Raw genomic sequence first — 56,074 nt, 5'->3', positions numbered from 1 at the left:
ACGGACCCTCTCGCTGGGAGAGCTCACCGCCCAGCACGTCATGACCCCCCGCGTGAAGGTCAGCGCCCTCCAGCACACGGCCACCGCGGCCGACGTGCTGAACCTGACCCGCGCCACCGGTCTGTCCCGCTTCCCCGTCTACCGCGACCGCATCGACGAGATCACCGGCGTGGTCCACCTCAAGGATGCCCTCGCGGTGCCCGAGGACGCCCGCGGCCGCACCACCGTCGGCCGGATCTGCGTCGCCCCGCTCCTGGTGCCCGGCTCCCTGCCGGTACAGCCCCTGCTGGAACGGCTGCGCAGCGAACAGCCCATGGCCGTGGTCGTCGACGAGTACGGCGGCACCGCCGGAGTGGTCACCCTGGAGGACATCGTGGAGGAACTCGTCGGCGAGGTCCGCGACGAGCACGACCTCGCCGAGGACGCCGGCCCCGAACTCGCCGCCGTACCCGCCGAGGACGGCCGCCCCTCCTGGGAGGCCGACGGCAGCTGCCGCGTCCACACCCTGCGCCGGATAGGCCTGGAGGTGCCCGAGGGCCCCTACGAGACCGTCGCCGGTCTCGTCGCCGACCTGCTCGGACGCATCCCCGCCCCCGGGGACCGCGCCGAGCTCCCCGGCTGGAAGCTGTCCGTCCGCCAGGTCGGCCGCTACCGTGCCGAACGCGTACGGCTGGTGCGCACCACCCCGCTGGGAGCCGTCCCGGCCCCGGCCGAGCTCGCCCCGGCGGGTGGCCGGTGAACGCCCTCCAGCTCGTCTTCGCACTGCTCCTCGTCCTGGCCAACGGCTTCTTCGTCGGAGCCGAGTTCGCGCTCGTCTCCGTACGCCGCAGCCAGATCGAACCCCTCGCCGCGGACTCGGCGCGGGCCCGCCAGGTCCTGCACGGACTGGAGAACCTGCCGCGCATGATGGCGGCCGCCCAGTTCGGCATCACCCTGTGCTCGCTCACCCTCGGCGCGGTCGCCGAGCCCACCGTGGCACGTCTCCTGGAGCCCCTCTTCGAGGCCGCCCACCTGCCGGAGGGCCTGGTGCACCCCCTCGGGTACGCCGTCGCCCTGGCCGCCGTGGTCTTCCTGCACCTGGTGATCGGCGAGATGGTCCCGAAGAACCTCGCCATGGCCGCCCCCGAGCGGACCGCGCTGTGGTTCAGTCCCGGACTGGTCGCCTTCGCCCGCGTGTGCGGACCGGTGACCAGCGCGCTGGGCGCCTGCGCCGCGCTCGTCCTGCGGCTCTTCAAGGTCGAGCCCAAGGACGAGGTCGAGGCCGTCTACACCAGCGCCCAGCTCGGCCGCCTGGTCGATGACTCCCGGCAGGCCGGGCTCCTCGAACCGGTCGAGCAGGAACGCCTGGAGGACGCCCTCGGACTGGGCAGCCGCCCGGTCACCGACGTCCTGTTGGCCCGCGAAGGGCTCGTGACCGTCGGCCCGGCCGTCACCCCGCGCCAGATCGAACAGCTGACGGTGCGCACCGGCTACTCCCGGTTCCCCGTCCGCTCCGACACCGGCGCCTTCATGGGCTACCTCCACGTCAAGGACGTCCTCGACCTGGAGGAGCGGGAGCGGGCGGTCCCGCAGCGGGTCTGGCGCAGGATGACCACCCTGTGCTCCACCCTCCCGCTGGACGACGCCCTCACGGTCATGCGCCGCGACGCCACCCACCTGGCCCAGGTCGCCGACCCGGCCGGGAAGGTGCTCGGCCTGGTGGCGCTGGAGGACGTCCTGGAGATGCTCGTCGGCGAGGTCCGCGACCCCGCCCACCGCACCCACCGGGCGTACGTGCGCAGCGCCTAGCCCGCGCGGCGCGCCCCGGGCGGCCCGAACCCCCGCTACAGCGGCGGGGGTTCGGGCCGTCCCGGGTCGGCGGGGCCGCGCCCCGACAGGACCTCCCCGTACGCCTGCATCAGATCGGCCAGCCGCAGCGTCGCCAGGTCGTCCCGCGAGGGATCACCGGCGAACCCGGCCAGCCGCAGGTCGCGGTAGGCGCAGCTCTTCTCGTACAGGGTGCGCAGGAAGCGGCCGTTGCCGAGCTCGTCGATCCAGCCCTGCTCCACCACGTGCCCGCTGATGCTGCGCAGCTCCTCCAGGGCCTCCTCGTCCCACCGGTCGCCGTTCGCGTCGGCCAGCACCCCGCCGATCGCGGTCAGCTCCGGCGGCCGGTAGCTCGGGAAGTCCACCCGGGTGGTGAACCGCGAGGACAGCCCCGGGTTCGCGGCCAGCAGCCGGTCCATCCCCGCCGGATACCCCGCCAGGATCACCACCAGGTGGTCCCGGTTGTCCTCGGCCCGCTTGAGCAGCACCTGGAGGGCCTCGTCGCCGTACGCGTCGCCTTTGCTGTAACCGGAGTTGGACAGGCTGTACGCCTCGTCCACGAACAGCACCCCGCCGATCGCGGAGTCGATCAGCTCGTTCGCCTTGACGGCGGTCTGGCCCAGGAACTCGCCGACCAGATCCGCCCGTTGCGCCTCCACCAGGTGGTCGCCGCCGAGCAGCCCGAGCGCGTAGAACACCCGCCCCAGGATCCGCGCCACCGTCGTCTTGCCCGTGCCCGAGGGCCCCGAGAAGACGAAGTGCCGTTTCGGCGGCTGGACCGGCAGCCCCTGGGCCGCCCGCAGCCGCGCCATGTGCAGCTGCGCAGACAGGGCCTTCACCTGCCGCTTCACCGGCTCCAGGCCCACCATCCGCTCCAGCTCCGCGAGCGCCTCGGCGAGCGCCCGGGGATCGGCCGGACCGGCGGGCAGGCCCGTCGGCGCGCCCTGCGGCGGCACCGTCACCTTGTGCCGGCGCACGCCCTCCACCCGGCCCGGACCCCCCGGAGACGGCCCGAACCGCTGCTCCGGCGGCTCCCCGGGCGTCGGCGGATCCGGGTCCACCTGCCCGTCCGCCGCGATGTCCTGCGCCGGCCCGCCGCCCCCGCCGAGGGCCACCGCCGCGTAGTCCCCGCCGACGGGGGACAGCCCGTGCCCGGCGAAGCCCTCGGCGGTGTGCCCGCCGTACCCGGCGTACCCGGCCATGTCGTCGGGGTCGCTGCTGTCCGCGATGGCCGTCAGCCGGGCCGCGGTGTCCATGAACGCCGGGTCCACCCGGTGCACCGCCCGGTACAGCGGCAGCGCCGCCGCGCTGCGCCCCGTTCCCTCGTGCGCCCGGGCGAGCCAGTACCGCAGCTCCTTGCGCTGCGGCTGCTCGCTGCGGCACCGCATCAGCGCCGCGGACAGCATCGGTTCCGCCTGCCCGTACATCTCCAGCCGGACCCGGGCCATGCCGCCGAAGAGGCCCGCCTCGATCCCCAGCAGCGGATCGTCCACGAGCGGTTCGGTGTGCCGTACGAGCTGCTCCCAGTCCTTGACCAGGTAGGCCCGGCAGGCGTGCAGGAAGCGCACCTGCGGATCGGTGTCCACCGGTGGCAGGGCGGCGAGCGCCTGGTCCAGCTCGGGCACGTGCCGGCCGTCCAGCCAGTGCGAGGCGTGCGCGAGCAGCAGGTCCCGTCGGCTCTCCAGCACCGGCTGCACCCACCAGCCCAGCCAGTACCAGGAGTTCAGGGTCCGCCGGTGCCGGGCGCGCTGCTCGCCGAAGCGGTCGCGGTGGGCGTACATGCGCAATAACGCGTTGGTGGTGTCCACCCGCAGCGCGTGCAGGCCCAGCCAGGCGTCGGCCATGGCGGGATCGAGCCCGACGGCGGAGCGGAACTCCTCCTCCGCCTGCGGGTACGCGCCCATCGTGCAGGCGTCGACACCGCGCAGCCAGGCGAGTTCGGCCGGGGCGTGAGCGCTGCCCGGCATGCCGAAGTCCATCACATCCCCCACAAGCCGGCCCCGTGGTGCGCGGCAACCCCCGCGCCGAGCACACGAGTTGTCCACCCCGCCGATGAAATCACCGATGAAATCAGGGCTGCATCGTACCTGCGGTGACGCACCTTACCCAGGGTGCGGCCGGCACGGATCGGGGGCGGAACCCGGACGCCCGATGTCACTCAGGGTGAGGGTCGACGGCTCCGGGGGCGCGTGCCGCGCCCCGCCGGGACCGGCCCGGGGCAGAACGAAGCCCCCGATCACGGGGGAACAATCGGGGGCTCCGTGTCTGCAGCGGCCTTCGCAGACCGCGCATTCAGAACGTACGGCGGTTCCCCGGCCCCGGTCAAGCGGCTCGGAGCAGGCCCGTGGGGGCGGGTCCGCGAGGGGGCTCAGGCCGGGGGGAGCCCGTGACGTTCGGTGACGAAACGGTGTGCTCCGGGGGTCGCAGGAGCCCCGGAAGTCCACTCGTATCCCGTACCGCTCTGGCGCACCAGAGTGTCCGCGAAGGGGCGCGAAGGGTCGCCGGAGAAGTGCGCGAGCTCGGCGCGCTCCCATCCGTCCCAGAAGTCGGAAAGTTCGCGCCCGTCCCGGTTTCGCCCGCGCCCCCAGGACTCCTCGCGGGACGTCTCCAGCCACAGCAGCCGCGCCAGGTGCGGCCGCAGCGCCCGCCGCCCGGCACCGACGCCCTCGACGAGCAGCACCGGGGCCGGCTCCAGCGGCCGGGGGGCGCCGAACCGGCGGGCCACCCAGTCGTACGGGGTCCAGTGCGCGGTCCGGCCCGCGGCGAGCGGCTCCAGCACCTGGGTCCGCAGCCGCTCCTGCCAGCCGAACAGCTCCTCGTGGGTGGCCACGTCGTCCAGGTGCAGCACCGGCGCCCCGCCCAGCGCCGCCGCGAGGCGCCCGGCGAAGGTGCTCTTCCCGGAGCCGGCGTGCCCGTCGACACCGATCAGGCGGACCGGCCCGAGCGAGGGGGGCAGGGCGGCGAGCTCCCGCGCGAGCGGCCCGAGCGATCCGGCCGGGTCGGGCGCACCGGGCGCATCGAGTGAGGGGTGTGACGGGTGTGGCTCCACCCGGCCAGCGTACGGCCGCCGCCGGATCACCCCCGACACGGGCCCGGGGCTTCGCCGCACCGCCGCCGGGAACTGGAAGGGTGGACGAGCCGCTCCACGCACCGACCCCTGGGGGCCACGCAGATGACCGCACCCACCCCGCGCCGGGCCCTCCTGGCCGTCGCCCTCGCCGCCGCCACCGCGGCCACCCTGCCCACCGGCCGCCCGGCCGCGGCGGCCTCCTCCGCCCCCGGCCCCGGCTCGGGTGCCCCCGGAGTCCCCGGCGCGGCCGGGGCCCGGACGGTGGACAACCGGTTCTGGTACGCGTACGCCCACTGGCAGGCGGGCACGCACCGGGGCACCGCCGCCGTCGCGGGCCCGCGCCCCGGCCTCGGGTTCACCGTCCCGGCGGGCAGCACCGAGTACGCCGACCCCCACACCGGGCGCAGGGCCGCCTGGGAGCACGCCGTCTGGACCTCCCCGGTGCACCGCTCCACCGTCCCGGCCACCGAGGTCATCGCCTCCTGGAACGCCCACACCCCGGCCGGCACCTGGATCCAGACCGAACTGCGCGGGACCTACACCGACGGCACCGCCACCCCCTGGTACGTGATGGGCCGCTGGGCCTCCGGTGACGCCGACGTCCGGCGCACCTCCGTCGACGGCCAGAGCGACGGCCGCAGCACCGTGTGGACCGACACCCTGGCCGTGGACCACCCCGGGAGCGGCCTGCGGATCGCCGCGTGGCAGCTGCGCGCGACCCTGTACCGCAAGCCCGGCTCCGGCGGCGGCCCGACGCTCTGGCTGGCCGGGGCGATGGCCTCCGACGTGCCCGACCGGTTCACCGTCCCGGCCTGCGCCCCCGGGGCGGCCGCGGGTCACGAGCTGAAGGTGCCGCGCTACTCCCAGGAGGTGCACACCGGCCAGTACCCCGAGTACGACAACGGCGGCGAGGCCTGGTGCAGCCCGACCTCCTCGCAGATGGTCGTCGAGTACTGGGGCGGCAGGCCCGGCCCCGGCTCCCTGGCCTGGGTCGACCCCCACTACGCCGACCCGCAGGTCTGCCACGCCGCCCGCTCCACCTACGACGCCGCCTACAAGGGCTGCGGCAACTGGCCCTTCAACGCCGCGTACGCCGCCACCTACCCCGGTCTGGCCGGGGTCGTCACCCGGCTCGGTTCCCTCGCCGACCTGGAGACCCTGGTCCGGGCCGGGATTCCGGTCATCACCTCGCAGTCCTTCCTCGCGGGCGAGCTCGACGGGGCGGGCTACGGCACCAGCGGCCACCTCATGACCGTCGTCGGCTTCACCCGCGCCGGGGACGTGGTGGCCAACGACCCCAACTCCGCCACCAACGCGGCCGTGCGCCGCGTCTACCGGCGGCGCCAGTGGGAGAACATCTGGCTGCGGACCAAGCGCCTCGACGCCGCCGGCAAGACCGTGTCCGGCAGCGGCGGCGTCTGCTACCTCTACGGCCCGGCGGCGCCGGGCGCGGCCCGGGCCGCCGCGCTGAAGGCGGTCGGCGTGCTGTGAGCGGGACGGGACGGGGGAGCCGGGAACTCCGGGAAACGGGGAGAAAAAGGGCTCACCCACAGGGGTCCAACCGGGCTAATCTGGGCATAAAGGGCACGTAAGGCTTCGCACAGGAGGCAGCCCACCATGACCACCCACCCGAGCATCGAACACCACCCCGACCTCGCCGAGATGCGCACTCGGTTCGAACGGGTGACGAGCACCCCCGCCGCACAGGCCGTGGAGGCGATGGCCCTGATCACGGGCCTGTACCTGGCGGCCTCGCCGTGGATCGCCGGCTTCAGCGTCCTGGGCCCGCTGGCCGTCAACAATCTGATCGCCGGTCTGGCCTTCTGCCTGTGCATGGGCGGGCTGGGCTCGGCGTACGAACGCACCCACGCGATGGCCTGGACGGCCGTGGCGATCGGCGCCTGGACGATCGTGGCCCCCTGGGTCATGGCCGGGGAGATGGACACCACCCGCAGCGTCGTCAGCAACGTGATCACCGGTGTGGTCGCCCTGTGCCTCGGCCTGGCCATGGTCGCCATGGGCGGGGAGCGGCGCACCACCCGGACCTGACCGCACCCCCCGTACCGCACCGCCGGGCCCCGGGCCCTCCCGCACCGGGGAGGGGCCGGGGCCCGTCGGCGTGACGTGCACCACCAGTGACGATCGTCTCTACCGCGAAAGCCGCGAACGCTGGCACATTGGACGGCATGACCGCACACACCGCCGCCCTCACCGCCCGCGCCCGCAGCCTCGTCGGCACCGGCGGCCCCACGGAAGGCTCGGGCTGGCTGGAGCACGTCCTCGGCTGGACCCTGGTGGTCGTCGTGGCCATGCTCGTCACCCGGCTCGGCTGGTTCTGACCCCCCGCGCGGCCCGCGCCGGGATCACGAGGCCGCCAGCCGCAGCCCGTCGGTGACGATCACGTCGGAGGTGACGAGCGCCTGCTCGGCCCTGACCTGGGTCATGAAGACGAACGGCGGGATCACCGGCGGAGCGGGCAGCCCGTCGGGGCTGAAGGTCACGCACACCAGCCCCTCGATGCAGCCGCTGAACTTCGTCAGGTACAGGGTCACGTTCCCGCGCAGGTCCAGCGAGGTGGCGGCCAGTGCGTACTCCCGGCCACCGTCCCGGGTGCGCAGCCGGTAGTCGCGCAGCGAGGCCGCCGCCATCTTCAGCACCAGCACCCGGCGCGGCCCGTCCACCGTCGCCACCTCCGTCACGCCCGCGAGCGCGAAGCCCTGCGGCGCGAAGAGGGAGGTGGTCACGGTCGGGGGCGTCCGGGCGGCCGCCGGCGGCCCGGACCCGGGCGCCGCCGCCCGCGCGGGCGGGGCTCCGCCGGCGAGCGCCGCCAGCAGCACCACCGGCAGGACGGCGGCCAGCGTCCGGGGGCCGCCGCCGTCCTGCCGTGCGACGTACGGCTCGCGCTCCCCGGGGCCGGGGCCGGGCCGCGGGGTCCAGCCGAAGGCCAGCGCGCTGCCCGCGATGCCGAGCAGCATGCCGATGAGGAAGCCGCCCAGGTTGGTCGCCGCGAAGGACAGCACCGACAGCAGCAGCGCGTGGACCGACACGTACGCCCGGGCCTGCGGCAGGAACCACAGGAACAGCCCCGCCACGATCAGCGCGGCCCCGATCCCGATGGCCGCGATCCCGCCGAGCCCCAGACTGACCAGCACGGTCAGCGGGGAGAGCGGGACCAGCAGCAGCTCGGTCCCGCCCAGCACCAGCAGCAGCCCGCCCCAGAACGGCCGGGTCCGCCGCCAGGCGCGCAGCCGCCGCCGGGGGCCGGGCAGCGGGAGCCCGCGCGGGGCCGCCCGGCCTAGAAGCACCGCGCGCCGTCCAGGCTGACGTCGAGCTTCATGCCCTTGAGCCGGAAGTTCCCGCCGGTCGCGGACCAGGCGTGCGACCGTACGCCCGCCACCTCGATGTTCCCGGCCTGGAGCCCGAACTTGCCCGGCTCGCCCCGCACCCCGTCGACCTGGTCGAGGGTGGAGGCGTCCCGGCCGATCTGGGCCGTGCCGAAGACGGCGTCGCCCTCCAGGTCCTCGCCGTCGATGACGAGGCTGCTCGCGGTCACCTCCCCGGCCCGGCCGCCCGCGGTCAGCTTGAACACCACCTTCCCGACCGGGGTGTCCACCTCCGCGGACTGGCAGATGTCGCTGAGGGTGGCCTCCCCGATCCCCAGCAGCGCCACCGGGTGCCCCTTGCCGTCGGCGGAGCGGTCGGTCTGCACGTAGGAGGCGAGGCCCTTGCTGCTCAGTTTCGACGAGGAGACCTGGAAGCTGGTCCCCGAGACGGCGAAGGACGCGGCCAGCGCGCCCTGGGCCATGACCAGGGCCATCGCCCCGACCGCGAGGACCGCCGGCAGGGCGACGGCCGCCGACTTCCGCCAGCGGACCCGTCCTTCGGGAGCCGCCCCGCGGCCCCCCGCGGCGGGGCCCTCCCCGGGGCCGTCCGCGGGCCGGTCCGCGGGCCCGCCGGTGTGCCTGTCCGTGCGCTTGTCCGTGCCCATGGCGTGTGCCTCCCGTACGGAGTTGCGGGGGAATCGCAGGAGCGAGCTCGGCACGCAGGTCTGCCATACTGCGGGCATCCTGTGGCAGTTCGAGGCTAGGGCTGAATTTGAATAATAGTCAACAGCGTGGAACGACCGGGCGTTCGCAGGTCCGCAGGGCCGAACTCTTGTCGATCGGGCGCAAGTTGTTCGCCGACACCTCGTACGACGCCCTCTCCGTGGACGACATCGCCCAGCACGCCGGGGTCGCCAAGGGCCTCATCTACTACTACTTCAAGAGCAAGCGCGGCTACTACCTCGCCATCGTCGAGGAGTCGGTCGCCGAGCTGGTCTCCCGCGCCACGGGGGAGCCGGACCTGCCGGGCACCGAGCGGGTCCGCCGCACCGTCGACGGCTACCTCCACTACGCCGAGCACCACCACGCCGCGTACCGCACCATCGTCACCGGCGGGATCGGCTCCGACGCCGAGGTGCTGGCCATCCGCGACGCGGTCCGCGAGGAGCTGCTGGCCACCATCGCCGAGGGCGCCTACGGCCGCCGTACGGTCCCGCCGCTGGCCCGGCTCGCGCTCGTGGGCTGGCTCTCCGGGGTGGAGGGCACCACCCTCGACTGGATCGGCACCCCGCAGGCGCAGGGCCGGCCGCAGCGGCCGGAGCTCGGCGCGCTGCTGGTGCGGCAACTGCGCACGACACTGGACGTGATCGAGGAGTTCGTGCCCGGCTGTCCCGCGCCTCCGGCGCCCCCCGAGGAGTCCGCGATCATTTCGGATGATGGTCGTGATCACCTACCGGTGACGGAAAGCGCCTGATCGGGCATACTCAACCCGCCGCAGCCGCTGAACGCGCCCTTCCGTGATCCGGGAGGGCAGCATCGGCTGTGCGTACCGAGACCCGGCGCCGCGTCCCACACCTCACGCGTCGCCGCCGTGCTTGACGAGGGAGGAGAGCGCCGCCATGACCGACCGCGCCCCACAGCCGGTGGACCGTCAGCTGCCCACCGAGGAGTCCCGCGACCTCCTCGCACTCGTACGCGAGATCGCCCAGCGGGAGATCCGCCCGCGGGCCGCCGAGGAGGAGGAGACCGGCCGGTTCCCCCGCGAGGTCTTCACCCTGCTGTCCGAGGCCGGACTGCTGGGTCTGCCCTACGCGGGCGAGTTCGGCGGCGGTGAGCAGCCGTACGAGGTCTACCTCCAGGTCCTCGAAGAGCTGGCGGCCGCCCGCCTGACCGTCGGCCTCGGCGTCAGCGTGCACTCGCTGGCCTGCCACGGCCTCGCCGGGTACGGCACCAAGGAGCAGCGCGCCGCGCACCTGCCCGACATGCTCGGCGGCGGCCTGCTCGGCGCCTACTGCCTGTCCGAGCCCGCGGCGGGCTCCGACGCCGCCTCGCTCACCACCAAGGCCGTCCGCGACGGCGACGACTGGGTGATCACCGGCACCAAGGCCTGGATCACCCACGGCGGCGTCGCCGACTTCTACACCGTCCTCGCCCGCACCGGCGTCCCGGGCCCCAAGGGCATCACCGCCTTCCTGGTACCCGGAGACGCTCCCGGCCTGACGGCGGCGGTCCCGGAGAAGAAGATGGGCATGAAGGGCTCGCCCACCGCCCAGCTGCACTTCGACGGCGTGCGCGTCCCCGACGGCCGGCGGATCGGCGAGGAGGGCCAGGGCTTCACCATCGCCCTCGCCGCGCTCGACGCGGGCCGGCTCGGGATCGCCGCGTGTGCCATAGGGGTGGCCCAGGCGGCTCTGGACGAGGCCCTGGAGTACGCGCTGGGCCGCAAGCAGTTCGGGCACCCGATCGCGGACTTCCAGGGGCTGCGCTTCATGCTCGCCGACATGGCCACCAAGATCGAGGCGGGCCGCGCGCTCTACCTCGCGGCGGCGCGGCTGCGGGACGCGGGCAAGCCGTTCTCCCGGCAGGCGGCGATGGCGAAGCTGTTCTGCACGGACGCGGCCATGGCCGTCACCACCGATGCGGTACAGGTGCTGGGCGGCTACGGCTACACCGCCGACTTCCCGGTGGAGCGGCTGATGCGCGAGGCGAAGGTGCTCCAGATCGTGGAGGGCACCAACCAGATCCAGCGCATGGTCATCGCCCGCCACCTGGCCGGCCCCGAGACCCGCTGACGCCACCGCCGGCCGGGGGCCGGGTCAGGGGCCGTCGTAGAGGGGGCCGGTCGGCCAGATCGGGGAGGACGCGATCCGGGACCACTCCGGGTCGCGCCGCCCCGGCAGCGTCCGGCCGTCGGCGGCCCACCGCGCGAGCAGGGCCCCGTAGATCGGCGGGTCGGGATGCCGGGGGCGGGCCTGCTGCCGGGGCGGCTGGGCGGCGGGCTGGACCGGCCGCTGAACCGATTCTTCGTAGGGTGCGCCACTGGGGCGCCGGCGGCGCCCGACTCTCGGTACGGGCGTCTCCAGAGGGGTCATGCACGGCCAACGCGGCACCCTGAGCACGGGTCACCCCCCGCCGCCCGCGCCCATCCGTTCGACCCTTCCCACCGCCCGCGGGCCCGGAAGCCGTTTCCGGGGCGCAGGCCCCGCCCCGCGCCCCGCCACCCCGGCCCCCACTGCCCTCCTCACCGGCCGCCGGAACGCGTGGCCCGCGCCTGCGGGGTCTTGGCCGGCGCCCCCGCCACGGCCCTTCCGGCGCGCCCGCCACGGCCCTTCCGGCGCGCCCGCCACGGCGCCCCCGCCGCCCGGCCGCATCCCCGCCCGCGGGGCTGGGCCCGCCCGCTCCTGGCCCGCCGTGCCGTGCTGTCATCTTGTGTCAGAACCCTGGTCCCGGACATGCGATCTGACGTACCGTCATATCCGCTCAGACGCAGCCCACCCCTGCCCCCAGGAGGTTTGCCGTGCCCGCGGACCGTCCCGTTCCCCTCGATGAATACCCCATCCACCAGGCCCCCCTGTCGATGAAGCACCTCGTCAGCGGCGACCGCAACGCCTACGACCGCTGCATCTTCCACGTCTTCGACCACACCGGCCGCGCCGTCCTCATCCTCGGCCTCGGCGTCTACCCCAACGCCGGTGTGATCGACGCCTACGCCACCCTCCGCCTCGGCGGCGAGCTCCTCGCCGTCCGGGCCTCCGACGCCCTCACCGACGACCGCATGAACCTCCGCGTCGGCCCCCTGTCCATCACCGTCGACGTCCCCCTGCGCCGCCTCACCCTGCGCTGCGACCCCGACCCCGGGGACCCGGACGGGCTCTCGTACGACATCTCCTGGAGCGCCGCCTTCCCCGCCGTGTGGGAACCCCACCACGTACAGCGCCGCGGCGACCGCCTCATGCTGGAGGGCCGCCGCTTCGTCCAGGCCGGCCAGGTCACGGGCACCCTGCGCGCCCGGGGCGAGGAGTTCACCCTCACCCCGGGGGAGTGGACGGGCACCCGCGACCGCAGCTGGGGCGTGCGCCCCATACCCGGGGAGGAGGGCGGCCGGGCCGCCGAGGAACACCGCCCGGAGGGCTTCCACTGGCTCTGGATCCCCGTCCGCTTCGAGGACCGCTTCCTCATGGTCATCACCCAGGAGGACGCGGACGGCCACCGCACCCTCAGCGAAGCCGTCCAGGTCTTCCCCGAGGACAGCGGCCGCCCCGACGTCCAGCTCGGCTGGCCGCACACCGACATCCGCTACCGGCCCGGCACCCGCGACCCGCGCAGCGCCGTCGTCCACCTCACCGACCCGGCCGGGCGCAAACCCCTCGAACTCGGCGTGGAGGTCCTCGCCTCCTCCCCGCTCGCCGTCGGCGCCGGCTACCCGCCCGCCACCGACTGGCAGCACGGCAGCTGGCAGGGCCGCGGCTGGACCGACCGCCGCACCTACGACCTCACCGACCCCGCCGCCCACCCCATGGCCGCCTACGGGGTCACCGACCACGCCGCCCGCTTCACCCTGGACGGCCGCACCGGCTTCGGCATCTTCGAACACGGCAGCTTCGGCCGGCACGACCCCAGCGGCTTCGCCGACCACTCCTCCGTCGCCCCGCACTGAAGGAGCCCGCCCATGGCCACGGCACCACGCCCGCGCACCTCCACCCGCGAGCCCGGGGAACTCGGCCGCCGCCTCGAAACCTGGCTCGGCCGCCACCTCCCCGGCGCGAAGGTGGCCGGCGCCACCGTCCCCGCCTCCAACGGCATGTCCAGCGAGACCCTGCTCTTCGACATCGAGCACCCCGACGCCCCCGTCCGCGCATGCGCCCTGCGCCTGGCCGCCGACCCGGCCGCCTACACCGTCTTCCCCTCCTACGACATGCCGCGCCAGCACCGCGTGATGAGCCTGGTCGCCGAACACACCGACCTCCCCGTGCCGCGCACCCTGTGGCTGGAGGAGGACCCCGCCCCGCTCGGGGCGCCGTTCTTCGTGATGGCCCGCGCCGAGGGCCGCGTACCGCCCGACGTCATGCCGTACACCTACGAGGGGAACTGGCTGCACGCCGCCACCGACGCCGAGCGCGCCGGGCTCCAGGAGGCGAGCGTCTCCCTGCTGGCCCGCCTGCACGACCGCTTCCCCGCACGGGAGGCCGCCTTCCTGCTGCCCCCGGGCGACGGCAGCCCGCTGCGCCGCCACGTCGAGGGCCAGCGCGCCTACTACGGCTGGGTCGTGGACGGCCTCGCCCGCTCACCCCTGCTGGAACGCGCCTTCGACCGGCTGGAGGAACTCTGGCCCGCCGATGAGGGAGAACCCGTCCTGAACTGGGGCGACGCCCGCATCGGGAACGTCGTCTACGACGGCTTCACGCCCGTCGCCGTCCTCGACTGGGAGATGGCCGCCTACGCCCCCCGCGAGGTCGACCTCGGCTGGACGGTCTACCTGCACCGCTTCTTCCAGGACCTGACCGTGGGCTTCGGCCAGAGCGGCCTGCCGGACTTCCTGCGCCGCGACGACATCGAACGCCGCTACGCCGAACTCACCGGGCACACCCCCCGGGACATGGAGTTCCACACCCTCTACGCCGCCCTGCGGCACGGGATCGTCATGCTGCGCATCGCCTACCGGCAGGCGCACTTCGGGGAGGTCGAGGTCCCCGCGGATCCGGACGGGCTGATCCTGCACCACGGCAGCCTCGCCGCCATGGTGCAGGGGACCTACTGGTAGCGCGGCCTCAGGCGGCCTGGGCGTGCTGGCGCATCTGCGGCAGCGGGGCCGCCGTCATCCGCACGGGACGCGAGCCCGGACCGCCGACGTGCGAGAAGGGCTGCGTCCGCCAGTCGAGACCCTGCGGCAGGTCGAAGTGGACCACCGCCTCCAGCTCCCGGGTCTCCGACGGGAACAGGCCCACGGTCGCCAGCGCGTCCGAGACCGGCCGGCCGGTGCCCGCGCACACGGTGAGCCCGAAGGGGTTCCACGCGCTCAGGCACAGCGCGTGCTGCGGCAGGTGCTCCTCGTCGGCGACGAGGGCGATCGACTGGCCGCAGTCGGGGCAGACCGCGTGGTGGACCTCGAAGCCCTCCGCGTCGTCGAGGAAGTCCTCGTCGTCCGCGAACGCGGTATCGAGCGGTTCCGCGGGCTCCGGTTCGCTGCGACCGGTGCGCTTGGTGTTCAGCATGGATGTCTTCCCCCTTGGGTGGGCCGTGGCGGGCAGGTTCTTCGGCCACGGCCACACCAAGCACTTCCCGCCGCGCGGCACGAGTAACCGCGCGAGCCCTTCGTACGCCCGTACACCCCTGTGGCTTTGGTCACATGCCCGGCGCAGGTGCCGCTTCTGGGCCACTTCCCCGTGGACACCGCTGTGCCTGGAGCGGTCCTGGGCCATAGGTTGAGCGGCTATGAGCGCAATGGAGGAGCTGGACCGCCAGATCGTGGATCTGCTCGTGCGGGACGGGCGGATGAGCTACACGGACCTGGGCAAGGCCACGGGCCTGTCCACCTCGGCTGTCCACCAGCGAGTACGCCGCCTGGAGCAGCGCGGGGTGATCCGCGGCTACGCGGCCGTCGTCGACCCCGAGGCCGTCGGGCTGCCCCTGACCGCCTTCATCTCGGTCAAGCCGTTCGACCCCAGCGATCCCGACGACATCGCCGAGCGGCTGGCCGGCGTCCCCGAGATCGAGGCCTGCCACAGCGTCGCGGGCGACGAGAACTACATCCTCAAGGTGCGCGTGGCCACCCCGCTGGAGCTGGAGGACCTGCTGGGCCGCCTGCGCGCCCTGGCCCACGTCTCGACCCGGACCACCGTCGTCCTCTCCACCCCCTACGAGGCCCGCCCGCCCCGGATCTGACCGGGTCCCGCGCCGCGCCGCCCACCCCGGTCACGGGCCGGGCGGCGCAGGGGCGAGACTGGTCCCCATGACCGACCGCACCGCCCCCGCGCCCGCCCGTACCGTCCTGCTGCGCGGAGGCGAGGTGCACAGCCCCGCCGATCCCTTCGCCACCGCGATGGTCGTCGAGCGCGGGCACGTCGCCTGGGTGGGATCCGAGGGGGCCGCCGACGCCTTCGCGCGGGGCGTGGACGAAGTCGTCGACCTCGGCGGGGCCCTCGTCACGCCCGCCTTCACCGACGCCCACGTCCACACCACCTCCACCGGGCTCGCCCTCACCGGCCTCGACCTGACCGGCGCCCGCTCGCTCCCCGAGGCGCTGGAGCTCGTACGGGCCCACGCCCGGCGCCGGCCCGACGACCGGGTGCTCCTCGGGCACGGCTGGGACGCCGCCCGCTGGCCCGAGCGGCGGGCCCCGCACCGGGCGGAGCTCGACCGGGCCGCCGGCGGCCGTCCCCTGTACCTGAGCCGGATCGACGTGCACTCGGCCGTCGTCACCACCGCCCTGCTGGACCTCGTACCCGGCGTGCACCCGCACGGGGACGAGCCGCTGACCCGGGACGACCACCACGCCGTACGGCGGGCCGCGCTGGCCGCCGTCACCCCCGCCCAGCGCGAGGAGGCCCAGCGGGCCGCCCTCGACCGGGCCGCCTCCCTCGGCATCGGCTCGCTCCACGAGTGCGGCGGCCCCGACATCTCCTCGGCGGAGGACTTCACGGCCCTGCTGGAGCTGGCCGGGCGGCGCCCCGGGCCCCGGGTCTTCGGCTACTGGGCCGACCGGGACCTCGCCCGGGCGAAGGAACTGGGCGCCGTCGGCGCGGCGGGCGACCTCTTCGTGGACGGCGCGCTCGGCTCGCACACCGCCTGCCTGCACGCCCCGTACGCCGACGCCGCCCACACCGGCACCGCGTACCTGGACGCGCGCGCCGTCGCCGACCACGTGGCCGCCTGCACCGCGGCCGGGCTGCAGGCCGGGTTCCACGCCATCGGGGACGCGGCCGTCGCGGCCGTGGTCGAGGGAGTGCGGGCCGCCGCCGGGCAGGTCGGGCTGGAGCGGGTCCGGGCCGCCCGGCACCGCGTCGAGCACGCCGAGATGATGACCCCGGCCACCATCGCCGCCTTCGCCGAGCTGGGCCTGACCGCCTCCGTGCAGCCGGCCTTCGACGCCGCCTGGGGCGGGGACGACGGCATGTACGCGGACCGGCTCGGCGCCGAGCGCGCCCGCACCCTCAACCCGTACGCGGCGATGCTCAAGGCGGGCGTCCCGCTGGCCTTCGGCTCCGACGCCCCCGTCACCCCGCTCGACCCGTGGGGCACCGTCCGCGCGGCCGCCTTCCACCGCACCCCTGGGCACCGGATCTCCGTACGGGCCGCCTTCGCGGCCCACACCCGGGGCGGCTGGCGGGCCCTGGGGCGCGACGACGCGGGCACCCTGGTGCCGGGCGCCCCCGCCGACTACGCGGTCTGGCAGACCGGCGAACTGGTCGTGCAGGCCCCCGACGACCGCGTCGCCCGCTGGTCCACCGACCCCCGCTCGGGCACCCCCGGGCTGCCCGATCTGAGCCCCGGCCGGGAGCTGCCGGTGTGCCTGGCGACGGTCGTCGGCGGCCGGGAGGCATTCGTACGGCCACAGGGGTGATCCGCCCTGCCTCGGTTCGGTACGGGCGGCCCGACCCGGATAGGTTCGCCGGGTCCATCACAGGACGTCCGTGCCGGTGGGACCCGTCCGCTCAGCGCACCCGCGCCTCGGGGGCGAGGGAAGGTTTCGCCGGGACGGGGGTCCCCCCTGCTCCGCAGGAGCTCGGGGGAGGGTGGCCCCGGGTCGGGGCCCGGCGCTCCAGTAGACAACGGTCACGGCGGCCCGCAGCCAGCGGGAGCCGGTCCGGCCCGAAGGACCGCCGGCCCCGATCGCTGTTCTAAAATCGTCCTGCTGTGACGGGTCGGTCGAGGCCGGTCGGACGAGAAACACGCAAGGGGACCCAGTGAGCGACGGCGGACAGCGGACCTACGGGCCGCTCGGCACCACCCTGGTGATCATTCCGACGTACAACGAGGCCGAGAACATCGGCCTGATCACCGGCCGGGTGCGGGCCGCCGTGCCGCAGGCGCACATCCTGGTCGCCGACGACAACAGCCCCGACGGCACCGGCAAGCTCGCCGACGAGCTGGCCGCCGCCGACGACCACGTCCACGTCCTGCACCGCAAGGGCAAGGAAGGGCTCGGCGCCGCCTACCTCGCGGGCTTCGCCTGGGGCCTGGAACACGGCTACGGCGTCATCGTCGAGATGGACGCCGACGGCTCCCACCAGCCCGAGGAACTGCCCCGCCTGCTCACCGCCCTGGGCGGCGCCGACCTCGTGCTCGGCTCCCGCTGGGTGCCCGGCGGCCGGGTGGTGAACTGGCCCAAGAGCCGGGAGTTCCTCTCCCGGGGCGGATCCACGTACTCCCGCCTGATGCTGGACGTACCGATCCGCGACGTGACGGGCGGCTACCGCGCCTTCCGCCGCGAGACGCTGGAGGGGCTCGGCCTCGGCGAGGTCGCCTCGGCCGGATACTGCTTCCAGGTCGACCTGGCGCGCCGGGCGGTCCGCAAGGGCTTCCACGTGGTCGAGGTCCCCATCACCTTCGTGGAGCGCGAGCTCGGCGACAGCAAGATGAGCAAGGACATCGTGGTCGAGGCCCTGTGGCGGGTCACCCAGTGGGGCCTGAAGGAGCGCGCGGCCAAGCTGACCGGCCGCAAGCGCCCCGCCTGACCCGCGGACCCCTAGGGGGTGTCCGGTACCTCCGGCTGAGGCCGCTTTTAACCCGGGCCCGGCACAATGGGTGGTATGACGACCGGCACTGGATCCTTGGGGACCGGCACTCCTTCGGCCCCCCGGCGGCGCTCGCCCGCCCGTACCTACGTTCCCCTGGCGGTGGCCGCCTGGCTTATCCTGGAGATCTGGCTCCTCGGCCTGGTCGCCGGAGCGGCCGGCGGCCTGACCGTCGCCCTGCTGCTGGCGGGCGCCATGGTGCTGGGCGTGGTGGTCATCAAGCGGGCCGGCCGGCGGGCCTTCCAGAACCTCACCCGTACGTTCCAGCAGGCCCAGGCCCAGGCCCAGGCGATGGCCGGCGAGGTGCCGGCGGCCCCGCAGCCCTCCAAGGGCTCGGGCAACGGCATGATGATGCTGGCCGGCCTGCTGCTGATCATGCCCGGGCTGCTCTCGGACGTCGCGGGCCTGCTCCTGCTGCTCCCGCCCGTACGCGCGTTCGTGGCGCGCCGGGCCGAGCGCGGCCTGGAGCGGCGGATCGCCGCGGCCGCCCCCGGCGGCTTCGGCGACGCCTTCACCCAGGCCCGCATCCACTACCCCGACGGCAAGGTCGTCCCGGGCGAGGTCGTCCGGGAGGACCGGCCCGCCGGCGGCCCGGACACCAGCTACCGCCCGCCGCTGACCCCCTGACGCCGGCCGCGTCCGGCGGCCGAGCGGCCGCGGCCAGGTACCACGCACGAGAGCCGAGGGGCCCCGCCACTGGTGTGGCGGGGCCCCTCGGCTTGTTGCGTGCTCAGTCCCCGGCTAGGCGGACTTGCGGCTGTCGCGCGGATGCACGGCGATGTTCATGGCGCCGGAGCGCAGGACGGCCAGCCTTTCGGCCAGCACCTCCTCGAGCTCCTCGCGGGTGCGTCGCTCCATGAGCATGTCCCAGTGCGTTCGCGCAGGCTTGCCCTTCTTCTCTTCGGGCCCGTCCCCGTCCACCAGGAGTGCCATGGCGCCGCACGCCTTGCACTCCCACTCCGGCGGAATTTCTGCCTCAACCGAGAACGGCATCTCAAATCGATGTCCGTTCTGGCATGCGTACTCCACCGCCTGGCGCGGGGCCAGATCGATGCCGCGGTCCGTCTCGTAGCTGGTAACCACGAGCCGCGTACCGCGGAGAGCTCGCTCACTCATGAATCGTGCCTCCCGGGCTTGTCGCCCACAGGACAGGTGTCGCTGTCGTCGTCATCCGGTCAACGTCCGGTCGGCGGTATAGATTCCCGCTCCGGGTCGTGCGTCGCCCGTCGTGCCGCCCCTTGTTGTACCCACCAGTGCCCGTTTTGTCACATCTGGCAGCAGATGTCACCCAACGTCTACTCTTCTTGAGCGCGCAGTAACGGTCCGCCTGGCAGGCCAAAGGCGTACACTACCGGCCCTTCGCTTCAACGTCGAAATCCGTTCGGAATTCGTTCGTGAGTCCGGGTCCGTCCCGGGTCCGTCCAGGCCCGGTCCGGCCCCGGAGCGCGCTCAGACGCGTAGGGGAACAGGATTCCCCGCCGCCTCCACCGCGCGCCGCACCGGCACTCGCGCGAGGAGCACGAATCCCAGTGCGAAGAAGACCACCAACGAGATGATCGCGTCCCGGTAGCTGCCCGTCAGCTGGTACGTCAGTCCGAAGACCAGCGGTCCCACCCAGCTCAGCCCGCGGTCGCTCATCTCGTACGCCGAGAAGTACTCCGCCTCCTTGCCCGCCGGGACGAGGTGCGAGAACAGCGAGCGCGACAGCGCCTGGCTGCCGCCCAGCACCAGTCCGATCATCGCGGCCAGCGCGAAGAACCACACCGGGGTCCTGGCCGGCAGGAAGTAGCCGGCCGCCAGCGTCAGCGCCCACGCCGCCAGTGAGCCGAGGATCGTGCGCTTCGCCCCGTACGCGAGGGCCAGCCGGCCCATTCCCAGCGCCCCGGCCACCGCCAGCACCTGGACCAGCAGCACCGCCACGATCAGGGTCGACTGTTCCAGCTCCAGCTCCTGCGACCCGTACACCGAGGCCTGGGAGATCACCGTCTGCACGCCGTCGTTGTAGATCAGGTACGCCAGCAGGAACGACAGCGTCAGCGGGTAGCGCCGCATGTCCTTCAGCGTCGCCACCAGCTGCTTCCAGCCGCTGACCGCCGGGCCCGCGCCCGGCTCCCGCACCACCGCCCGGTCGCGCAGCCGGCGCAGCGGGATGATCGCGAACGCCCCCCACCACAGCCCCGCCGACGCCAGGCAGATCCGTACCGCCGCGCCCTCGGACAGGCCGAAGGAGTCGTGGCCCTGGAACAGCACCAGGTTCAGCACCAGCACCAGGGCGCCCGAGGTGTAGCCGAAGGCCCAGCCGCGCGAGGAGACGGTGTCCCGCTCGTCCGGCGTGGAGATCTGCGGCAGGTAGGCGTTGTAGAGCACCATCGACAGCGAGAGCGAGGCGTTGGCCACCACCAGCAGCAGCCCGCCCAGCAGGTAGCGGTCGCCGTCCAGGAACAGCATCCCGGCCGTCGCCGCCGCCCCCGTGTACGCGGCCGCCGCGAGCAGCGGCTTCTTGCGGCCCGTCCGGTCCGCCATCGCGCCCACCAGCGGCATGATCAGCACGGCCACGATCACCGAGGCCGACACCGAGTACGCGAAGTAGGCCCCGGCCCTGACCGGGATCCCCAGCGGGTGGACGTACCCCCGCGGGTCCGCCGCGGCCTTGGCGACCGAGGTCAGGTAGGGCCCGAGGAACACGGTCAGCACGCTCGTCGAGTACACGGAGCAGGCGAAGTCGTAGAAGTACCAGCCGTGCTGTTCCCGCTTGCGCTCCGCGGCGGCCGCTCTGCCGTCCTCCGCCCCGGATTCCGCTTCGTTTTCCGTCCGCTCGCTCATGAGCGCCCCCTCGCTGGTCCCCGTACGCGCCGCCCGCCGCACCGGGCGCGGCGGCCCGCGGGCCCGTCAGGCCCAGGCCCCGCGCCGGTCCAGCACCGTGCGCAAGATGTCGATCCGGTCGGTCATGATGCCATCGACCCCCAGGTCCAGCAGCGACTCCATGCGTTCCGGTTCGTTCACGGTCCACACGTGCACCTGGAGGCCCCGCTCGTGCGCCGTCCGCACGAAGCGCCGGTCGACCACCCGGATCCCGGCCTGGGTCTCGGGAACCTGCGCCGCCACCGCGCCCACCCGCAGGGCCGCCGGGATCGCGAAGGACCGCAGCCGCAGCCCCACCACACCGCGCACCCCGTACGAGGTCGCCAGCCGGGGGCCGGCGATCTTCTGCGCCCGGGCCACCCGGCTCTCCGAGAAGGAGCCCACGCACACCCGGTCCCAGACCCCGGCCCGCGCGATCAGGTTCACCAGCGGGTGCAGGGCCGACTCGTCCTTGACGTCCACGTTCCAGCGCGCCCCGGGGAACTCCTCCAGCAGCTCCTCGAACAGCGCCAGCGGCTCGGTCCCCGCCACCCGTACCTCGCGGACCCGGCTCCAGGACTGCTCGCGGATCCGGCCGGTGCCGTCGGTGACCCGGTCGAGCGTCGCGTCGTGGAAGGCCACCAGCTTCCCGTCGGCCGTCGCGTGCACGTCGGTCTCGAAGTACCGGTAGCCGGCGGCGGCCGCCCGGCGGAACGCGGCGGCGGTGTTCTCCAGCCCGTCGGCCGCCCCGCCACGGTGGGCGAAGGGGATCGGCGCGGGGTGGTCGAGGTAGGGGTGGCGCAGGCGTACGTGGGTCACGGCCGCAGTATGCCCGCTGTGCTCGTCGGGGCGGGATCGCACGCATGGCCGGAAGGTGAACGCCCGTTCTCCCGGACGGCCGGACCGGAGCCGCCTCTGGCCCCAATGGACCGCCACGTGACACCCTGGGACCTGCGGAAGCAATCCAATACCGGCCCCGGCCCCCGCCCGCCGAGGCCAATTGAACGAAGGTGGACCGGACGCCATGGCTCAGTGGACTTCAGCGGTCGGTGCCTCACAGCTCGCCCGTCTGATCACTTCCCAGCAGGACCGGCCCGGCGCGCCCGGAGCCCGCAAGTCGCCCGCCTACCGCACCCTCGCCGACGGCATCCGGCTGCTCGTCCTGGAGGGCCGCGTCCCCGTGGCCGCCCGGCTGCCCGCCGAACGGGAACTGGCCGTCGCGCTCTCCCTCAGCCGTACCACCGTCGCCGCCGCGTACGAGGCCCTGCGCGGCGAGGGCTTCCTGGAATCCCGCCGCGGCGCCGGCAGCTGGACCTGCGTACCGGCCGGGAACCCGCTGCCCGCCCGGGGCCTGGAACCGCTGCCGCCCGAGTCCCTCGGCTCCATGATCGACCTCGGCTGCGCCGCCCTCCCGGCCCCCGAGCCCTGGCTCACCAAGGCCGTCCAGGGCGCGCTGGAGGAACTCCCGCCCTACGCGCACACCCACGGGGACTACCCGGCCGGACTGCCCGCGCTGCGCCGGATGCTCGCCGACCGCTACACCGAACGCGGCATCCCGACCATGCCCGAGCAGATCATGGTCACCACCGGCGCGATGGGCGCCATCGACGCCATCTGCAGTCTCTTCGCCGGCCGCGGCGAGCGGATCGCCGTCGAATCGCCCTCCTACGCCAACATCCTCCAGCTCATGCGCGCCGCCGGGGTCCGCCTGGTGCCCGTCGCGATGGCCGGCGGCCTCGGCGGCTGGGACATGGACGTCTGGCGCCAGGTGCTGCGCGACGCCGCGCCCCGCCTCGCGTACGTCGTCGCCGACTTCCACAACCCCACCGGCGCCCTCGCCTCCGAGGACCAGCGGCGCGCCATGGTCGAGGCCGCCCGCTCCGCCGGGACCGTGCTGATCGCCGACGAGACGATGGCCGAGCTCCGGCTGGAGGCGGACCTGGACATGCCGCGCCCGGTCTGTTCCTTCGACCCGGCCGGCTCCACGGTGGTCACCGTCGGCTCCGCCAGCAAGGCCTTCTGGGCGGGGATGCGGATCGGCTGGGTCCGCGCGGCCCCCGACGTGATCCGCAGCCTGGTCGCCGCCCGGGCCTACGCCGACCTCGGCACACCGGTGCTGGAGCAGCTCGCGGTGAACTGGCTGATGCGCACCGGCGGCTGGGAGGAGGCCGTCGGCATCCGCCGCGAGCAGGCCCGCGACAACCGGGACGCGCTCGTCGCGGCGGTGCGCCGGGAGCTGCCGGAGTGGGAGTTCGAGGTGCCGCGCGGCGGGCTCACCCTGTGGGCCCGCGCGGGCGGGCTGTCGGGGTCGCGGCTGGCGGAGGTGGGGGAGCGGGTCGGCGTCCGGGTCCCCTCGGGACCCAGGTTCGGGGTGGACGGCGCCTTCGAGGGCTACGTCCGGCTGCCGTTCACGGTGGGCGGCCCGGTGGCCGAGGAGGCCGCCGCCCGGCTCGCGGCGGCGGCCCGGCTGGTGGGCACCGGAGCCGGCGGCAGCGGGGCGGAGCCGCCGCGCACGTTCGTGGCGTAGCGCGGGGGAGGAACCCCGACGGGCGCTCGCGGGGCGGTCCTACGGGGCTTCCGCCGGGACCTCCGCCGGGGCCCCGGGTGCCTGCGGCGCGTCGGCGGCGGGGCCCTGGGCCTGGAGCAGGTCGGACGCGGTCGCGCCGCCCGGCCCGCCGTCCCCGGCCGGGGTCCGGCGCTCGGGGAGCAGCTCCAGCACGGCCTGGCGGTGTCCGGGATGGGTGCCGTCGTCGTACGGGTCCGGGGTGGCCGGGACCTGGAGCCGGTGCACTGGCCCGGTGCCGAGCCGGGCGTACCCGCGGCCCGGCGGCAGCTGCGCGGGCGGGGTGGTGTGCGGGGGGAGCCCGAGGACGTCGGTGATCTGCTGGGGCGCCGCCGGTCCGAGGACGACCCGGGCCCGGGTGTGCTGCCAGACGGCGTCGTGCAGCAGCTCCAGGTGGTCGAACTGCTCGGCGACCACCACCGTGATGTGCGCGGCGCGCCCGTGCCGCAGCGGCACCTGGAGCTGGGCCAGGGGGTCGGGGCGGCCGTCGGCGGCCGCGAGGTGCGCCAGCACGCTGGGCCGGTCGAGCAGGATCCACAGCGGCCGCCTGGAGTCCTCGGGGGCCTGGCTGCCGGATTCGCGCGCCCGGTGGGTAGCGATCAGGCGGCGCTGCGTCTCGTGGGCGGCCCATTCGAGGGTGGCCAGGGCTCCGGTCGGGCCGCACTCGACGGCGAGGACTCCCTCGCGGCCGGCCAGGCAGGCGTACTCGCCGCTGCCGCCGCCCTCGACGATCATGACGTCGCCGCCGTGGCGCAGGGCCTGGAGCGCGATGGAGCGCAGCAGGGTGGAGGTGCCGCCGCCGGGCTGGCCGACGGCCAGCAGGTGCGGTTCGGCCGAGCGGGGGCCGGTCCTCCAGATCACCGGCGGCACGTCGCGGGGCTCGTCGCCCTCGATCACGGGCAGGGTGCGCTGCACGCCCTGGGGGTCGGTGAAGCCGAGGACGGTTTCGCCGGGCGAGGTCACGAAGGGCTGGGCGGCGATCCCGGTGGGCAGTGCCGCCAGCACGCGCAGGTCGAGGTGGTTGCCCTCCTCGTCCCAGTCGAAGCGGTACTCCCGTCCGCGTCCGGACTTGGCGTGCAGCAGGGCCTCGATCCGGGCCCGGGAGGCGGCCTCGCCGTCGGTGAAGTAGGCCGGGTAGCGGATCCGCAGCCGGGTGACGCGGCCCGCCGCGTCGAAGGCGTAGTCGCTGAAGGCCTCGTCCCAGCCGCCGCCGTGCGCGAAGAGCGGACTGGGGTCCTCCGGGATGGAGAAGTACGGCACGAGGGCCTCGTAGAGGGAGCCCAGCCGTTCGGTCTCGGCGTCGCTCGGCCCGGTCTTCACCGGGGTGCGGTCGCGCCCCTGCCAGGCCGCCGCCGCCATGAGGGTGAGGAGGGCGCCGAGGGGGCCGTAGGGGAGGAGGGCGACCGCGAGGACGACGGCGGCTCCCAGGAACAGCGCGGGACCGCGCTTGTCCTTGGGGGTGGACGCCCACCGGCGCCGCCCGGCCGCGGCCAGGACGCGCAGGCCGCGCCCGATGGTGAGGAGCGGATGGAGGACGTCCGTGGCGCTGTCGGCGGCCGTGCGAGCGAAGTCGCGGCCCCGTGCGAGCGACGCGGTGCCGCTGCTGAGGATTCGGGGGAGTGGGCGCCGGGCCACGGTCGTCTCCTGGAGTTGTGGTGGGGCGGGGGCGGAGAGGTCGGGGCGGTCTAGAGCTTGATCCCGCCGAGCAGGCTCGCGAGGCTCGCCGTACTCGCCGTGATGCTCGGGGCGATGGCGGAGCCGGCGAGGAAGAAGCCGAAGAGCGCGCAGACGATCGCGTGCGTCGCCTTCATGCCGTCCTTCTTGAAGAAGAGGAAGCAGATGATGCCGAGCAGGACGACACCTGAAATGGACAGGACCATGAGCAGTTCTCCTGGTGGGTGGGGACGGTCACCATCAGTACTTCCAGGCTCACAGGAAGTATCAATGCGACAAAAGGTGCATACGGGTGAATCCGCTGGATTTTCACTTGACCGGCCCACTCCGGCTGGCGCGTCCGCCGCCCGGGGTGTGGGGACCCGGGCGAGGGGCATCCTTGCCGCGGTCCGTGCCCGTCATGTCCGGTGCCGGGCGCTACCCTGTCGATTCACCCGTACGGACGCAGTGCCGTGCACCCCCCTGCCCGCCCGGCCTGGGGAAACTCTTGCCGAAAGCGGCGAGCGATACGAGCAGCGAGTGAAAGGCGGCACCACCGATGAGCGAGCACCAGGACGACGCGGCCGACGCTCCCGACGCGGACGTCATCGAGCTGGCCACCAAGATCTTCGACCTCGCCCGTCAGGGTGAGACCGCGGCACTGACCGCCTACCTCGACGCCGGGGTCCCCGCCAACCTCACCAACGACCGCGGCGACACCCTCGTGATGCTCGCCGCCTACCACGGCCACGCCGACGCCGTCACCGCCCTGCTGGCGCGCGGCGCCGAGGCCGACCGCGCCAACGACCGCGGCCAGACCCCGCTCGCCGGAGCCGTCTTCAAGGGCGAGGAGGCCGTCATCCGCGCGCTGCTCGCCGGCGGGGCCGACCCGAACGCCGGAACCCCCTCCGCCGTGGACACGGCGCGCATGTTCGCCAAGGCCGACCTGCTGGAACTCTTCGGAGCCAAGTAGTCCGTTTTTTTCCGGGCCCCGCCCGGCCAGGACCGGGCCGAGACCTCACGGCTTGGTCACGGCGGCCTTAAATGTGGTCGCGGCGCACAAACCGCCTGGGTCATCATGGCGACGGATTCGATTCGCGAACATGACGGACGGGCAGGAGCGGGCTGGACACCACGGGCGTCCACACCCATCCCTGCCGCCCCGGCCGGCACAGCGCGAAGCACCGACGAGAGTGAGAAGGCAATGGTCTACATCGAGCGGAACATGACGGCGGACGTCCTCACATGCTGTTACGCGGCCCTGTGAATCCCGATTCCCGGTTGCGTCCCCAGCTTGATTTGAGGCCATTCCCATGTTCGAACCAGTCATAGCGCCGAGCGGTACCCTGCTCGGGCTCCTCCAGCGCGGCCGCGGCGACGGCACGCTGCACGCCCTCGCGGCGCCCCGGCCCGAGGCCCTCGCGGCCCTGGACCAGTGCGTGCTCGGCGACCCGCGCCAGGACTGGCAGGTGGAGAACCGCTCCCTGTACTACGCCAGGCTGTACCTGGACCTCGACGGCCCCCTCGGCGAGATCGAGGCGCACCTCTTCGGCGCCGACGACCTCGTCGACGAGGACGAGCACCGGACGGGGCTCGCCCTGTCCGTCCTCGGCCACCTCGCCTCGTACGGCCGCGCCGACGCGCTCATGCTGCTGCGCCGCTACGCGGCCTCCGGCGCCAACTGGTCCTGGGCCCTGGACGAACTCGCCCTGCGCGACGACGACGAGGGGCTGCGCTCCCTCGCCGACCCCGTTCTCGCCCGCTTCCCCGCCACCGCCGAGGGCGGGGCGCGGCTGGCCGCCGCCGTCCGCGACGCCTACGAGCCCCGGCCGTGGTGCCTGTGGGAGGAGACCCCGCGCTACGGGGAGCGCCTGCGCGCCGCCCGCCAGCAGGGCTCCTTCGACCGCTGGCAGCGCCAGCTGACCCCCAGCGGCCCCCGGCCCGGCTGGGGCGTCCAGGCCGTCTTCGACTGGGCCGCCGACGGCCTGCGCCGCGGCACCCCGCTGCACGTCCCCGCCGCGCGCTGTCTCGCCGCCGTGGCCGGGCCCGAGGACCGCTCCGCGATCCTCGCGGCCGCCGCCGGAGCCGACGGCGAGGCCGCCCGGGCCACCGCCCTGCACCACCTGGTCCTCGCCGAACCGGAGAACCCGGCCGTCCTGGACCTCATCGAAGCCGCCGCGGACGAACCCGCGGTGGCCGCATACGAGCGCATGTGCGGCCCGGCCGCCCTGGACCGGGCCCGGATGTGGGTGCACCGCCCCGACGCCCTCGGAGCGGCCGCCGCGGCCCTCCTCGCGGCCCGCGGCGGAGCCGACGACGCCGGCCTGGTGCTCGGCGCCCTGCGCTCCACCGTCCGCGGCTCCGGCCCGGACTCCGTCCGGCTCTTCACCCTCGTCGACGGCGCCGGCCGGCTCGCCATCGGCTGCGCGGCACCGGTGCTGCGCCACATCTACCGCGAAACCGCCTCCTCGCACCTGCGCGGCCGCGCCGCCCGCGCCCTGGCCGGCACGGACCCCGCCTTCGGGGCCGGCTTCGCCGTCGAATGCCTCTGGGACTGCGAGGAGACCACCCGCGAAGTGGCGGCCCGCCACGCCGAGACGGCCGACGCTCGCGTCGCCCCGCGCCTGCGCCGGCTGGCGGCGGACCCGGCGGAGGAAGAGGACGTCCAGTCGGCGGTCCGCAGCCGCATCACCCCGGAGTCGGCGGTGTAGGTCCGGGGGAACACGGGCCGCGGGGTTCACCCCGCGGCCCCCGCCGCCACGAACCTCACCCCCAGCCCGGGCCTGGCCTGGGCCGCCGCGTCCAGGGCCGGGCCCGGCGGGACCACGCCGACCACCGGATAGCCGCCCGTCACCGGGTGGTCGGCCAGGAACACCACCGGCAGGCCGTCCGGGGGAACCTGCACCGCGCCCAGCACCATCCCCTCGCTCGGCAGTTCACCCGGCCGGGAGCGGGCCAGCGGCGGCCCCGCCTCCGTGCGCAGGCCGATCCGGTTCGAAGCCGCCGCCACCCGGTAGCGCGCGGACAGCAGCCGGGCCAGCGAGTCCCGCGTGAACCAGTCGGCCCGGGGCCCCGTCCGCAGGGGCAGCACCAGCTCCGCCGGGGCCCCCGGCAGCGCCGGTACGTCCGCCCCGGACACCGGATCCGGGCCGGGCGGGCCCACCGGCAGCACCGTGCCCGCCACCAGGGGCGGCGGCCCGAGCCCCGAGAGCAGGTCCGCCGCGCGGCTGCCCAGCACCGGCGGGACGGCGAACCCGCCCCGCACGGCGACGTAGCCGCGCAGCCCCGACTCCGCCCGGCCCACGTCCAGCTCCGCCCCCGCCCGCAGCCGCACCGGCGCACCCCAGGCCGCCGGGCGCCCGCAGATCCGTACCGCGCAGGGCGCCCCGGTGACGGCCACCGTGACCGCGGTCAGGGCGCGCAGGGCGACCCCGTCGAAGGTGGTCTCCAGGGTGGCCGCGCCGGCCGGGTTGCCCAGCAGCCGGTTGGCCAGGGCGTGCGCGGCCGTGTCCAGGGCGCCCGAACGGGGGACGCCCAGGTGCGCGTACCCGGGACGCCCCAGGTCCTGGACGGTGGTCAGCGCGCCCGCCCGCAGCACCAGCAGCCCGCTCACGCCCCCGCCTCCGTGAACCGCACCCGCACCCCGGGCGCGAACAGCGCCGCCGGCTCCCGCGCCGGGTCCCAGAGCACCGTGTCGGTGGAGCCGATCAGCTGCCAGCCGCCGGGGGAGGAGCGCGGGTAGACCCCCGCGTACTCCCCGGCCAGCGCCAGCGACCCCGCCGGGACGGCCGTACGGGGCGTGGCGCGGCGGGGCAGGCGCAGCCGCTCCGGCAGCCCGGTCAGGTAGCCGAAGCCGGGGGCGAACCCGCAGAAGGCCACCCGGAAGACGATGCCCCCGACCAGCCCGGGCACCTCACGCGGCCCGACCCCCCAGCGCCCCGCCACCTCCGCGAGGTCCGGCCCGTCGTACCGCACCGGGACGGTGACCAGCGGTCCCTCGTCCCGCGCGAGCGGCGCGAGCGACCAGCCCGCGATCCGCGCCGCCAGCGCCCGCGGCCGGGCCACCCCGTCCAGCAGCACCGTCCGCGCGGCGGGCACCACCTCCCGTACGGCGCCCAGCTCGCCCGCGTCCCGGCGGCGCAGCAGCTCGGCGTGGAGCGCGGCCACCTCGTCCGCCGAGTCCACCTCCACCAGCAGCGCCCCGTCGCCCACCACCAGCGTCCTCATGCGAAGGCCTCCACCCGCACCCCGGCCGCGCCGAGGCCCGCGCGCACCCGGCGGGCCAGCTCCGCCGCGCCCGGGGTGTCCCCGTGCAGGCACAGCGAGCGGGCCGCCACCGCGATCCGGCTCCCGTCGGCGGCCTCCACCGAGCCCCCCGAGGCCATCCCCACCGCCCGGGCGACCACCGCGTCCGGATCGTGGATCACGGCCCCCGGCTCGCGCCGCGGCACCAGCGTCCCGGCCGCCGTGTAGGCCCGGTCGGCGAAGGCCTCCGGCACGGCCTCCAGCCCGGCCTCCCCGGCGGCCGCGAGCAGCAGCGACCCGGGCAGCCCGAGCACCGGCAGCCCGGCCGGCCCGGCGGCGAGACGGACGCCGGCCACGACGGCGGCCGCCTGGGCGCCGTCGTGGACCGTGCGGTTGTAGAGGGCGCCGTGCGGCTTCACGTACGACACCCGGGATCCGGCGGCGCGCGCGAACACCTCCAGCGCCCCGATCTGGTAGGCGGTCTCGTCCGCAAGTTCCTCCGGCGGCACGTCCATGGCACGCCGCCCGAAGCCGGCCAGGTCGCGGTACGACACCTGCGCGCCGATCCGTACGCCGCGCGCGGCCGCCAGCTCGCAGACGCGGCGCATGACCGACGGATCGCCCGCGTGGAAGCCGCAGGCCACGTTGGCGCTCGTGACGACCGACAGCAGCGCCTCGTCGTCGGTCAGCGTCCACCGCCCGAAGCCCTCGCCCAGGTCGGCGTTGAGGTCGATCGCGGCCGCGGGAGGTGTGATCATGGAAGCCATGCGGCGAGCGTAGAACAGGCCGCCCCCGCGCCCGCACGACGGCGGGGACGATCCGGCCGAACCATGCCGTTTGGGTTGTTGTCCGTGTCACCGCCTAGTCTTTCCGTCGTGACTCTCCCCGCCCCGGCGAAGACCCTTCCGTCCCCGGCGCCGGGCCCGGCCGCCGACGAGGGCCTGGCCCGGCGGCTGCGCGCCCTCGCCTGCACCGCCCCGCTGCACGACCTCGACGTACGCAAGGCCAACCTGGCCGGCGAGTACGGGGTCTACGCCATGGCCGAGGTCGCGCTGTCCGCGATCGACCTCGTCACGCTCAACATGGACTTCGACACCGGCGCCGACCACGATCAGATGGTGGCCCGTCTGCTGCCGCGCGTCGCCGCCCAGGCCCCGCACCGCCCGGCCGCCGAGCACGAGCGCGTCGCGCGCTGGGTGCTGGAGAACCTGGTCAACGTGGGCAGCGTGGACCGCGGCTTCCGCGCGATCTATGGCACCTTCGGCCCGGACGGCGTGTACGTGCGCCGCGACTACGACTTCAAGCTGATCGAGGAGGTCCCGGGCTACGGCGGCGCCGTCTACCTGCGCACCACCGACGAGGCCGTCAACGTCCTGGTCGGCGCCCTCGACACCGATGTCACCAGCGCGCAGATCGCCGCCGAGGTCAAGCTGGAGGTGCTGATCAGCCGCGGCCGCCTCGCGGACGCCCAGCTCGCCGCCGAGCAGGCCCGCTACCGCACCGTCCAGTACGCCGAGACGCTGCGCCGCACCCTCGACGCGACCCGGCGCAACGTCCGCGCGGTGGACTGGCTGGAGACCGTGCCGGACATGATCGCCGAGGCCCTGGAGCACGTCGCCGACCGCTACCGGCACGAGAACGCCATCCTCACCAACATCCGCAAGGCCCGCGACGAGGCGGAGGACCCCGACAACAAGCGGCGCGCCGCCGAACTCGTCGACATCGTCAAGGACTGCATCCGCCGCCACACCCAGCTGCAGTCCCGGCTGCTGGACGCCGGCCCGCTCTTCCGCGCCGAACAGGACCGGCAGGCCTTCGCCGCGCCCGCCCCGCGCTCCGGCATCGACCTCTACGGCCAGCTCGTCGCCCCCGTGCTGCCGCTGCCGCTGGAGCGGGCCGTCCGGGTCACCGACGCCTTCTTCGCGGCGGGCACCGGCCTGCGCACCCCCGTCTCGGTGCGGGTCGCCGACCTGGTGGAGATCCTGCTGACGCCGCCCGTGGAGCGGGAGCACCTGGGCGCGGAGATGCCGGAGCCCGACCTGATCGCCACCCCCGACGACAGCCGCTTCAGCGAGGAGCAGCTCGCCGCCGCGAACCGCCTCCTCGACCTCCCGCACGACGCCCCGCGCCGGCTGTCCGGGCTGCTCGCCGAGGCCCGCCTGGCCGACCCGGAACTGCCCTACCTGGTGGCGCTGCTGGCCGTGCACGCGGCGAGCCCGGCCGTGGGCACGGCGTACCGCCAGGGCGAGGAGCGGATGCTGTTCGCGGTGGACGACGGCACCCGGCTCGACGACCCGGAGTTCGGCGGCGCGGACCTCATCGTCGGCACCGCCCTGCTGGACGCCGCCGGCATGGCGGCGGCCCGCTCGGAGGCGGCATGACACCCCCGGCCCCGGCCCGGCTCCTCGCCCCGGCCCCGGCCCGGGCCGCCGCGCCGGTTGCCCCGCCCGCGGCCCGGGCTCCGGGCGCGGCCGTGGCCGGCGTTCCACCACCGGGCCGCTTCACATCCCCCGTCCGCGACCTCCGGGCCGTCCGGGCCGGGACGCCCGGCGCGGTCCGTCGCCGGACACCCGCAGACCACGTACACCGCACCGCCGAGGAGACCCACCCGTGAGCGACCACCACGCCGAGCATCCCGCGTGGAGCGAGCCCGACGCGCCCTCGGCCCCCGTCGCGCCCGCCCCCGCGGGGTCCCTCACGCCCGCCGACGCCGCCGACGCGGCCCGGCTCGTCGCCTTCGGGCTCCAGCCCAAGCTGCTGCCCGCCCGCGACGCGGAGTACGCCGAACTGCTGCGCCGCTACCGCGAGGAGACCGCCTTCGGGAGGCTCGCCGACGCCGTCGCCACCGGCCTGGGCCTCGTCGTGCTGGAGGTGTCCCCCCGCGCCGGAATGGCCGTCGCCGCGGGCGAGGACTCCGTCTTCGCCGTCCGCATGGGCGACTACGCCCGCCGCACCGCCGCCGACGGCGGCGACCGCTTCCTGCACGGCCTCGCCCACCTCGCCGTCGCCGCCCTCGCCTTCCCGCGCCCCGAGGACCTCGCCGACGACGGCTACATCGGACGCGTCACCGTCAACGGCGTCGACGCCTTCGTCCGCCAGACCTGCCGCCGCCTGGAGGAGCGCGCCGAGCAGCTCGGCGAGAACACCGACCCCGCCACCGACGCCCCCGGCCTGGAGGCCGCCTGGCGGGTCTACGCCCGCCGCAGCGCGACCGGCGCCACCAAGGACGCCCGCCGCCTGGCCGGCTCCACCACCGGCATCGTCGGCAAGGCCGCCGCCTTCCTCACCGAATCCGGCTTCCTCCAGCGGACCGGCGACGACTCCGGCGGCACCTACCGCACCACCCCCCGCTACCAGCTCCAGGTCCGCGACATGGCGGGCAGCGCGGCCATGGCCGAACTCCTGGAACTGGGCGTCGTCCCCGTCGGCGACGGCACCGCCACCCTCCTGCCGCCGCCCGAGGGCGACGACCTGGAGCTCGCCGCCGACGCCGGCCTGCCCTTCCACGCCTGAGGCCCGCGCCCCGCGCCGCGCCCCGCGCACCGATCCCCGTACGCACCACGAGAGACCGCGAGAACCCGCCGCCATGTACGAGCTGTCCCGGATCCGCCTCTACTCCATCGGGCCCGCCGGCGCACGCTACGCCGACACCGTGCTCGACCTGCGCGGAGTCGGCGAGCCGGTGCCCCACCCGGCTCCCGCGCAGGCGGAGTTCTTCGAGGAGGAGCCCACCGGCCCGCCCCGGCGTCCCGCGCCCGCGGGCGTGCTCTTCCTGGAGAACGGCGGCGGCAAGTCCGTCCTGCTGAAGCTGATCTTCTCGGTGATGCTCCCGGGCCACCGCAACACCCTCGGCGGCGCCAGCTCCGGCGTGCTGCGCAAGTTCCTGCTCGCCGACGACTGCGGCCACGTCGCCCTGGAGTGGCAGCACACCCAGACCGGCGAGTGCGTCGTCGTCGGCAAGGTCAGCGAATGGCGCGGCCGCCAGGTGTCCAACGACCCCCGCAAGTTCGCCGAGGCCTGGTACTCCTTCCGGCCCGGCCCGGGCCTGGGCCTGGACAACCTCCCCGTCGCCGAGGCCACGTCCGTGCGCCCGCCCGCCGAGGGCGCCTCCGGCGCCCAGGGCCGCCGCCGCACCATGAAGGGCTTCCGCGACGCGCTCACCGAGGCCGGCAAGGCCTACCCGCACCTGGAGGTGTACTGGGAGGAGATCCACGACCGCTGGAACGAGCACCTCACCGAACTCGGCCTCGACCCCGAACTCTTCCGCTACCAGCGCGAGATGAACGCCGACGAGGGCGAGGCCGCGGGCCTCTTCGCGGTCAAGAAGGACTCCGACTTCACCGACCTGCTGCTGCGCGCCGTCACCGACACCCGCGACACCGACGGCCTCGCCGACCTGGTCCACGGCTTCGGCAACAAGCTGGGCCGCCGCGCCGAGCTGATGGCCGAACGCGATTTCACCGCCGGCTCCGTGGACCTGCTCACCCGCATCGTCGAGGCCGCCGGGAGCCGCTCCCGGCTGCGCGACGTCCACGCGGGTGCCGAACGCCGCACCCGCACCCTGGCCCGGCGGCTGTCCGCCCGCGCCGCCGCGGAACGCGGCCGCGCCGCCGACCTCGCCCAGCGCGTCACCGGCGCCGCCCACGAGGTCACCGCCGCCGAGACGCAGCGCACCCGCAGCGCCGCCGTCTCCGCCGAACTCGCCTACCGGCACGCCTCGCTGGCCCTGGCCGTCGCCGACAAGGCCGCCGCCGCCCAGCGCCGCGAACTCCTCGAAGCACGCACCCTGCACTCCGCCTGGCAGGCCGCCGAGACCGTCCTGCGCCACCGGGCCGCCGCCGACGGCTCCGCCCGGGTCGCCGCCGCGATCCTGGAGGCGGAGCGGGACGCCGCCCCGGCCCTCGCCGCGCGCGCCACGGCCGCCGGGGAGCTGGTACGGGCCCTGCACACCGCCGCCGAGCAGGGCGAACGCCGCGCCAACGAGGAGGAGGAGCGTTCCGCGGGCCTCCAGGACATCGGCGAGAGCGCCCACCGTGACGCCACGGCCGCCGCCACCGCCGCCCAGCGCGCCCGCAGCGAGGCCGAACACCTGCGGGCCCGCCTCGCCGAGGTCGAGCAGGAGACCGCCGAGGCCGTGAAGGCGGGCTGGCTCGACGACACCGAGCCCGACGCCGACCCGGCCCGCGCCGCGCTGGCCGCCAGCGACGCCGAGAAGGCCGCCGTCGCCGCCTGGGACGAGGCCCGCGAGTCCGCCCGCGCCGCGGCCGACGCCGCCCGCGCGGCCGCCGCCGCCGAATCCCGCGCCGAACTCACCGCCGCCCGGGCCGCCGACGCCGCGAGCGCCGCCGAAGCCGCCCACGACGCCGAGGAGCGGGCGGCCGCCGCCCTGGCCGCCGCGCCCCGCCTGGCGGAGCTGCTGGGCCTCCCGTCGGCCCCCGACACCTTCCTGCCGCGCCCGCGCGGGGGCGCGGCCGCCACGGGCACCCCCGCCCGGGCCGCCGACGCGGGCGCCGCCTCCCCGGACGCCGCCGCGGGCGCCGTCGCCGGGCAGCCGGGCGCCGCCCGCTCCACGGCCCCGGGCGCCGTCGCGGTCGCCGGCCTCACCGTCGCCGACCTGGACCGGGGCTCCGACGAACTGCTGCGGATGCTGGCCGACACCGTCGGCTCCGCCGAACGCCAGCTGTTCGAGCTGCGCACCGCCGCCGCCGACGACGCCCGCATCCTCGGCGCCCTCGGCGACGGCGGACTGCTGCCGCCCGGCCCCGACGTCCTGGCCACCGTCGAGCACCTCGGCGAGCACGGCATCCCGGCCCTGCCCGGCTGGCGCTACCTCGCGCAGGCGGTCGACCCCGCCGACCACGCCGCCGTGCTGGCCGCCCGCCCCGAACTCGTCGACGGCGTCGTCATCACCGACCCCGGCGCCCACCAGCGCGCCCGCGAGGTGCTCTCCGCCGCGGCGCTGCTGCCCCGCTCCGCCGTCGCCGTCGGCACCGCCGCCGCGCTGCTGGCCCCGGCACCCCCCGTGGACGGCGATCCGGCCGCCTCCGGCGTCTTCATCGTCTCGCCGAACCCGGCCATGCACGACGAGCAGGCCGCCGACGAGGAGCGCCAGGCCCTGCGCGCCCGGGCCACCGCCCGCGACACCGAGATCCGCGAACTCGCCGCCCGGCTCTCCGGCGACCGCGAACTCGCCGCCCGGCTCGCCTCCTGGCGCACCGGCTGCCCGCCCGGCCGGCTCACCGAACTCGCCGCGCACGCCGCCGCGGCCCGTTCCTTCGCCGAGGAGACCGACACCGAACTCGCGGAGGCCCGTACCGCCCGCGCCGAGGCCGACGAGGCCTCCGCCGACGCCACCCGGGTCCGCGACGAACGTCAGGACACCGCCCAGCGGGCCCGCCGCGCCGCCGACCTCCTCTCCGGCCTCGCCCACCGGCTGCGCGAACGCTCCGGCTGGCAGGCCAGGGTCCGTGAACTCGCCGACGAGGCCGCCGAGTCCGAGGCCCGCGCCGAAGCCTGCCTGGACCGGGCCCGGGCCGCCGACGAGGACCGCCGGGCCGCCCAGCGCGCCGCCGACGACGCCCGCCGCACCGCCCGCGCCCTGCGCGCCGAACGCGCCGACATCGCCGGCGCCCCCGACCAGCTCCCCGACGAGGACGCCCCGCGCGCCCCGCTCCCCGACCTGCGCGAGGCCTACCGCGCCGCCTCCCGGCTCTACGAGAAGGTCGGCGTCGGCGCGGACCTGCGCGCCGAACAGGCCCGCGCCGAGAGCGACGAGAGCGCCGCGCTCGCCGAACTCGACCGCCTCACCAACAAGGTCCGCACCCGCGCCGCCCAGCTCCTCGAAGGCACCGACGGGGCCGACGGCCCCTCCCGGCAGGCCGCGGCCGCCCGCGCCGAGGCCCTCGTACAGATGCTGGAGTCCCGGGCGTCCACCGCGAGCGAGCAGCTCGGCCGGCTGCGCGGCGAGGCCGAACGGCACGCCCCGGCCGACGGCGACGCCCACACCGAGCTCCCCGGCGAACTGGTCCCCGCCGACGCCGAACAGGCCCAGGGCCTGCTGCGCACGGCCACCGCCCAACTGGCCGCGCAATCCGCCGCCGTGGAGTCGGCCCGGGCCGCCCACGCCGAGCTGCTGCGCGCCCACCGGACCGCCGAGGACGGCGCCGGCGGCTTCGAGGAGACCGGCGCCCTCCTGCGGGACCTGCTGCGCGACCACACCCACCCCGACCACACCGCCGAGCAGGAGCCGGTGGCGCACCCGGGCAGCCTGGAGGAGGCCCGCCAGTCCGCCACCGAGGCCCGCCGCTCCCTGCGCGGCTGCGCGGCCGACCTCTCGGCCGCCGAGTCCGCGCTGCGGGAGGCGAGCGACGTCCTCGTCCGGCACGCCAACGCGACCCGCTACGAACAGGTACGCACCCCCGCGCGCCAGCAGATCCGCGAACTGCCCGCCTCGGCACTGCCCGAGCACGCCGCCGCCTGGGCCACCGCGTTCGCCCCCCGGCTGCGCGTCCTCACCGACGAGCTCGCCCAGCTGGAGCGCAACCGCGACAGCATCGTCGACCGGCTGCGCGGACTCGTCGAATCGGCCCTGGCCACCCTGCGGTCCGCGCAGCGCCTGTCGCAGCTGCCCGAAGGCCTGGGGGAGTGGTCGGGGCAGGAGTTCCTGCGCATCCGCTTCGAGGAGCCCGACCAGGCCACCCTCACCGAGCGGCTGGGCGAGGTCATCGACGAGGCGACCCGCGCGGCCGTCAAGAAGAACAGCGCCGCCTCCTTCGGCGAGGGCGGCCGCCGCGACGGCATGTCCCTGCTGCTGCGCGGCGTCCAGGCGGCGCTGGAGCCCAAGGGCATCGCCGTCGAGATCCTGAAGCCGGACGCGGTGCTGCGCGCCGAACGGGTGCCGGTCGGGCAGATGGGCGACGTCTTCTCCGGCGGACAGCTGCTGACCGCCGCCATCGCGCTGTACTGCACCATGGCGGCGCTGCGCAGCAACGACCGGGGGCGCGACAAGCACCGGCACGCGGGCACGCTGTTCCTGGACAATCCGATCGGCCGCGCGAACGCCACCTACCTGCTGGAGCTCCAGCGGGCCGTCTCGGACGCCCTCGGCGTGCAGCTGCTCTACACGACGGGCCTGTTCGACACCACGGCGCTGGCCGAGTTCCCGCTGGTCATCCGGCTGCGCAACGACGCCGACCTGCGGGCGGGCCTGAAGTACATCAGCGTCGAGGAGCACCTGCGCCCGGGACTGCCGCAGCCGTCGCCGGAGGGCGAGACGATCCACGGCGAGATCACGGCGACCCGCATGTTCCGCCGCTCCTGACCGCCGGCCGTTCCTGACCGCCACCCGGCGGCGGTCAGGAGCGGCTCAGCGCCGTCGGGCCCCCGCCGCGCTGCTGGGCTGGGACAGGACCCCGTGGCGCTGGCGCCACATCTGGCGGGTGATCCACACGTCCAGCACCGCCCAGGTGGCCACCACCGTCCCGGCTATGCCGATGAGCACCATCGGCAGGGCCAGCCAGGAGCCGGTCACCGCGAGGAAGAAGGTGACCGTGGCCTCCGTCAGGGTCACCGCCACCACCAGGAGCGCCCGTACCGCGCTGCCGCGCACCGGGTCGGGCATGCGGTACCGGCGGGCCGGTTCCTCCACCCACAGGCCCCGGGCCGCCCCGCCGTCCTCTTCGTACATCCTCATGGTCCGCTCACTTTCCCGCCGGGCGGCCCGCCCATGCCCGCCGGTACCCGCTCGTGTCCTCGTCCTGTCAGACGTGCGGGGCACCGCGGAGATTCCCGCATCGCGGACGGTTCGAAGATCGCGGAACGAAGAATTCCAGCCATCCATCCGAATGCCGGTACTCACACCCCACCAAGTGTCATCTGCCACATATCGGGCCGGACTTGACCGGAACTATCGGACAACTGGTGATCTTCGTCCGGGGGCCCGGCCGAAAACGTCCGGACACGCCTTCGAAGCCGCTCCGCGGCAGTAGTAGGCTCACGCCGTTTAAATGACGGAACACCGACCCCCGGCAAGGGGGTTGAGCTGGGGGAGGCTGGGGAGGCCATGCGCTTTCGCGGGAAGTCCATCCGCCGGAAGATCGTGGCGTTGCTGTTGGTGCCGCTCGTCTCCCTGACCGCCCTCTGGGGCTTCTCCACGGTCATCACCGGCCGGCAGGCGATCCAGTTGCTCGACGTCGCGTACGTCATCGACAAGGTCGGCTATCCGATCGAGGACGTCGTCCGCGTCATCCAGAAGGAACGCCGCCAGACCCTGGTCGTCATCGGCGACCCCCGGTCCGCCGCCGCGACCGCCGAGCTCACCAAGAGCCGCACCGCCACCGACACGGTGGTCCGCGGCATCACCGCGAACGCCGCGGACCCCGAGGTCGTCGACGAGATCACCCCCCAGACCCGGGCCCGCCTCGACTCCATCCTCGAAGCCTTCCACGGCATCACCGCCCTGCGCCGCTCCGTCGACGGCGGCTCCCTCGACCCGGGTCAGGCCCTGGAGCTCTACAGCCGGCTCGTCGACCCCTGCTACGACTTCCTGATCAACCTCCACGCCCTGGAGGACGTGGAGATGGACAAGCAGGGCCGCGCCCTCGTCGGCGTCACCCGCGCCCGCGAGACCCTTTCGCGCGAGGACGCGGTCATCGCCGCCGCCCTCGCCGCCCGCAACGTCGCCGCCCCCGACGTGCGGCACGTGTCCGACCTCGTCGCGGGCCGCGTCCTGCTGTACGACTTCAACCTCGCGATCCTCCCGGCCGACGACCGCGAGATCTTCGAGCAGTACTGGAAGGGCCCGGAGAGCAAGGCGCTGCGCGACGCGGAGGAACGGTTCATCGCGGCGGGCGCGGGCAAGAACCCGCGCAGCGTCACGGCCGCCCAGTGGGACGAAACCGCCGCCAAGGTCCTCGACGACCTCGCCGCCATGGGCACCGCCGCCGGGGACCGCTACCAAAAGCGCGTCAAGCCCGTCGCGATGACCGTCCTCGTCCAGGCCGCCGTCGCGGGCGTCCTCGGCTTCATCGCCCTCGTCGTCTCCCTCGTCCTGTCCGTCCGCATCGGCCGCGACCTCATCCGCGACCTCTCCCGGCTCCGCAAGGACGCAACCGAGGCCTCCGGCGTCCGCCTGCCCGGCGTGATGCGCCGCCTCGCCGCCGGCGAGACCGTCGACGTGGAGACCGAGGCCCCCCGCCTCGAATTCGAGAAGGACGAGGTCGGCCAGGTCGCCCTGGCCCTCAACAGCCTCCAGCGCGCCGCCGTCGAGGCCGCCGTCAAGCAGGCCGAGCTGCGCCGCGGCGTCTCCGAGGTGTTCGTCAACCTCGCCCGCCGCAACCAGGTGCTCCTGCACCGCCAGCTGACCCTGCTCGACACCATGGAACGGCGCACCGAGGACACCGAGGAGCTCGCCGACCTCTTCCGCCTCGACCACATGACCACCCGCATGCGCCGCCACGCCGAAGGCCTGGTGATCCTCTCCGGCGCCGCGCCCTCCCGCCAGTGGCGCAAGCCCGTCCAGCTGATGGACGTCGTACGGGCCGCCGTCGCCGAGGTCGAGGACTACGAACGCATCGAGGTGCGCCGGCTGCCCCGCCTGGGCATCGAGGGACCGGCCGTCGCCGACGTCACCCACCTCATCGCCGAACTCCTGGAGAACGCCACGGTGTTCTCGCCCCCGCACACCGCGGTCCAGGTCCACGGCGAACGCGTCGCGAACGGCTTCACCCTGGAGATCCACGACCGCGGCCTCGGCATGAACCCCGAGGCGCTCCTCGACGCGAACCTGCGCCTCGCCGAGACCCCCGAATTCGAACTCTCCGACACCGACCGCCTCGGCCTCTTCGTGGTCAGCCGCCTCGCGCGCCGCCACGCCGTGAAGGTCGTCCTCCAGCACAGCCCCTACGGAGGCACCACCGCGGTGGTGTTCCTCCCCGCCGAGCTGCTCACCGAGGCCCCCGACACCAACGGGGCCGGGATCCGCCTCGACGGCATCAAGGGTGCCAAGGGCGCCCCGGGGCTCGTCGGAGCCCAGAGCGCCAAGGCCGTCAAGGGCGCCCCCGCGGCCAAGCTCGCCGGCCGCCCGGTGCACGCGGCCGTGGACCGCCAGGCCCCGCCGCGCCCGCTGCCCCCGGGGGTGCTGAACGGGCCGGTGGAGCTGGAGGCCCCGGCCGGGGCCCTCGGCCTGGACGGGCTGGAGGGCCTGGACGACCCCGCGGGCCTCGACGACGTCGCCCCCGGCATCCCCGGCCTCACCGGGGTCGGCGGCCGCCCGCCGATGGCCACCCTCGACGACGAGACCCCGCCCGGCGGCATCTCCCGCAACGCCCTGCTGGGCCTGCGCGCCGCGGACCGCCCGCACGGGGACCGGCACCCCGAGCGCGGCGCCTGGAAGGGCGACCGGATCGGCGACCGCAGCGCCGACCGCCACCGCGACTGGGAGCGGCCCCAGAGCGCCGCGGCCGAGGGCGACCCCGGCCGTGGCCACACCCGCACCGGCGAGCGCGACCGCGGCCGGGACCCGCTGGCCCCCACCGGCCCGGTCCGCGTCGAGCGCCCCCGGCCGGACCCGGCCCGCCCGGACGCCGCCCCCCGCACCGGGGGGACCGTCCCGCTGCCCCGCCGGCGCACCACCCCGACCCTGGTCGCGGAGCACGGCCGCCGGGTGGACCCCCGGCCCGCGCCCGGCGGCGAGCCCCGCAGCGCCCCGGCGGAGGGCGCCGCTCCGCGGACCGTCCCGGCGGCCCCCGGCGGGCTGCCCCGGCGGGTCCGGCAGGCCAACCTGGCCCCCCAGTTGAAGAACGCCCCGGCCCCCGCCGAGGACCGGGCCCCCGCCCAGCCGATGACCGACCGCGACGCGGAGGACGTGCGCGCGCGCATGTCCGCGCTCCAGCGGGGCTGGACGGCGGGCCGTGACGCACACGCACAGCAGCAGTCCGAGGCCGAGGCCGGCACACCCGCCGCCGACGGTCCCGCGCACGAGAACGAAGGGGACGGTCGATGACCGCACCGCAGACCGGAAACGACACCCGGGGCCGCGGCTCCGGCCCGCTCAACTGGCTCCTCGACGAGCTCGTCGACAAGGTGGGCAGCATCCGCAAGGCGGTGGTCCTCTCCGGCGACGGACTGCCCACCGGCAGCTCCAAGGACCTGACCCGCGAGGACAGCGAGCACCTGGCGGCGGTGGCGTCCGGCTTCCACAGCCTGGCCAAGGGCGTGGGCCGGCACTTCGAGTCGGGCCGGGTCCGCCAGACGGTGGTGGAACTGGACGAGGCGTTCCTGTTCGTGATGGCGGCCGGCGACGGCAGCTGCCTGGCCGTCCTGTCCGACGCCGACTCCGACGTCGGCCAGGTCGCGTACGAGATGACGCTGATGGTCAAGCGCGTCGGCGACCACCTGGCGACCGCCCCGCGCTCCGGGTCGCCAGCCGGAGGGTGAGACGGACGGCATGAGCGATCCAGGCCAGGCCCATCCCGCCGACACCCCAGGCACCCCAGGCACACCAAGTACCTCAGCCGTCCCGGGCACCCCCGGGGCCCCGGTCACCCCGGGCGTCCCGGAAACCCTGCCCGAGGGCGGCCACGCGCACTGGTTCGACGACGACGCGGGTCCCGTCGTACGCCCCTACGCCATGACCCGCGGCCGGACGAGTCACGCCGGACACCACCGGCTCGACCTGATCGCGCTCGTCGTCGCCGAACCGGCGGCCGACGATCCGGTCTGGGACCTGACCCTGTCCCCGGAGCACGCCCACATCCTCGGGCTGTGCCGGGAACGCCCCCAGTCGGTCGCCGAGCTCGCCGCGGAACTGGACCTCGCCATCGGCGTGGTCCGGGTCCTGATCGGCGACCTCGTCGCCGACGAACTGGTCCACGTGACCAGGCCGGTACCCCCGGCCGAACTGCCCGACGAATCCATTCTGCGTGAGGTGATCGATGGCCTTCGGGCGCTCTAGCCGCACCGGCGCGATGCATGCCGTGTCGCCGGTCGAGCCGCTGACCCTGAAGATCCTGGTCGCGGGCGGTTTCGGGGTGGGCAAAACCACCCTGGTCAGCGCGGTGAGCGAGATCCGCCCGCTGCGGACGGAGGAACGGCTCTCCGAACCCGGGGCGGCCGTCGACGACACCGTGGGAGTGGAGGGGAAGAGCACCACGACCGTCGCCATGGACTTCGGCCGCATCACCCTGCGCGAGGACCTGGTGCTCTACCTCTTCGGCACGCCCGGACAGGACCGCTTCTGGTTCCTGTGGGACGAGCTGGCGCAGGGTTCGCTCGGCGCGGTGGTGCTGGCCGACACCCGGCGCCTCGCCGACTGCTTCGCCGCCATCGACTACTTCGAGCGGCGCGGCATCCCCTTCGTCGTCGCGGTCAACTGCTTCGACGGCGCCGACCGCCACCCGGTGGTCACCGTCCGCGAGGCGCTCGACCTCGACCCGGAGGTGCCGGTCCTGCTCTGCGACGCCCGCGACCGCGAGTCGGTCAAGGACGTACTGGTGGGGGTGGTGGAACACGCCATGTCCCTGGCCCGCGCCCGGCGCCGCAGCCTGGGGGCCTGAGCGGCCGCCGCGCGGACGGACGTCCGCAGGGAGGCGGCCCGTACCCCCGCCGACTGGGGTACGGGCCGCAGCTCTCATGGGGGGATCCGGGGGTCCCCGTCGCGGGACCGTGCAGCGAGTGTGAACCCGCCGTCGGGGGCCGTCAAGCATCCCGACAACAGCTCCAGTTCACGGCCCGCGCCCGGCCCCCGCCCCCGCCCCGGGCCGGGTGCGGGCCGGAGTGCGCGCCGTGCACCGCCACGGCCCGCGCCGGGCCGGCCTCAGCGCACCGCCACGACCGCCGAGCCGTGACCGAACAGCCCCTGGTTCGCCGTGATCCCGGCCCGCGCCCCCGGCACCTGCCGCGCCCCGGCCGTACCCCGCAGCTGCCACGTCAGCTCGCACACCTGGGCGATCGCCTGCGCCGGCACCGCCTCCCCGAAGGACGCCAGCCCGCCGCTCGCGTTCACCGGCACCCGCCCGCCCAGCGCGGTGGCCCCCTCCCGCAGGAGCTTGGCCCCCTCGCCCTCGGCGCAGAGCCCGATGTCCTCGTACCACTCCAGTTCCAGGGCCGTCGACAGGTCGTACACCTCGGCCAGCGACAGGTCCTGCGGCCCCAGCCCGGCCTCCTCGTACGCCGCCCGGGCGATCGAGGCCCGGAAGGACCCGGCCCCCGGGGCGAGCCCCGCCGCCGAGTCGGTCGCGATGTCCGGCAGGTCCAGCACGGTACGGGGATACGTGGGGGTCACCGTAGACACCGCCCGGATCCGCACCGGGTCCGCCGCCCCGCGCGAGCGCGCGAACTCCATGCTGCTCAGCACCAGGGCCGCGCCCCCGTCCGAGGTGGCGCAGATGTCCAGCAGCCGCAGCGGATCGGCCACCACCGCCGAGGCCGCCACCTCCCCGGCGGTCACCGCCTTGCGGTAGCGGGCGTTCGGGTTGAGCGCCCCGGCCGCCGAGTTCTTCACCTTGACCTGCGCGAAGTCGTCACCGGTGTCCCCGTACAGGGCCATCCGGCGGCGGGCGTACAGCGCGAAGTACGCGGGGTTCGTGGCCCCCAGGATCCGGAACCGCAGCCAGTCCGGATCGTCGGGCCGCTCGCCCCCGGCCGGGGCGAAGAACCCCTTCGGCGCGGCATCGGCGCCCACCACCAGCACCACGTCCGCCAGCCCCGCCAGGATCTGCGCCCGGGCCGCCCCGATGGCCTGGGCCCCGGACGCGCAGGCCGCGTACACGCTGGTCACCCGGGCGCCCTGCCAGCCCAGCGCCCGCGCGAAGGTGGCCCCGGCGACGTAGCCCGGATAGCCGGACCGCACGGTGTCCGCCCCGACGACGGACCGGACGTCGGTCCACTCCAGCCCCGCGTCGGCGAGCGCGGCCCGGGCGGCGGCCCGCCCGTACTCGACGAAGCTGCGCCCCCACTTCCCCCACGGGTGCAGGCCGGCCCCCAGTACGGCCACGTCCCCGTCGCGGGCGTTCACCGCGCACCCCCCACCGGCTTGAACTGCCAGGTCAGCCAGCTGGTTTCGGCGTCCTCGTGCAGTACGCCGCCGACCGCCTCGACCTCCATGCCGACCGCCAGGTCCGCCACCGTCACTCCGGGGACCGTCTGTCCGAGCACGACCATCCCCTCGGCCTCCAGCTCCACCGCGACCAGCGTGTACGGCTCCCAGGGCACGTCCGGATCGGACGCGTACGGGGCGGGCGGCCGGTAGCGGCCGTCGGTGTAGGACCAGACGCGGCCGCGCGGGGACAGCGGCACCTCGGCGAGCTCACCCCCGCCGGGGCAGTGCGGATTTCGGCAGTACGCGTCCTCGCGCGGGAAGAACACCGCCGTGCAGGCGGAACACCGGGTGCCGAGCAGCCGGAAGCCGCCCGCCGCACCCGGTTCGGTGAACCACCCCTGCACGACGGGTGTGCGTGTGCGTTCCAAGACCCCTCCCGGGCAGCGTGATCTGACGAACCGTCAGAAGTCTGCCACGGCAGGGCGCGGCGGTCACCGGTTCGCGGCGAGCCACTTGCGGGCGATCTCGCCCAGCTCGGCGTCCCGCCCGGCCAGCATCATCCGGATCATCCGCGCGTCCCCGCGCAGCGACCAGGCCGGATGCCCGAAGGTCGCCGGGTTGTTGCCCTCGATCAGGAAGTGCGCGGGCCAGGCCGTCCCGTACCCGATCAGGGGCAGCGCGGCCAGGTAGCCGGGCCGCCCGCGCGCCACCCCGTAGGCGCTCAGCGCCAGGCCGGTCAGCGTCCCGCCGAGGTGCACCCACCGGGTCGCCGCCCGCGAGTGCATGGCGACGTAGTACGGCCAGAACTCTTCGTACGAACCGAAAGTCATACGCGCACGCTACTCACGGCCGCCCGGCCGCGACAGACACCGGAACGTCGAAGCCCGTCCCGGGGAACGCCTCCGGCCGCAGCGTGAAGTGCCACCATTCCTGCGGCAGGTTCACGAACCCCCGCGCGCCCAGTACCCGCCGCAGCAGCCGCCGGTTCTCCCGGGCCCCGGGCGGTGTCCCGGGGGCGTCCGTGTGCGCCCTGGGGTCGAAGAAGTCGAACGCCGTGCCCATGTCCACCTCCCGCCGGGCGGGCAGCGCCACCAGCGTCACGTCGACCGTACTGCCGCGGCTGTGGGCCGACTCCGAGGCGATGTACCCCTCCGGGACCAGCCGGGACTTCGCCACCTCCGGGTAGTGCTCCGCCTTCGCCGCCGGATCGTCCGGCTCCGCGGCCCACCGCACGAACCGCCGCACCGCCCGCCGCGGCCGGTAACAGTCGTACACCTTGAGGGAGTACCCGCCGCGCAGCAGCTCCCGCTGCGCCCGCCGCAACGCCTCGGCCGCCCGCCGGGCGAGCAGGCACACCGGCTCCTCGTAGCCGTCCACGGCCCCCCGGGTGAAGTTGTGCGCCCCGGCGTAGCGCATGTCCTCGGCGATGCTCGGATCCACGTCCCGCAGCGCCACGAAACCGTCGAGCCGCTCGTGGCCGCCCGCGCCCGCGGTCGCCGCCGCGGGCGTCCGCGCCGCTGAGTCCGAGGGGCCCGGGAGCAGCGCCAGCCCGGCCGTCACCGTCATCGCCCCGACCGCCAGCATCCGCATGCCCCTTGGCATACCATCCCCGCATGCCGGCACAGTTGAAGGACTCGCACTGCTCCACCTGCGGAGCCCCGTTCGACACCGACTCCTGGCCCCGCGCGTGCCCCGCCTGCGGGGCCGTCACCTACCGCAACCCGCTGCCGGTGGCGGTCGCCCTGCTCCCCGTCGAGGACGCCTCCGGCACCGGCCTGGCCGTCATCACCCGCACCATCGAACCGGCCCGCGGCGGCACCGCCCTGCCCGGCGGCTTCATGGACTTCGGGGAGGACTGGCGGGAGGCCGTCGTCCGCGAACTCCGCGAGGAGACCGGCATCGAGGCCCCCGCCGACGAGGTGTCCCTGGCCGAGGTCCTCAGCTCGCCGGGCGGCCACCTGCTGGTCTTCGGCCTCCTCCCGCCCCGGCCGGCGCACACCCTCCCGCCGTCGGTCCCCACCGACGAGACGACGGGCTGGCACGTCCTGCGCACCCCCGCCGAACTGGCCTTCCCCCTGCACACCCGGGCCTGCGCCGCATGGTTCGCGGGCCACTACGGCCAGAGCCGGCGCGGGTAGGCGCGGGGATGGAAGAGCCTGGGTTCCAGGTGCTGCTGACGGAGCCGGGGGAGCGGCGGACGGATGCGCTCCGGGCGGTCCGGACGCTCACCGGCCGCAGCCTCTGGCACGCCGGGCTCCTGCTCGACGGCGCACCCGTGACGGTCACGGACGCGGACTGGCTCGAAGCCGCCCGGGACGCGGCCGCGCTCCTCGCGGACGCCGGGGCCCGCGCGACCGTGCTGTGCACCTGGTGCGAGCGCGCCGTCCCGCCGGGGGCCGCCCCCCTCGACCCCGCCCCCTGCGCGGGACCGTGGCCCGCCGGGACCTGCCGGGCCGGCAGCCCACCCCCGACGGACCGGGTCCGCGCCCTCCTGTCCGGCCCGGGCCACCCCTGAGGGGCGCCCCGCAGGCGGCGGCCTACAGGGGCAGGTCCGCCGCCAGCGCGGCCAGCGCCGCGAGCCCGATCACCGTCCCGGAGACCACCGCACCCCGCGCCCACAGAGCCCGCGCCGGTACCGGCCGCACCCGCAGGAACGTCCCGGCCAGCAGCGGCAGCACCGCGCACGCGGCCGTCCACGCCCAGAGCGGCCCGAAGCCCGCCGGCGCCTGCGAGCGGGCCCCGAGCCACCACTGGAGGAACAGCGCCGGCGGGACCGACAGCCCGGCCAGCAGCACCAGCAGCGCCACCGGCTCCGGCCAGGCGCTCAGCCGGGCCGTCCAACGCCCCAGCACCGCAAGGGGCTTGACCAGCAGCAGCCCGTGCAGGAAACCGGCCCCGACGGCGGCCGCACCGAGCAGTCCGAGCTCCGCCGCCGACCCGCCCGGCACCCGCCCGGTCACCAGGAACAGCCCCCACACCGTGGCGAGCTGCCAGGCCCCGACCACCTCCGCACCCGGCGCCAGGTCCCATCTGCGGACGCCGCCCCGCACACGTCGCTGCGGTGCGTGCGGCCGCGCCGGGCTCGCCAAGACCATCACGGACTCCCTGTTCGTTCGGCTCGGCGGCACCCCGCCGCCGCCCGGCAGGGTGCCGCTCCCGCCTATGGCGCCGCTATAACGGCTCCGCCCCTCCACCTCCTGCTCCCTCTCGCCCCTCCTACACCCCCTTCACCTACACCCCCTTCACCTCCACCCCCTGCACCGCCCCGCCCGCCTCGTCCTCCACCACCACCGCGTCCCCGGCCCACCGCACGGTGTACCGCTCGACCTCGCCCGCCTCGAACCCCGGCCCCGGGTCCCGGATCACCACCCCGCCGCCCGTCCTGCCCCGTGCCGGGACCCACGCCTCCAGCCCCACCGTCCCGTCCCCGCGCCGCACCGGCAGCACCGCCCCCGCCCGCGCCAGCACCGGTGTCCGCCCCGGCCCGGCATCCAGCAGCACCTGCCCGGGCCCCTCGTGCGCCGCCCCGGTGGCGGTGTCGTACCAGCGCCCCCGGGGCAGCCGCACCGCCCGCCGGTCCGCCCCGCACTCCAGCACCGGGGCCACCAGCAGCGCGTCCCCCAGCAGGAACGCGTCCTCGCAGTCCCGCAGCACCCGGTCCTCCGGAGCACCCCACCACAGCGGCCGCACGTACGGCGCCCCCGTCCGCCGCGCCAGGTGGGACAGCGTCACGAAGTACGGCCGCAGCCGCTCCCGCTCCGCCAGCACCTCCCGCGCGCACTCCTCCACCCGCGCCCCGAACTCCCACGGCTCGCGCCGCCCGGCCCAGATCGCCGAGTGCGTGCGGAACAGCGGCAGGTACGCCCCCAGCTGGAGCCACCGCAGGTACAGCTCCGGCGACGGCGATCCCCCGAAGCCCCCCACGTCCGGCCCGGAATACGGCACCCCGCACAGCCCGAGGCCCAGCACCAGCGCCAGCGACGCCCGCAGCCCCTCCCAGCCGGAGTCCACGTCACCGGACCACGTGCCCCCGTACCGCTGCATCCCCGCCCACCCCGACCGGGAGAACAGGAACGGCCGCTCGGCGGGGCGCAGCCGCGTCAGCCCCTCCCAGCCGGCCCGCGCCATCGCCAGGGCGTACACGTTGTGGGCGGCCCGGTGGTCCCCGCCCGCCCCCTCCAGCTCGTGCCGCGCCGACCTCGGGAGCGTCGCGTCCCCCCAGGGGGCGAAGGACACCGGCTCGTTCATGTCGTGCCAGAACCCGGCGAAGCCCTGCGCGAGCCGCTCCCCGTACAGCCCGCCCCACCACTCCCGCGCCGCCGGATCAGTGAAGTCCGGGTACGCGCACTCGCCCGGCCAGACCTCGCCCCGCACCTCCCGCCCGAGTGCGTCCCGTACGAACGCCCCCCGCTCACCGACCCTCAGCCCCGCGGCGTGCACCGCGTCCCCCGCCTTCACCGCCGGGTCCACGATCGACACCAGCCGCACCCCGCCCGCCCCCAGCTCGGCCGCCAGCCCGGGCAGGTCCGGAAAGGCCTCCCGGTCCACGGTGAACACCCGGTGCGCGTCGTAGTGGTCGATGTCCAGGTGTACGCAGGACAGCGCCATCCCCCGCTCCGCGTACCCGGCCACCACCCGCCGGACCTCGGCCGCGCTCCCGAACCCCCAGCGCGCGTGCTGGTAGCCCAGCGCCCACTCCGGCGGCACCGCCGGCGCCCCCGTCAGCCCCGCCCACCCCTGCAACACCCGCGCCGGAGTCCCCACCAGCACCCAGCAGCGCGACGGCCCGCCCTGCATGCGCAGCTCGCTCCACCCCGGCCGGTCCGCGCCCGAACCGGCCCCCTCCTCACCGCCGCGCAACACCACCCGCCCGTCCCAGGAGTTGTCGTAGAACGCCAGATGGGTACCGGCGTCCGCGACCACCAGCTGCACCGGCATCGTGATGTACAGCGGATCGGTCCCCGGCCCGAAGCCGCCCTTGGGGTCCGTGTTCCACAGCCGGTACTCCCCGTCCCGCAGCCGCGGCCCCCGCGCGCGCCCGCCCAGCCCGAAGAACCGCGCGTCGGCCGGCACCTCGGACCGCTGCAACCACCGCCCCCCGGCCCCGGCCCCGGCACCAGCCCCCGGCCCCCCGTCGCCCGCCGCCCGCGCACCGCCGTCGCCGGTGGCCCCCGCACCGCCCTCCGAGCCGCGCTCCCCGTCTTCCGCGCCGCCCTCCGCGCCCGCGCCGGCCCCCTCCCCGCCGACGCCGTCCCCCGGCGCCCCCACCGGGTCCCACCAGCGCGGCGGCAGCTCCCTGCGCAGCACCGCACCGCCCGGCGTGCGCACCTCCACCGCCCCGAGCCGGGACACCGCCACCGTCACCCGCTCCGACACCACCCGCCAGCCGCCGCCCGTGTCCGGCTCCAGCGAGGCCCGCGGATCCGGCTCCGGGCCGGTGCCCACCAGCGCGTACGAGGGCGTCGGCAGCGCCCCGTCCCAGCCCCAGAACACCGCCCCGCCCACGGTCACCCGTACCAGCAGCTCCGAGCGCGCGAAACGCAGCAGACCCCCGCCCGGCCGGGCCTCGGTCCCCGTCAGCAGACCCGGCACCCGGGCCCGCTCCGGGCCCCGGCGCGGCAGCGCCCGCGCGTCCGCCCGCCAGTGGCGCCAGGCCGAACGCCACGCACGCCGCCCCCGCGCCGTACCGACCTCTTGCACCGCACGCACCAGATCACGACCGTCCATGCCGTCACCCTGCCACCGGGCCGCCCCGCGGCGGGGTGCGTTCAACTGCCGTTCACCCGGAAAACGATCACACCCGACCGCCCGGGACAGCTCTGGTGCGGATGTCGATCACATGGCATCGTCCCTGTGAGCCGCCGCGCACACACCCGCGCACCGGTGGCACCGTACGCACACGAAGCGCGAGCCACAGACTTGACCGGGAGCCGACCCATGACCTCAGCCACCCCGCCGGAACCCCTCTGGTCCCCGAGCCCCGACCGGATCGCCGCGGCCCGCGTCACCGCCTTCCAGGCCTGGGCCGCGGAGCGCTTCGGCGCCCCCGCCGAAGGCGGCTACCCCGCCCTGCACAGCTGGTCCGTCGACGAACTCGACACCTTCTGGCAGGCCGTCGCCGAGTGGTTCGACGTCCGCTTCACCACCCCCTACGAGTCGGTCCTCGCCGACCGAGGCATGCCCGGCGCCCACTGGTTCACCGGCTCCACCCTCAACTACGCCGAGCACGCCCTGCGCGCCTCCGAGGACCCGGCCCGCGCCGCCGACCCGGCCCTGCTCCACGTCGACGAGACCCACGAACCCACCCCGGTCGGCTGGGCCGAACTCCGCCGCCAGGTCGGCTCGCTCGCCGCCGGACTCCGCGCCCTGGGCGTCCGTCCCGGCGACCGGATCAGCGGCTACCTCCCCAACATCCCCGAAGCGGTCGTCGCCCTCCTCGCCACCGCCGCCGTCGGCGGCGTATGGACCTCCTGCGCCCCCGACTTCGGCGCCCGCAGCGTCCTCGACCGCTTCCAGCAGGTCGAGCCCGTCGTCCTGTTCACCGTCGACGGCTACCGCTACGGCGGCAAGGAGCACGACCGCCGCGAGACCGTCGCCGAGCTGCGCGCCGAGCTCCCCTCGCTGCGCGCCGTCGTCCACATCCCGCTCCTCGGCACCCCCGCCCCCGAGGGCACCCTCGCCTGGTCGGAACTGACCGCGGGCGACACCGAGCCCGTCTTCGAGCCGGTCCCCTTCGACCACCCGCTCTGGATCCTCTACTCCTCCGGCACCACCGGCGTCCCCAAGGCGATCGTGCAGTCCCAGGGCGGCATCCTCCTCGAACACCTCAAGCAGCTCGGCCTGCACTGCGACCTGGGGCCCGAGGACCGCTTCTTCTGGTACACCTCCACCGGCTGGATGATGTGGAACTTCCTCGTCTCCGGCCTGCTCACCGGCACCACCGTCGTCCTCTACGACGGCAGCCCCGGCTACCCCGACACCGGCGCCCAGTGGCGGATCGCCGAACGCACCGGCGCCACCCTCTACGGCACCTCCGCCGCCTACGTGATGGCCTGCCGCAAGGCCGAGGTCCACCCGGCGCGCGACTTCGACCTCTCCGCCGTGAAGTGCGTGGCCACCACCGGCTCCCCGCTCCCGCCCGACGGCTTCCGCTGGCTGCACGACGAGGTCGCCGAGGACCTCTGGATCGCCTCCGTCAGCGGCGGCACCGACGTGTGCAGCTGCTTCGCCGGGGCCGTCCCCACCCTCCCCGTGCACATCGGCGAACTCCAGGCCGCCTGCCTCGGTACGGACCTCCAGGCCTGGGACCCGGCGGGCAAGCCCGTCACCGGCGAGGTCGGCGAGCTCGTCGTCACCAACCCCATGCCCTCCATGCCGATCCACTTCTGGAACGACCCCGACGGCAGCCGCTACCGCGACAGCTACTTCGAGATGTTCCCCGGCGTCTGGCGCCACGGGGACTGGATCACGATCACCGGCCACGGATCGGTCGTCATCCACGGACGCTCCGACTCCACCCTGAACCGGCAGGGCGTCCGGATGGGCTCCGCCGACATCTACGAGGCCGTCGAACGACTCCCCGAGATCAAGGAGTCGCTGGTCATCGGCCTGGAAGAAGCGGACGGCGGCTACTGGATGCCGCTCTTCGTCCACCTCGCCCCCGGCGCCGTCCTCGACGAGGCCCTGCGCAAGAAGATCGCCGCGACCATCCGCGAGCAGCTCTCCCCGCGCCACGTCCCCGACGAGGTGATCGAGGTCCCGGCGGTCCCGCACACCCTGACCGGCAAGCGCATCGAGGTCCCCGTCAAGCGCCTCCTCCAGGGCACCCCCCTGGCCAAGGCCGTCAACCCGGGATCGGTCGACGACCCCGGCCTGCTCTCCTTCTACGAGGAGCTCGCCCGCACCCGCAAGTGACTGTCAGTGCCCGTGACTACTCTGAGTGAGCAAGACTTCGCATCGCTCAGGGGGAACCATGAAGGGCACGCCGAACACCACCCGCAGCACCACCCGAAGCACGCACCGCACCACCTCACGCCGCCGCCGCGAGCTGCGCCGCGAGGTCCCCAGCACCGTCGGCGTCCTCGCCGACCCCGGGGACTTCGCGGCCATGCGCGACTACCGCAGCTTCACCTTCGGCCGCCACGAGGACACGTACGCCGATTACCTCCACCACGTCGACGACCTGCTGCGCTCCCTCGCCGGGCAGGGCATCCACACCACCGTCGCCCTCTTCGATCCCGAGGAGTACGCCGACTACTGCGCCGAACACGGCCTGGACCCGGACAGCGTCCCGGCCCGCACCCGCTTCACCGCCGGACTCGGCGGCCGGACCGGCCGCCTCGCCTACACCGGCCAGACCATCGAGGAACTCCTGCCGCTCCTCGTGGACGCTTCGCTCCGGCAGGCGACCTGGGAGTACGCGAGCGCCCTCCTCTCCGGCGCCGGAAGCTGCACCGACTGCGGCGACGACATCGGCCGGGCCTCCTTCGAACGCGCCGCCGCCATCCTGCGCCGCCTCGTCGCCGGCGCGGGCCCCGGCCACCACCACCTCGTCTGCAGCGTCCCCGCCGAACACGAACAGCTCCTCGCCGTCCTGCGGGCCGAAGGACCCGCCGTACCCCACGACCCGGCCGGTCTCACCGGGCCCGAAGGCCCGGAGGGCCCGTTCCTCACCGAAGGCCGCGACGCCCTGGAGTTCGTGACCGTCCTCGCCACCGGCCTCGCCCTCGGCGGAGCCGGGGGACTGGTCCTGCGCAGCACCACCGAGGGCTTCCGCGACCGGGTCCACGGCTGGCGCCTGGACCGCGGCCGCCTGGTGCCCCTCACCGCCGCGGCGGTCTTCGACGCCTACTGCACGGACGCCGACACCGGCGACCCCGTGGCACCCGAACCCGGCGTCGAATACTGCCCCGGATTCGAAGTCGACCTCCCCGGCCCCCACCACTGACCACCCGCGGACACGACCGAGGGGCCCCCGCCACCGCGAAGGCCCCTCGATCACACGGCGATCCGTACGGCTACTCGCCGGAGAGCACCGCCTGGGCGGCCACCCGGGCCTCCTCGGCGCTGTCCGCGGCGCGCGCGGCCGCGGCCGCGCGCTCGCACTGCGCCAGCGTGTACTTGGCGAGCGTCGCCCGCACGTACGGAATCGAAGCGGCACCCATGGAAAGGGAGGTGACGCCCAGACCCGTCAGCACACAGGCCAGCAGCGGATCCGAAGCGGCCTCGCCACAGACACCACAGCTCTTGCCCTCCGCCTTGGCGGCATCCGCCGACATGGCGATCAGGTCGAGCAGCGCCGGCTGCCACGGGTCCTGGAGCCGGGACACCGCACCCACCTGACGGTCGGCGGCGAACGCGTACTGCGCCAGGTCGTTCGTGCCCAACGACAGGAACTCCACCTCCTGGAGGATCGAGCGCGCCCGCAGCGCGGCGGAGGGGATCTCCACCATCGCGCCGAACTTCGCCCGCAGCCCGGCCTCGCGGCAGGCGTCCGCGAATGCCTTCGCGTCGATCCGGTCGGCCACCATGGGAGCCATGACCTCAAGGTAGACCGGCAGACCCTCGGCGGCCTTGGCCAGCGCGGTCAGCTGCGTCCGCAGCACCTCCGGGTGGTCCAGCAGGCTGCGCAGACCGCGCACGCCCAGCGCCGGGTTCGGCTCGTCGCCCGGAGTCAGGAAGTCCAGCGGCTTGTCGGCGCCGGCGTCCAGCACCCGCACGACCACACGGCCCTCGGGGAAGGCCTCGAGCACCTTGCGGTACGACTCGATCTGCTTCTCCTCCGACGGCGCCTTCTTGCTGTCGTCGAGGAACAGGAACTCGGTACGGAACAGACCCACACCCTCGGCCCCGGCCTCCACGGCCGCCGGCACGTCCGCCGGACCGCCGACGTTGGCCAGCAGCGGCACCCGGTGGCCGTCGGAGGTCGCGCCCGGACCGGAGGAGGCGGCCAGCGCCGCCTTCCGCTCGGCGGCCGCGGCCTCCAGCTCGGCCCGCTTCTCGGCGGTCGGCTCCAGGAACAGGTCGCCGGTGCTGCCGTCGACGGCGATGACCGTACCCTCGGCGATCTCACCGGCCCCCGGCAGCGCCACGATGGCCGGCACGCCCAGCGCCCGCGCCAGGATGGCGCTGTGGCTGGTCGGCCCGCCCTCCTCGGTCACGAAGCCCAGCACGAGCGCCGGGTCGAGCAGCGCGGTGTCGGCCGGAGCCAGGTCCCGCGCGATCAGCACGTACGGCTCGTCGCTGTCCGGCACGCCCGGCATCGGCACGCCCAGCAGCCGCGCCACGATCCGGTTGCGCACGTCGTCCAGGTCGGCCACGCGCCCGGCCATGTACTCGCCGGCCCCCGCGAGCAGGTCGCGGTAGGACGCGAACGCGTCGTAGACGCCGCGCTCGGCGGTGCTGCCGACGGCGACCCGCCGGTCCACGTCCGCCATCAGCTCGGGGTCCGTGGCGATCATCGCCTGGGCCTCGAGCACGTGCTGGGCCTCGCCACCGGCCAGCTGGCCGCGCGCGATCAGATCGGCCGACACAGCCTCCACGGCCTGACGGGCGCGCCCCTGTTCGCGCTCCGCCTCGGCCGCGGTGATCTGCTTGGCCGGCGGTTCGAGAACCGCCGTACCCATGTGCCGAACCTCGCCGATCGCCACACCGTGGCTCACGCCGACGCCTCGCAGCGTTGTCTCCATTTCACCGTCTCCGATTGAGCGGCGGACCGTTCCGCCGCGGTGGATGTCCGACTCGCCTGTGCAGGCGGACGCGTCACTGCCAGCTGAAGAGTGCGTCGTCAGCCTTCACGTCCCCGGACTCGACGACGGAGGAGAGGGAGTCGGCGGTCGCCTCGAGCGCCACGACGGGGCAGATGGGGGACTTGCCGGCGGCCTCGACCGCGGCCGGGTTCCAGCGGATGACGGCCTGGCCGCGCGTCACGGTGTCGCCCTTGTTCACCAGCAGCTCGAAGCCCTCGCCGTTGAGCTGGACCGTGTCGATCCCGAGGTGCGTGAGGACGCCGTGCCCCTCACCGTCGACTACTACGTACGCGTGCGGGTGCAGGGAGACGACCACACCGTCGACGGGGGACACCGCCTCCGAGGGCTCGCGCACGGGATCGATGGCGGTGCCCGGACCCACCATCGCGCCGGAGAACACCGGATCGGGCACTGCCGCGAGTCCGATGGCCTGCCCGGCAAGTGGGGACGTCACGCTGGTCATGGGGGCCTCCCAGGGGTGGGGCTTCTTCGTGTCGCCGTCACTACCTGTCGCGAACGGCGTACTCTTCAGAAGGATAAGTCACAGGTTGTTCGGGTTCGCCCGATGTTGGTCCCGATCCGGGCTGGCCCTTTGGCACGGAGACTAGTGGACTAGACCGGTGGACTAGACCATACGCGTGAATGGATTTGCCTGGGCACCAGAGGGCCTGTACTGTCGTGACTCCCGCCAGGACGTGTCGTGTGAACTTCTCACGAACATCCGTTGGACGGGACTCCTCCTCTTAGCAGTACCGATCTTGATCTCGGCTCTTCCGTGTGCCTTTTTAGGCGCTGCGGAGGGTGGTCCGGGAGACGGAAATCCACTGGTAGGGTTTGGATCGCCGGAAAGGGAAAGCGCGAAAGCGCAGGACCTGGAAAGCACCGAGAAAATCGGGCCCGAAAGAGTCTGATAGAGTCGGAAACGCAAGAACAGAACAGAACGAAAGCCCGGAGGAAAACCCGAGAGGGTGAGTACAAAGGAAGCGTCCGTTCCTTGAGAACTCAACAGCGTGCCAAAAATCAACGCCAGAAGTTGATACCCCGTCCACTCCGG

The 56,074-nt window shown here is 74.9% G+C and carries 50 protein-coding genes (1 of these 50 cut by a window edge); 27 read left to right on the top strand and 23 right to left on the bottom strand.

Annotated elements, in window-relative coordinates; translation table 11 throughout:
• Both ACGFXC_RS18185 and ACGFXC_RS18180 read left to right on the top strand, forming a co-directional pair.
• A protein-coding gene (locus ACGFXC_RS18185; protein WP_393713895.1) for a hemolysin family protein crosses the window boundary here: on the top strand, window positions 1-739 show its 3' portion. The gene continues 623 nt to the left of window position 1, outside the view; only the last 739 of its 1,362 coding nucleotides appear in the window; the start codon falls outside the window, past its left edge; it ends in the stop codon at window positions 737-739.
• Entirely contained in the window at window positions 736-1,788 is a 1,053-nt protein-coding gene (locus tag ACGFXC_RS18180; protein ID WP_393713893.1) for a hemolysin family protein, read from the top strand. Before ACGFXC_RS18185 ends, ACGFXC_RS18180 begins: the two co-directional genes overlap by 4 nt.
• 35 nt (window positions 1,789-1,823) lie before the next feature.
• On the opposite strand, the gene ACGFXC_RS18175 is transcribed toward ACGFXC_RS18180, so the two are convergent.
• Together ACGFXC_RS18175 and ACGFXC_RS18170 are read right to left on the bottom strand one after the other, a co-directional pair.
• Window positions 1,824-3,785 carry an AAA family ATPase gene (locus ACGFXC_RS18175; protein ID WP_393713891.1) on the bottom strand — a complete coding sequence of 654 codons (1,962 nt, stop codon included), beginning with the start codon at window positions 3,783-3,785 and terminating at the stop codon, window positions 1,824-1,826.
• A 389-nt stretch (window positions 3,786-4,174) separates the two neighbouring features.
• Window positions 4,175-4,855: a uridine kinase gene (locus ACGFXC_RS18170; protein WP_393713889.1), complete on the bottom strand. Its 681-nt coding sequence runs from the start codon at window positions 4,853-4,855 to the stop codon at window positions 4,175-4,177.
• Window positions 4,856-4,978: 123 nt separating this feature from the next.
• Here ACGFXC_RS18170 and ACGFXC_RS18165 point away from each other — a divergent pair, with 123 nt between their 5' ends.
• The 3 genes from ACGFXC_RS18165 to ACGFXC_RS18155 all read left to right on the top strand — a co-directional run bounded on the left by ACGFXC_RS18165 (window position 4,979) and on the right by ACGFXC_RS18155 (window position 7,215).
• The gene (locus tag ACGFXC_RS18165) at window positions 4,979-6,367 is read left to right on the top strand and encodes a C39 family peptidase (protein ID WP_393713888.1); all 1,389 of its coding nucleotides are present in this window, start codon (window positions 4,979-4,981) and stop codon (window positions 6,365-6,367) included.
• A 126-nt stretch (window positions 6,368-6,493) separates the two neighbouring features.
• Complete coding sequence (locus ACGFXC_RS18160; protein ID WP_393713886.1) at window positions 6,494-6,925, top strand: SPW repeat protein; 432 nt, start codon at window positions 6,494-6,496, stop codon at window positions 6,923-6,925.
• 137 nt (window positions 6,926-7,062) lie between these two features.
• Entirely contained in the window at window positions 7,063-7,215 is a 153-nt protein-coding gene (locus ACGFXC_RS18155; RefSeq protein ID WP_393713885.1) for an SCO1431 family membrane protein, read from the top strand.
• A gap of 24 nt (window positions 7,216-7,239) precedes the next feature.
• Here ACGFXC_RS18155 and ACGFXC_RS18150 read toward each other — a convergent pair whose 3' ends face one another.
• Both ACGFXC_RS18150 and ACGFXC_RS18145 read right to left on the bottom strand, forming a co-directional pair.
• Window positions 7,240-8,181, bottom strand: coding sequence for a DUF6114 domain-containing protein (locus ACGFXC_RS18150; protein ID WP_393713883.1), 942 nt, complete (start codon window positions 8,179-8,181; stop codon window positions 7,240-7,242).
• The gene (locus ACGFXC_RS18145; protein ID WP_393714575.1) at window positions 8,172-8,693 is read right to left on the bottom strand and encodes a DUF6230 family protein; all 522 of its coding nucleotides are present in this window, start codon (window positions 8,691-8,693) and stop codon (window positions 8,172-8,174) included. The genes ACGFXC_RS18150 and ACGFXC_RS18145 overlap by 10 nt, the downstream gene beginning before the upstream one ends.
• 278 nt (window positions 8,694-8,971) lie before the next feature.
• On the opposite strand from ACGFXC_RS18145, the gene ACGFXC_RS18140 reads away from it, so the two are divergent.
• Both ACGFXC_RS18140 and ACGFXC_RS18135 read left to right on the top strand, forming a co-directional pair.
• A complete protein-coding gene (locus ACGFXC_RS18140) occupies window positions 8,972-9,673 on the top strand; it encodes a TetR/AcrR family transcriptional regulator (protein ID WP_393713882.1) in 702 nt (233 codons plus the stop codon).
• Window positions 9,674-9,818: 145 nt separating this feature from the next.
• Window positions 9,819-10,991: an acyl-CoA dehydrogenase gene (locus ACGFXC_RS18135; protein ID WP_393713881.1), complete on the top strand. Its 1,173-nt coding sequence runs from the start codon at window positions 9,819-9,821 to the stop codon at window positions 10,989-10,991.
• A 24-nt stretch (window positions 10,992-11,015) separates the two neighbouring features.
• Here the strand turns inward: ACGFXC_RS18135 and ACGFXC_RS18130 are convergent, their stop codons facing one another.
• A complete protein-coding gene (locus ACGFXC_RS18130; RefSeq protein ID WP_393713879.1) occupies window positions 11,016-11,291 on the bottom strand; it encodes a hypothetical protein in 276 nt (91 codons plus the stop codon).
• 485 nt (window positions 11,292-11,776) lie between these two features.
• Here ACGFXC_RS18130 and ACGFXC_RS18125 point away from each other — a divergent pair, with 485 nt between their 5' ends.
• Window positions 11,777-12,856 carry a hypothetical protein gene (locus ACGFXC_RS18125; RefSeq protein WP_393714573.1) on the top strand — a complete coding sequence of 360 codons (1,080 nt, stop codon included), beginning with the start codon at window positions 11,777-11,779 and terminating at the stop codon, window positions 12,854-12,856.
• 12 nt (window positions 12,857-12,868) lie between these two features.
• Window positions 12,869-13,960: a phosphotransferase family protein gene (locus ACGFXC_RS18120; RefSeq protein WP_393713877.1), complete on the top strand. Its 1,092-nt coding sequence runs from the start codon at window positions 12,869-12,871 to the stop codon at window positions 13,958-13,960.
• A gap of 7 nt (window positions 13,961-13,967) precedes the next feature.
• Here ACGFXC_RS18120 and ACGFXC_RS18115 read toward each other — a convergent pair whose 3' ends face one another.
• Window positions 13,968-14,411: a hypothetical protein gene (locus tag ACGFXC_RS18115; RefSeq protein ID WP_393713875.1), complete on the bottom strand. Its 444-nt coding sequence runs from the start codon at window positions 14,409-14,411 to the stop codon at window positions 13,968-13,970.
• 229 nt (window positions 14,412-14,640) lie between these two features.
• On the opposite strand from ACGFXC_RS18115, the gene ACGFXC_RS18110 reads away from it, so the two are divergent.
• The 4 genes from ACGFXC_RS18110 to fxsA all read left to right on the top strand — a co-directional run bounded on the left by ACGFXC_RS18110 (window position 14,641) and on the right by fxsA (window position 18,560).
• A complete protein-coding gene (locus ACGFXC_RS18110; RefSeq protein ID WP_266581396.1) occupies window positions 14,641-15,081 on the top strand; it encodes an Lrp/AsnC family transcriptional regulator in 441 nt (146 codons plus the stop codon).
• Between the two features lie 67 nt (window positions 15,082-15,148).
• A complete protein-coding gene (locus ACGFXC_RS18105) occupies window positions 15,149-16,759 on the top strand; it encodes an amidohydrolase (protein WP_393713873.1) in 1,611 nt (536 codons plus the stop codon).
• A 343-nt stretch (window positions 16,760-17,102) separates the two neighbouring features.
• Window positions 17,103-17,873: a polyprenol monophosphomannose synthase gene (locus tag ACGFXC_RS18100; protein ID WP_393713871.1), complete on the top strand. Its 771-nt coding sequence runs from the start codon at window positions 17,103-17,105 to the stop codon at window positions 17,871-17,873.
• 75 nt (window positions 17,874-17,948) lie between these two features.
• The gene (gene fxsA / locus ACGFXC_RS18095) at window positions 17,949-18,560 is read left to right on the top strand and encodes an FxsA family membrane protein (RefSeq protein ID WP_393713869.1); all 612 of its coding nucleotides are present in this window, start codon (window positions 17,949-17,951) and stop codon (window positions 18,558-18,560) included.
• 114 nt (window positions 18,561-18,674) lie between these two features.
• Here fxsA and ACGFXC_RS18090 read toward each other — a convergent pair whose 3' ends face one another.
• From ACGFXC_RS18090 to ACGFXC_RS18080, 3 genes are all read right to left on the bottom strand, one after another.
• Entirely contained in the window at window positions 18,675-19,049 is a 375-nt protein-coding gene (locus ACGFXC_RS18090) for an RNA polymerase-binding protein RbpA (protein ID WP_007262928.1), read from the bottom strand.
• A 333-nt stretch (window positions 19,050-19,382) separates the two neighbouring features.
• Window positions 19,383-20,756 carry an MFS transporter gene (locus ACGFXC_RS18085; RefSeq protein ID WP_393713867.1) on the bottom strand — a complete coding sequence of 458 codons (1,374 nt, stop codon included), beginning with the start codon at window positions 20,754-20,756 and terminating at the stop codon, window positions 19,383-19,385.
• A gap of 66 nt (window positions 20,757-20,822) precedes the next feature.
• Window positions 20,823-21,593 (bottom strand): glycerophosphodiester phosphodiesterase family protein, encoded by a 771-nt coding sequence (locus ACGFXC_RS18080; protein ID WP_393713865.1) that lies wholly within the window; start codon window positions 21,591-21,593, stop codon window positions 20,823-20,825.
• 205 nt (window positions 21,594-21,798) lie between these two features.
• Between ACGFXC_RS18080 and ACGFXC_RS18075 the strand changes: the two genes are divergently transcribed.
• Window positions 21,799-23,301 (top strand): PLP-dependent aminotransferase family protein, encoded by a 1,503-nt coding sequence (locus tag ACGFXC_RS18075; RefSeq protein WP_393713864.1) that lies wholly within the window; start codon window positions 21,799-21,801, stop codon window positions 23,299-23,301.
• A 39-nt stretch (window positions 23,302-23,340) separates the two neighbouring features.
• Here the strand turns inward: ACGFXC_RS18075 and ACGFXC_RS18070 are convergent, their stop codons facing one another.
• Entirely contained in the window at window positions 23,341-24,972 is a 1,632-nt protein-coding gene (locus tag ACGFXC_RS18070) for a hypothetical protein (RefSeq protein ID WP_393713862.1), read from the bottom strand.
• 50 nt (window positions 24,973-25,022) lie between these two features.
• On the bottom strand, window positions 25,023-25,217 hold the full coding sequence (locus ACGFXC_RS18065; RefSeq protein ID WP_385003971.1) for a hypothetical protein: 195 nt from the start codon (window positions 25,215-25,217) through the stop codon (window positions 25,023-25,025).
• Between the two features lie 332 nt (window positions 25,218-25,549).
• On the opposite strand from ACGFXC_RS18065, the gene ACGFXC_RS18060 reads away from it, so the two are divergent.
• Both ACGFXC_RS18060 and ACGFXC_RS18055 read left to right on the top strand, forming a co-directional pair.
• Window positions 25,550-25,963 carry an ankyrin repeat domain-containing protein gene (locus ACGFXC_RS18060; protein WP_393713861.1) on the top strand — a complete coding sequence of 138 codons (414 nt, stop codon included), beginning with the start codon at window positions 25,550-25,552 and terminating at the stop codon, window positions 25,961-25,963.
• 340 nt (window positions 25,964-26,303) lie between these two features.
• On the top strand, window positions 26,304-27,701 hold the full coding sequence (locus tag ACGFXC_RS18055; RefSeq protein WP_393713859.1) for a HEAT repeat domain-containing protein: 1,398 nt from the start codon (window positions 26,304-26,306) through the stop codon (window positions 27,699-27,701).
• 26 nt (window positions 27,702-27,727) lie between these two features.
• On the opposite strand, the gene ACGFXC_RS18050 is transcribed toward ACGFXC_RS18055, so the two are convergent.
• The 3 genes from ACGFXC_RS18050 to ACGFXC_RS18040 are packed head-to-tail and all read right to left on the bottom strand — an operon-like array spanning window position 27,728 to window position 30,002.
• A complete protein-coding gene (locus tag ACGFXC_RS18050) occupies window positions 27,728-28,594 on the bottom strand; it encodes a biotin-dependent carboxyltransferase family protein (protein ID WP_393714571.1) in 867 nt (288 codons plus the stop codon).
• A 5-nt stretch (window positions 28,595-28,599) separates the two neighbouring features.
• The gene (locus tag ACGFXC_RS18045) at window positions 28,600-29,217 is read right to left on the bottom strand and encodes an allophanate hydrolase subunit 1 (RefSeq protein WP_393713858.1); all 618 of its coding nucleotides are present in this window, start codon (window positions 29,215-29,217) and stop codon (window positions 28,600-28,602) included.
• Window positions 29,214-30,002, bottom strand: a complete 789-nt coding sequence (locus ACGFXC_RS18040; RefSeq protein ID WP_393713856.1) for a LamB/YcsF family protein — start codon at window positions 30,000-30,002, stop codon at window positions 29,214-29,216. Before ACGFXC_RS18040 ends, ACGFXC_RS18045 begins: the two co-directional genes overlap by 4 nt.
• Before the next feature lie 63 nt (window positions 30,003-30,065).
• Between ACGFXC_RS18040 and ACGFXC_RS18035 the strand changes: the two genes are divergently transcribed.
• The 3 genes from ACGFXC_RS18035 (at window position 30,066) to ACGFXC_RS18025 (ending at window position 37,555) form a co-directional block, all read left to right on the top strand.
• The gene (locus ACGFXC_RS18035) at window positions 30,066-31,616 is read left to right on the top strand and encodes a hypothetical protein (RefSeq protein ID WP_393713855.1); all 1,551 of its coding nucleotides are present in this window, start codon (window positions 30,066-30,068) and stop codon (window positions 31,614-31,616) included.
• 229 nt (window positions 31,617-31,845) lie between these two features.
• Window positions 31,846-32,748 (top strand): hypothetical protein, encoded by a 903-nt coding sequence (locus ACGFXC_RS18030; protein ID WP_393713853.1) that lies wholly within the window; start codon window positions 31,846-31,848, stop codon window positions 32,746-32,748.
• Window positions 32,749-32,821: 73 nt separating this feature from the next.
• The gene (locus ACGFXC_RS18025; RefSeq protein ID WP_393713851.1) at window positions 32,822-37,555 is read left to right on the top strand and encodes a hypothetical protein; all 4,734 of its coding nucleotides are present in this window, start codon (window positions 32,822-32,824) and stop codon (window positions 37,553-37,555) included.
• A 45-nt stretch (window positions 37,556-37,600) separates the two neighbouring features.
• Here ACGFXC_RS18025 and ACGFXC_RS18020 read toward each other — a convergent pair whose 3' ends face one another.
• On the bottom strand, window positions 37,601-37,927 hold the full coding sequence (locus tag ACGFXC_RS18020) for a hypothetical protein (RefSeq protein WP_393713849.1): 327 nt from the start codon (window positions 37,925-37,927) through the stop codon (window positions 37,601-37,603).
• A 369-nt stretch (window positions 37,928-38,296) separates the two neighbouring features.
• On the opposite strand from ACGFXC_RS18020, the gene ACGFXC_RS18015 reads away from it, so the two are divergent.
• From ACGFXC_RS18015 to ACGFXC_RS18000, 4 genes are read left to right on the top strand one after another with little or no spacing between them, the layout of a single operon-like run.
• Window positions 38,297-41,236, top strand: a complete 2,940-nt coding sequence (locus tag ACGFXC_RS18015) for a nitrate- and nitrite sensing domain-containing protein (protein WP_393713847.1) — start codon at window positions 38,297-38,299, stop codon at window positions 41,234-41,236.
• A complete protein-coding gene (locus ACGFXC_RS18010) occupies window positions 41,233-41,670 on the top strand; it encodes a roadblock/LC7 domain-containing protein (RefSeq protein WP_393713845.1) in 438 nt (145 codons plus the stop codon). Before ACGFXC_RS18015 ends, ACGFXC_RS18010 begins: the two co-directional genes overlap by 4 nt.
• Before the next feature lie 10 nt (window positions 41,671-41,680).
• Window positions 41,681-42,187, top strand: a complete 507-nt coding sequence (locus ACGFXC_RS18005) for a DUF742 domain-containing protein (protein WP_393713843.1) — start codon at window positions 41,681-41,683, stop codon at window positions 42,185-42,187.
• Window positions 42,168-42,788: an ATP/GTP-binding protein gene (locus ACGFXC_RS18000; protein WP_351829338.1), complete on the top strand. Its 621-nt coding sequence runs from the start codon at window positions 42,168-42,170 to the stop codon at window positions 42,786-42,788. Before ACGFXC_RS18005 ends, ACGFXC_RS18000 begins: the two co-directional genes overlap by 20 nt.
• Before the next feature lie 260 nt (window positions 42,789-43,048).
• On the opposite strand, the gene ACGFXC_RS17995 is transcribed toward ACGFXC_RS18000, so the two are convergent.
• The 4 genes from ACGFXC_RS17995 to ACGFXC_RS17980 form a co-directional block, all read right to left on the bottom strand.
• Window positions 43,049-44,248, bottom strand: a complete 1,200-nt coding sequence (locus tag ACGFXC_RS17995) for a lipid-transfer protein (protein WP_393713841.1) — start codon at window positions 44,246-44,248, stop codon at window positions 43,049-43,051.
• Complete coding sequence (locus tag ACGFXC_RS17990; protein ID WP_393713839.1) at window positions 44,245-44,700, bottom strand: Zn-ribbon domain-containing OB-fold protein; 456 nt, start codon at window positions 44,698-44,700, stop codon at window positions 44,245-44,247. Before ACGFXC_RS17990 ends, ACGFXC_RS17995 begins: the two co-directional genes overlap by 4 nt.
• A 63-nt stretch (window positions 44,701-44,763) precedes the next feature.
• Complete coding sequence (locus ACGFXC_RS17985) at window positions 44,764-45,102, bottom strand: Mpo1-like protein (protein ID WP_393713838.1); 339 nt, start codon at window positions 45,100-45,102, stop codon at window positions 44,764-44,766.
• A gap of 13 nt (window positions 45,103-45,115) precedes the next feature.
• Window positions 45,116-45,856: a M15 family metallopeptidase gene (locus ACGFXC_RS17980; protein WP_393714569.1), complete on the bottom strand. Its 741-nt coding sequence runs from the start codon at window positions 45,854-45,856 to the stop codon at window positions 45,116-45,118.
• A 29-nt stretch (window positions 45,857-45,885) separates the two neighbouring features.
• Here ACGFXC_RS17980 and ACGFXC_RS17975 point away from each other — a divergent pair, with 29 nt between their 5' ends.
• Together ACGFXC_RS17975 and ACGFXC_RS17970 are read left to right on the top strand one after the other, a co-directional pair.
• Window positions 45,886-46,410: an NUDIX domain-containing protein gene (locus ACGFXC_RS17975; RefSeq protein ID WP_393713837.1), complete on the top strand. Its 525-nt coding sequence runs from the start codon at window positions 45,886-45,888 to the stop codon at window positions 46,408-46,410.
• Between the two features lie 8 nt (window positions 46,411-46,418).
• A complete protein-coding gene (locus ACGFXC_RS17970; protein WP_393713836.1) occupies window positions 46,419-46,787 on the top strand; it encodes a ribosomal protein L7/L12 in 369 nt (122 codons plus the stop codon).
• A gap of 22 nt (window positions 46,788-46,809) precedes the next feature.
• Here ACGFXC_RS17970 and ACGFXC_RS17965 read toward each other — a convergent pair whose 3' ends face one another.
• The gene (locus ACGFXC_RS17965) at window positions 46,810-47,367 is read right to left on the bottom strand and encodes a hypothetical protein (protein WP_393713835.1); all 558 of its coding nucleotides are present in this window, start codon (window positions 47,365-47,367) and stop codon (window positions 46,810-46,812) included.
• A 136-nt stretch (window positions 47,368-47,503) separates the two neighbouring features.
• Entirely contained in the window at window positions 47,504-49,999 is a 2,496-nt protein-coding gene (locus ACGFXC_RS17960) for a glycoside hydrolase family 31 protein (protein ID WP_393713833.1), read from the bottom strand.
• Window positions 50,000-50,209: 210 nt separating this feature from the next.
• Between ACGFXC_RS17960 and ACGFXC_RS17955 the strand changes: the two genes are divergently transcribed.
• Window positions 50,210-52,186, top strand: a complete 1,977-nt coding sequence (locus tag ACGFXC_RS17955) for an acetoacetate--CoA ligase (protein WP_393713831.1) — start codon at window positions 50,210-50,212, stop codon at window positions 52,184-52,186.
• Between the two features lie 58 nt (window positions 52,187-52,244).
• A complete protein-coding gene (locus ACGFXC_RS17950; RefSeq protein WP_393713829.1) occupies window positions 52,245-53,219 on the top strand; it encodes a hypothetical protein in 975 nt (324 codons plus the stop codon).
• A 70-nt stretch (window positions 53,220-53,289) separates the two neighbouring features.
• Here the strand turns inward: ACGFXC_RS17950 and ptsP are convergent, their stop codons facing one another.
• Both ptsP and ACGFXC_RS17940 read right to left on the bottom strand, forming a co-directional pair.
• Complete coding sequence (gene ptsP, locus ACGFXC_RS17945) at window positions 53,290-54,960, bottom strand: phosphoenolpyruvate--protein phosphotransferase (protein ID WP_393713827.1); 1,671 nt, start codon at window positions 54,958-54,960, stop codon at window positions 53,290-53,292.
• 73 nt (window positions 54,961-55,033) lie between these two features.
• Window positions 55,034-55,483, bottom strand: a complete 450-nt coding sequence (locus ACGFXC_RS17940) for a PTS glucose transporter subunit IIA (RefSeq protein ID WP_393713825.1) — start codon at window positions 55,481-55,483, stop codon at window positions 55,034-55,036.
• Between the last annotated feature and the right edge of the window lie 591 nt (window positions 55,484-56,074).

The organism is Streptomyces sp. NPDC048507, assembly GCF_043199995.1.
Classification (GTDB): domain Bacteria; phylum Actinomycetota; class Actinomycetes; order Streptomycetales; family Streptomycetaceae; genus Streptomyces.
The sequence above is the reverse complement of the archived record's forward strand: the minus strand, read 5'-3'. Positions and strand labels throughout refer to the sequence as shown.

Coding starts and splice junctions, on each gene's coding strand:
- ACGFXC_RS18175 (WP_393713891.1), bottom strand. CDS start 3,785: ATGGACTTCGGCATGCCGGGCAGCGCTCACGCCCCGGCCGAACTCGCC.
- ACGFXC_RS18165 (WP_393713888.1), top strand. CDS start 4,979: ATGACCGCACCCACCCCGCGCCGGGCCCTCCTGGCCGTCGCCCTCGCC.
- ACGFXC_RS18160 (WP_393713886.1), top strand. CDS start 6,494: ATGACCACCCACCCGAGCATCGAACACCACCCCGACCTCGCCGAGATG.
- ACGFXC_RS18155 (WP_393713885.1), top strand. CDS start 7,063: ATGACCGCACACACCGCCGCCCTCACCGCCCGCGCCCGCAGCCTCGTC.
- ACGFXC_RS18145 (WP_393714575.1), bottom strand. CDS start 8,693: ATGGCCCTGGTCATGGCCCAGGGCGCGCTGGCCGCGTCCTTCGCCGTC.
- ACGFXC_RS18135 (WP_393713881.1), top strand. CDS start 9,819: ATGACCGACCGCGCCCCACAGCCGGTGGACCGTCAGCTGCCCACCGAG.
- ACGFXC_RS18130 (WP_393713879.1), bottom strand. CDS start 11,291: ATGACCCCTCTGGAGACGCCCGTACCGAGAGTCGGGCGCCGCCGGCGC.
- ACGFXC_RS18125 (WP_393714573.1), top strand. CDS start 11,777: ATGAAGCACCTCGTCAGCGGCGACCGCAACGCCTACGACCGCTGCATC.
- ACGFXC_RS18120 (WP_393713877.1), top strand. CDS start 12,869: ATGGCCACGGCACCACGCCCGCGCACCTCCACCCGCGAGCCCGGGGAA.
- ACGFXC_RS18115 (WP_393713875.1), bottom strand. CDS start 14,411: ATGCTGAACACCAAGCGCACCGGTCGCAGCGAACCGGAGCCCGCGGAA.
- ACGFXC_RS18110 (WP_266581396.1), top strand. CDS start 14,641: ATGGAGGAGCTGGACCGCCAGATCGTGGATCTGCTCGTGCGGGACGGG.
- ACGFXC_RS18105 (WP_393713873.1), top strand. CDS start 15,149: ATGACCGACCGCACCGCCCCCGCGCCCGCCCGTACCGTCCTGCTGCGC.
- fxsA (WP_393713869.1), top strand. CDS start 17,949: ATGACGACCGGCACTGGATCCTTGGGGACCGGCACTCCTTCGGCCCCC.
- ACGFXC_RS18090 (WP_007262928.1), bottom strand. CDS start 19,049: ATGAGTGAGCGAGCTCTCCGCGGTACGCGGCTCGTGGTTACCAGCTAC.
- ACGFXC_RS18085 (WP_393713867.1), bottom strand. CDS start 20,756: ATGAGCGAGCGGACGGAAAACGAAGCGGAATCCGGGGCGGAGGACGGC.
- ACGFXC_RS18075 (WP_393713864.1), top strand. CDS start 21,799: ATGGCTCAGTGGACTTCAGCGGTCGGTGCCTCACAGCTCGCCCGTCTG.
- ACGFXC_RS18065 (WP_385003971.1), bottom strand. CDS start 25,217: ATGGTCCTGTCCATTTCAGGTGTCGTCCTGCTCGGCATCATCTGCTTC.
- ACGFXC_RS18060 (WP_393713861.1), top strand. CDS start 25,550: ATGAGCGAGCACCAGGACGACGCGGCCGACGCTCCCGACGCGGACGTC.
- ACGFXC_RS18055 (WP_393713859.1), top strand. CDS start 26,304: ATGTTCGAACCAGTCATAGCGCCGAGCGGTACCCTGCTCGGGCTCCTC.
- ACGFXC_RS18045 (WP_393713858.1), bottom strand. CDS start 29,217: ATGAGGACGCTGGTGGTGGGCGACGGGGCGCTGCTGGTGGAGGTGGAC.
- ACGFXC_RS18040 (WP_393713856.1), bottom strand. CDS start 30,002: ATGGCTTCCATGATCACACCTCCCGCGGCCGCGATCGACCTCAACGCC.
- ACGFXC_RS18035 (WP_393713855.1), top strand. CDS start 30,066: ATGCCGTTTGGGTTGTTGTCCGTGTCACCGCCTAGTCTTTCCGTCGTG.
- ACGFXC_RS18025 (WP_393713851.1), top strand. CDS start 32,822: ATGTACGAGCTGTCCCGGATCCGCCTCTACTCCATCGGGCCCGCCGGC.
- ACGFXC_RS18020 (WP_393713849.1), bottom strand. CDS start 37,927: ATGAGGATGTACGAAGAGGACGGCGGGGCGGCCCGGGGCCTGTGGGTG.
- ACGFXC_RS18015 (WP_393713847.1), top strand. CDS start 38,297: ATGCGCTTTCGCGGGAAGTCCATCCGCCGGAAGATCGTGGCGTTGCTG.
- ACGFXC_RS18010 (WP_393713845.1), top strand. CDS start 41,233: ATGACCGCACCGCAGACCGGAAACGACACCCGGGGCCGCGGCTCCGGC.
- ACGFXC_RS18005 (WP_393713843.1), top strand. CDS start 41,681: ATGAGCGATCCAGGCCAGGCCCATCCCGCCGACACCCCAGGCACCCCA.
- ACGFXC_RS18000 (WP_351829338.1), top strand. CDS start 42,168: ATGGCCTTCGGGCGCTCTAGCCGCACCGGCGCGATGCATGCCGTGTCG.
- ACGFXC_RS17985 (WP_393713838.1), bottom strand. CDS start 45,102: ATGACTTTCGGTTCGTACGAAGAGTTCTGGCCGTACTACGTCGCCATG.
- ACGFXC_RS17980 (WP_393714569.1), bottom strand. CDS start 45,856: ATGCTGGCGGTCGGGGCGATGACGGTGACGGCCGGGCTGGCGCTGCTC.
- ACGFXC_RS17975 (WP_393713837.1), top strand. CDS start 45,886: ATGCCGGCACAGTTGAAGGACTCGCACTGCTCCACCTGCGGAGCCCCG.
- ACGFXC_RS17970 (WP_393713836.1), top strand. CDS start 46,419: ATGGAAGAGCCTGGGTTCCAGGTGCTGCTGACGGAGCCGGGGGAGCGG.
- ACGFXC_RS17965 (WP_393713835.1), bottom strand. CDS start 47,367: ATGGTCTTGGCGAGCCCGGCGCGGCCGCACGCACCGCAGCGACGTGTG.
- ACGFXC_RS17960 (WP_393713833.1), bottom strand. CDS start 49,999: ATGGACGGTCGTGATCTGGTGCGTGCGGTGCAAGAGGTCGGTACGGCG.
- ACGFXC_RS17955 (WP_393713831.1), top strand. CDS start 50,210: ATGACCTCAGCCACCCCGCCGGAACCCCTCTGGTCCCCGAGCCCCGAC.
- ACGFXC_RS17950 (WP_393713829.1), top strand. CDS start 52,245: ATGAAGGGCACGCCGAACACCACCCGCAGCACCACCCGAAGCACGCAC.
- ptsP (WP_393713827.1), bottom strand. CDS start 54,960: ATGGAGACAACGCTGCGAGGCGTCGGCGTGAGCCACGGTGTGGCGATC.
- ACGFXC_RS17940 (WP_393713825.1), bottom strand. CDS start 55,483: ATGACCAGCGTGACGTCCCCACTTGCCGGGCAGGCCATCGGACTCGCG.